This window comes from Burkholderia lata (genome assembly GCF_000012945.1).
GTDB classification, from domain to species: Bacteria; Pseudomonadota; Gammaproteobacteria; order Burkholderiales; family Burkholderiaceae; genus Burkholderia; species Burkholderia lata.
In genome coordinates this window covers 2,051,687-2,109,357 of sequence record NC_007511.1, presented here as the reverse complement: position 1 = coordinate 2,109,357, position 57,671 = coordinate 2,051,687, and the positions used below count along the sequence as shown (strand labels likewise).

The following is a 57,671-nucleotide window of genomic DNA, read 5'->3' as shown; positions in this document are numbered from 1 at the left end:
TGTTGCGGCGCGCGTCGCGGATCAGGCTCACCGACAGCTCCGCATACTGCACGCCGTTTTCTTCCTCGCCGCATTCGCCGAGCGTGCGGCCGTCGAAGCCGACGATCGCCGAGTGGCCGAAATACGAATACACGCCGTCGAACCCGGACGCATTCGCGACCGCGACGTAGCAGTTGTTCATGAACGCCATCGCTTTCGACACGAGCACCTGCTGGTCCTTCGCCGGATACATGTAGCCCTGGCAGCGCACGACGAGCTCGGCGCCGCGCATCGCGCAGTCGCGCCAGATCTCCGGGTAGTTGCCGTCGTCGCAGATGATCAGGCTGATCTTGAGCCCCTTCGGCCCTTCGGCGACGTACGTGCAGTCGCCTGGATACCAGCCCTCGACGGGCACCCACGGCATGATCTTGCGGTACTTCTGCACGATCTCGCCCTGGTTGTTGATCAGCACGAGCGTGTTGTACGGCGCCTTGTTCGGGTGCTCCTCGTGGCGCTCGCCGGTCAGCGAAAACACGCCCCACACGTTGGCCTTGCGGCACGCGGCCGCGAAGATGTCGGTTTCCTCGCCGGGGATCGTCGAGGCCGTGTCGTACATCTCCTTCGCGTCGTACATGATCCCGTGCGTCGAATACTCGGGAAACACGATGAGGTCCATGCCGGGCAGGCCGCGCTTGATGCCGACCACGCGCTCCGCGATTTCGCGGGCGTTCGCAATGACGTCGGCGCGCGTGTGCAGGCGCGGCATCTTGTACTGGACGACGGCGACGCCGACGGCGTCGTTGCTGCTGGAAATATCGCCATGACGCATGGTGTGCTCCTGGTTCGGGTGAAGACGTGCGTTTTCGAAAGGCAAAAAAAAGCCCTTGCCTCGACGAGCGAGGCAAGGGCTTCTTTGCCGGTCCGTTCATCCGACAACGCTGTCGGATAACGGGAATGCGGATGGGTGGCCCGGTGTGGGGCCGGCGCAGCGCGGGCTAGCGGGCACGTGCTGCGCACGATCGTGGGACGTCTTTGTCCGCCGGATCGATGGGATGCACTCTAGGCAAAGTTTTTTTTGGACGCAACATCGCGTATACCCCTGCACGTCGCGATCAAGCGGCGACCGGCGCGGCGTGCGTCCGGGATCGTGCATTGCGCTGGGCGATCGCGCGGGGTCGGACGCAAGATTGCATCAGCGACGGAGCGGTATCGCCCCGCGCCCGCGTCGACGTGAACGGATTGGCACGCGCATCGGCAATGCATAACAAGGTTGCGTGTACAACTTTCTTGTGCATGCCGATGCGCGTCGACCCGCGCTTAACTTCGGTCGTTCGCCGCGTTGCTTTCGAGGAAACTGTCCACCGCGATCAGCGATTGTTCGTCGAGCGTGCCCAGCACGCTTTTCAGTTTCAGCTGCAGCTTCAGCGCATCGAGATAGCTGTCGAACAGCTTCTGCCGGATGCCCGAGATGTCGCGCCGCAGGTTCAGCGTTTCGTACGTCGTGCTGTAGCCGACCTGATGCGCCTTCATCGACGAATCGTACGCAAGCCGCGCGGCCTGTAGCGACTGCTGCAGCGCGCGGATGCGCTTGCCGACCGATTCGAGCGCGGACAGCGCCTCGCGGTGATCGGTGCCCAGTTGCTCCTCGACCTCGCGCAGCCGGTTGCGGTACTGCTCGGTCACGTGCTCGGCCTCCACCTGCCGGTAGTACACGCTGCCGCCGGAGAAGATCGGGATCGTCACCTGCACGCCGACCGCGCTCTGATGAAAGTCGGAGCGATCGGTGAGCCCGCGCAGGTTCGGGTTGAGCCCGCGCGAATACGACGCGAACAGGTCGACGGTCGGCAAGTGCTCGGCGCTGACACGCTTGGCGGCGAGCCGCGCGACCTGAACGTCGCGGTATGCCTGCCGGTACGCGGGGTTGTCCTGCGGCGCGTATTCGCCCGACGGAATGCGCGGCGACGACCCGCGCATCGCGAGCCGCGGCCAGCGCGAGAAATCGATCGTCGAACCGAGCAGTGTCTCGTAGCGCGCGCGGCGCGCATCGACGTCGGTTTGCGCGAGCGCTTCGTCGGATTGCGCGAGGCTGCGGCGCGCTTCGATTTCGGCCGTATCGCCGATCGTCTTCATCCCGAGCTGTGCCATGCGTCGCGTATCGCTTTCGAGCCGGCTGAGCGCGTTCACTTCGTCGTCGGCCGACTGCAGTTTTTCGCGCGCGCTCAGCAGGTCGAAGCACGCGTTCGCGACGCGCAGGATCAGGTCCTGCCTCGCCACCTCGAACTTCTGCTTTGCCGATTCCTCGTACTCGGTCGCGCGTCGCATGTCGTACAGGTAGGGCACGTTGAACAGCGCCTGCGTGACCTGCGCGGAACCGTATGCGGCATTGCTCGATCCGCTGACGTCGATGCCGAACAAACTCGCGTGTGTACCGTAGCGTCCCCATTCGAGCTGCGCGGCGGCCTGCGGCAACATCTGTGCGCGTGCTTCGGGGAATTTCTGGCGGGCCGCGTCGTATTCGCTGCGCGCCTGCAGGTAGCGCGGATCGTGCACGACCGCGTACTGGAAGGCGGTGTCGAGGCAGAACGCACGCGCGTTCGCAGACATGCCGGCTATCGTTACAGCGAACAATGTCACGGTTGCAAGTCGGGGATTCCACCTAGTCGTAAAACTTGATAGGGAATTACCCGCATTCCGCGTTGCCGATCCGCGATTCGCGCGCCTCGTTTCAAACATGGCCGTCTCCGTCTCCTGCCCGTGCCGCAACGTATTGCGGCGGGATTTAAACGTTTTGAAATTGAAATTCAAACAGCATGAATGCCTGCCATCCGTGGCGCATCGGAAAACGCGCCTGTAAGAGTGTGTCCTCCATTGAATTCCGATGCGCTCGCATGATAGCCTGATTTCGGCTCGTAATCGCAGTGATTATTAGATTAACAAGTCGCTAGGGATTAAAAGCCGTTTGTCTTTCAATGAAGGTTCTTTGCATCATCTTTATTTTTTACGAGGAGAGAATGATGAAGGTCATGACGACGGAACAGGTCAGGAATGTGCATGGCGGCGGTGCGATCAGCTCGCTGGGTAGCCTCGCCGTTGACGCCGCTCCGGTGGTGACCGCGCTCGGCCAGTTCCTGCCGAGCCTCGGCAATTACCTGCAGAACCCGAAGACGTTCAATAACACCGGCAAGTAACCGCCGTGCGCGGGGAGGCGCCCCCCGCGCGAAATGCTGCGAAACAGAAGGAAAAGAATCGATCGCCGCAGTGGAAATAAAGCGAATCCGAAATGCATTATTTTCGGTTCGGGCGATTATCAGGAGGCAGGAGTGCCGGATTATCCCCGTAATAAAGTAAAAGGCCATTGAGATTGCAATTGGCTGACGGTGGCGGGCATTCCGACAATATAAAGGCCACAACAAATGCGAGACATCACGGAAGAACAGGCCCGCCAGATTCGCGGCGGCGCGTCGCTTTACTCCAATTCGGCCGCCTATACGGTCGATCTCGTCAACCAGTCGATCGGAACCACGCTCCAGGGCCTGATGACCCAATACCAGGCCCACGCCGTCGAGCAGTTCCGGATGTCGCTCGGCTCGTCGCGCTGAGCGGCCCGCCAAGCAGCCGGTAACACCGATCTTCCGTCGCAGCCGGCTGCGTGCCGGCTGCGCCCATGCGTATCGCGCACGACCCGCCACGGGCCCGCTAGCGGCAGGCCCGGGCGGCGCGTCGTCGCGCCCCGGGTGCCCGACCATGCTCTTCAATACGCGTAAAGTCCGTCCGGTCCTGCAGGACGAGGTGACGGAGTGCGGCCTGGCCTGCCTCGCGATGATCGCGTCGTGGCACGGGCGCGAAACGACGTTGCGCACGCTGCGCAACCGCTATCCGGTCCGGATCGATTCCGGGCTGTCGTTCTTCGACCTGATGGAGATCTCGAACGATCTCGGGCTGCGCGCACGCGGGCTGCAGTTCGACGCGGGCGAGCTCGATGCGCTCAAGACGCCATGCATCCTGCACTGGGGGATGAACCACTATGTCGTGCTGACGAAGGTCGGCTACGGCAGCGTGCACATCGTCGATCCCGCGCTAGGCGAAACGAAGCTGCCGCTCGCGCAGGCGCTCACGCACATCACCGGCTACGCGCTCGAACTGAATCCGGACATCGGCTTCACGCGGGCGGGGCAGGCCGACCGGATCCGGCTGCGCGACTACCTCGAAGGGCTGACCGGCATCCGCAAGAGCCTCGCGATCGGCATCGCGGGCGGCGTCGCCGCGCAGCTCCTGCTGCTGCTCGGCCCGTCGTACGTGCAACTGACGATCGACGAGGCGCTGAAGAAAACCGACGTCGACATCCTGTACCTGCTGACGATCCTGTTCGCGATCGTGTTCCTGTTCGACACGCTGTACGCGAACCTCGTCGGCAACATCAAGAGCTACCTGCGCAACATCGTGTCGCAGCAGTTGTCGGCGAACATGGTCGGGCATCTCGCGCGGCTGCCGATCGGCTATTTCCTGTTCCACAACACCGGCGATTCGATCTCGCGCGTGTCGTCGGTGTCGGAGGTCGGGCGCTTTCTCGTCGACGGCCTCGTCGGCGGGCTGCTCAATATCGTCACCTGCACGCTGACGCTCGTGCTGATGCTGTACTACAGCCCGGTGCTGGCCGGCATCAGCCTGGCCGGGATGGTGCTGTTCGCGCTGAGCCGGCTCGCGATCCAGCCGCAACTGCAGGACGCGATGTCGCAGATCCTCACGCGCGGCGCCGAAGCCGACGCGCTGCTGATCGAGAACATCCGCTCCGCGCATTCGATCAAGCTGCTGTCGGCCGAGACCGCGCGCAGCAGCCTGTGGGTGAACGCGTTCACGCAGAAGCTGCAGGCGATGCGCCAGCAGGAGCGGCTGCAGTTGCTGTTCGACGCGATCTCGAAGGGGATCGTGCACGTCGAGCAGCTCGTGATCGTCACGTACGGCGCGTGGCTCGTGATGCACGGCCAGAGCACGATCGGCGTGATCTACGCGTTCATCCAGTACAAGAACCTGTTCGCCGACAAGTTCATCGACTCGATCCAGCTCTATGTGCGCCGCAAGGTGCTGCAGGTGCATATGGACCGCGTCGCGGACGTGTTGCAGACCGAGACCGAGGAGCCCGCGCCGGATGCTGTCGTGCGGCCGGTCGACGGCTTCGACGGCGCACTGTCGATCCGCGCGCTGTCGTACACGCCGAAGGGCGGCAACCGCCCGATCCTGCGCGACATCGCGCTCGACGTACCGGCGGGCAGCAAGATCGCGATCGTCGGGCGCACCGGCAGCGGCAAGACGACGCTGCTGAACCTGATCTGCGGGCTCGTGCGGCCCGAGCCCGGCACGCTGTTCGTCGGTGGTGTGGATCTCGTGGAAGTGAACCTGCGGCAGTATCGCAAGCATCTCGCGGCCGTCACGCAGTCCGACCAGCTGTTTCGCGGGACGATCCGCGACAACATCACGAACTTCGCACCCGCGCCGCGGATCGGCGCGATGTTCGACGCGGCGAAGCTCGCATGCATCCACGACGAGATCGAGCGGCTCGACCATCGCTACGACACGCCGCTCGGCGATACGCAGAAATTCCTGTCGGCCGGCCAGATGCAGCGGCTGCTGATCGCGCGGGCGCTGTACTGCGAGCCGCGCCTGCTGATTCTCGACGAATTTTCGTCGAACCTCGACCAGGCGACGACGCACGAGATCTGCCGCAACGTGCTGACGCTGCCGTGCACGATCGTGCTCGTCACGCATGACGCGTCGATCCTGTCGATGGTCGACCGGATCTACGAGATGCAGGACGGCGTATTGACCGATGCGACCGGCGCATGGCGTTCGGCCGAGGAGACGCGGTGATGCTCGGACGACTCTTTCTGCTCAATCCGTTCTCGTATGCGTTCCTGGTGCGGCGCGCGGTGCGCGCCGTCGCGCTGCGCACGTCGCCGGCGCGCGGGCTGTGGCTGATGCGCTGGTGCTCGGGCGCGTGTCTGCGCTGCTTTCCGTGCATTCGCGAGTCGATCGAGCGTGCGGTTGCGTACATGCTGAGCGCGCACCTGAACGACGATCCTCGACGTGTGCGGGAAGTGTCGGCGGCGATCGTTCGCGAGCTGTTCGAGGCCGAGTTCGCGGGGCTCAAGCTGCGGTCGCACAGCCTCGAATCGATGAAGTCGATGATCGACGGGATGGCGTGCGAAGGCGACGAGCAACTGCAGGCGGCGCTCGCGCGCGGCGGCCCGCTGATGCTTGCGGGGCTGCACTTCGGCAACCTGATGCTGTTCGTCACGAAGCTGCGCTTCATGATTCCCGACGACCGCAAGCTGATGGTGATCCTGCACCGCGATGCGCCGGGCGCGTTCTTCGACGATGCGCTGCGGCTCGTTGCCGAATACGGCGCCGGCGAAGTCGAGTTCATCGACATCGAGGAGCGCGTTCACCTGCGGCGGCTGATCACGAGCCTGCGGCGCGAGGCGCCCGTGTTCCTGCTGTTCTCCGACCTGCACGGCAAGTTCGGCAAGACCAATCGCTGCCGGCTCGGCGGCCGCTGGGTGCGGATGGCCGGCGGCGGTGTGAAGCTCGCGGTCGAGCAGGGGATTCCGCTGCTCGTCGCGTATGCGACGGGCGTGCCGTTCCGCGATCGCTGCGCGGTGCATTTCACCGAGCTCGCGGCCAGCCCGCTCGCGCCGATGCTCGGTGCCGACGACGATGCGTCGCCGGTGCGCGCGACGCACCAGCGTATCGTCGACCGGCTCGAGCAGGCGCTCGTGCGCCAGCCCGAGCAGTGGCATTTCTGGGAACACTTCACGCCTTACCTGATGCCGACGCCGCTGCTCGATGCGGCCGCGCGGCGTCGCTCCTGACGAGCCCGCCCCATGCCGACCTGGAACTCCGCCCTTCGAGAACAGAAGTCGTCGCGCAAGCTCGCGCGCGGCACGACGTTCGGCACCGTGATCCACGGTGTCGTCGACGTGCCGGTGTCGATGCGGTTCTTCTGCTACCTGTCGCTCGCGATGTTCGCGATGTTCGTGACCGCGCTCGTCGAACTGAGCTACGCGAATACCGAGAGCGTGTCGGGGATGCTGACGCCGCGCTCGGGGCTGATCGGCGTCAGTGCGCCGCCGGGCTGGGCCGTGCGCGACGTCTACGTCGGCAAGGACCAGTACGTGAAGGCCGGCCAGCGGCTGCTCGCGGTGACGCGCGATACGAGCTTCGTGAGCCAGGCCAACAACGTGCAGGGGATGCGCGCGGCGCTCGACCGGCAGCGTGTCGAGGTCACGCAGCAGATCGACGCGGCGCGGCTCGAATACAAGTCGTCGGTGCAGCAGATCAACCAGCAGATCGCCGCGCAGGGCGAGAGCAGCGGGCTGATCAGCCGGCAGATCCAGGACCAGAAGCGCATCGTCGACGAGTACGGCGAACGGCGCGCACGCGTGAAGCAGCTGCTCGACGAACAGGTCGTGACGCTCGAGCAGTACAACCAGGTCAACACGCAGTACCTGCAGGCCGGGCAGGCGTACCAGGACCTGCTGCTGCGCCGCGCCGAGCTCGCGAAGAACGCGATGAAGCTGCGCGGCGACCTCGACACGATGCAGAGCAAGTACGACGGCGCGAACGCGGAACTGAAGATCAAGCAGGAGGAGCTGAACGCGAAGGAATACAACATCGACGAGAACGTGAACCAGGTGCTGTACGCGCCGGCCGACGGGCAGATCGTGCGGCTCGACGTCGTGCAGGGCGGCGTGATCGATCCGCCGGGCACGCGCGTCGTCGAGATCCTGCCCGCGAAGGCCGACGGGCTGATCGCCGAGGTCTACATACCGTCGTCGAAGGCCGGCTTCGTGAAGAAAGGGCAGGAAGTGAAGGTGGCGTACGCCAGCTATCCGGTCGAGAAGTTCGGCACGTATCGCGGCAAGGTGCTGTCGATCTCGCCCGTCGCGTTTTCCGCGAAGGAACTGAACCTGCCGGGCGACGCCGCCACGCCGCAGACCTACTTCAAGACCTGGGTCGAGCTGGCCGACCGCACGCCGGCATTCGAAGGGCGGCCGCTGTCGCTGCGCGCCGGGATGATGCTGAAGGCCGATATCGTGCTGGAGCGGCGCAGCCTGCTCGAATGGCTGTTCGAGCCGCTGTACCGCATCCGTCAACGCCTGTTCGGCGTGCCGGCCTGAGCCGATGGCGAGCCGGAACCAGGACCGCCGCCGCGCGCGGCCGGGCACCGTGCGTCCGCTGTCGCGCTGGCTCGGCGCGACGCTGTTCGCGTGCGCGGCCGCCGCGCATGGCGCGCCGCAGCCGGACGGCGACGCCGAGCCACGCTGGCAGGCCGGCGCCGACGGCATCGGCTTCTGGCCCGGCGGCGACGCGGACGGGTTCGACGCGAGCGCGTGGGCGACCGAAGCGGGGCCGGCCCGCCGCGGGCGCGACGATTCGGGCGATGGGCCGCAACCCGACGCCGTACCGTTCACGGCGCGCAAGATCACGCTCGGCCAGCGAACCGGCGGGGCGGGGCCCGCCTGTGCCGCAGCGCACGACGATGGCATGGACGGTATCGGCTTCGACGATAACGGTGCAGCCGGCGGCTGCGAGCCGGCCGCGCCACGCGATGCAAAGGCGGATGACGCACCGGCCGGCGGTGTGGTCCATGCCGACCGGATGCCGTACGAACTCCATCCGATCGATCCGTCGCGGCTGCCCGATCTGCCGGCCGCCCAGGCGCCGCCGCTGCTGACGCAGCTGATGGGCGACGACCGCAACATGGTCGGCCTCGGCTGGCACTTCGTCGGCACGACCGGACGATCGACACCCGTCACGACGCACACGGACGCCCTCGGGCTGAACAGCTTCCAGAACCAGGGTTCGAGCCTGTCGCTCAGCAACACGAACACGCTGGCCTTCACGTTCACCCACTTTTTCTCGGAGAACTGGGCGGCCGAACTCGGCGCGGGCATTCCGCCGGTACTGACGCTGCGCGGGCACGGCAGCATCGCGCTGCCGCTCGACCGGATTTTTTCCGGCGTCCAGGGGCGCTTTCCGCTGATCGATCTCGCCAACACGCAAAGCAACCCGCTCGCGACCACGCGCGCATGGCTCGGCTCCGTCGTGTTCAAGTATTACCTCGGCGAGCGCGATGATCGTTTCCGGCCGTTCGCGGGCATCGGCATCAGCTATACGCGCTTCACGAACACGAACCTGAATCCCGTGTTCCAGCGCAAGCTCGCGTCGCTCGGCGGGCTGCTCGCGGCGGGCGCGGACATCGGCAGCCTGCAGTCGCTGCTGCTCGACCCGTCGCTGTTCCAGCGCATCTGGGATGCCGGCGGTGACCTGCTGCTGTCGGGCAAGACCAACGTGTCGGCCAAGGTGAAGAGCGTGTGGGAGCCGGTGTTCACCGTCGGCGCGAGCTACCAGATCACGCGCCAGTTCTGGATCACCGGCATGGTGACCTATATCCCGTTACGTACGAAGATTACGCTGGACATCGACCAGCCGAACCGGCAGCTCGCGTCGAACACGTTCGATATTTCCGCGAACCCCGTGCTGGCGAGCGTGCTGCTCGCATTCCGCTTCTGACCGGTGCGCCGGCCCTTTTTTCATGAATTTGACGCGCGACACTGGGATAATGGCGGAGTTTGGCTGCGTCAATGATGGAAGGAGGCCCCATGGGCGACAACGATACCCGCACCGAGACCGACGATCGCACCGATATGGAATCGATGGAGGCGCGCCAGCGCCGCTTCGAGGAAGATCTGGTCGACGCCTACGACGAAGAGCTCGAGATGGAGCTCGACGATCGCCGCTTCGACGACAACGACGACCTGCTGTTTTCGCAGGAGCGTCGCGAGGCGCGCAAGGAGTATTTCCGCGAGCTGTTCCGGCTGCAGGGCGAGCTCGTGAAGCTGCAGGACTGGGTCGTGAGCACGGGGCACCGGCTCGTCGTCATTTTCGAGGGGCGCGACGCGGCCGGCAAGGGCGGTGCGATCAAGCGCATCACACAGCGGCTGAACCCGCGCGTATGCCGCGTGGCGGCGCTGCCGGCGCCGAGCAACCGCGAACGCACGCAATGGTATTTCCAGCGCTATGTCGCGCATCTGCCGGCCGGCGGCGAGATCGTGCTGTTCGACCGCAGCTGGTACAACCGCGCGGGCGTCGAGCGCGTGATGAACTTCTGTACCGACGAGGAATACGAGGAGTTTTTCCGTTCGGTGCCCGAGTTCGAGAAGATGCTGGTGCGCAGCGGGATCCAGATCGTCAAGTACTGGTTCTCGATCACCGACCACGAGCAGGAAGTGCGATTCCAGAGCCGGATCGAGGATCCGCTCAAGCAGTGGAAGCTGAGCCCGATGGATCTCGAGAGCCGCCGGCGCTGGGAAGCCTACACGGCCGCGAAGGAAGAGATGCTGCTGCGTACGCACATCGAGGAAGCGCCGTGGTGGGTCGTGCAGGCCGTCGACAAGAAGCGCGCGCGGCTGAACTGCATTCACCACCTGCTGCAGCAGGTGCCGTATCACGAGGTGCCGCACGCACCGATCGACCTGCCGCCGCGCGAGCATCACGAGGATTACATCCGCCGGCCGGTGCCGGACAACATGATCGTGCCGGACACGTACTGAGCGGCCAGCGCGGATTCGTTGCGATGAAGGGGCGCGCCGCGCAACGCGGCGCGCGTTACTCCCGGATCAGGAACGCGGTGCGGTCGCGCCCGACGATCCAGGCGGGTGCGCGGCCGCGCCCGCTCCATGTCGCACCGGTTGCCGGGTCGCGATACTTCACGCCGACGGTGAACAGCTTCGCGCGATCGCTGTAACCCTGCCCGAAGATTTCCCGCGCGGTCAGCGCGTAGCCTGTGACGAGTTCTCGTACCTGCGCCAGCACCGCATTGCGTTCGCGGCTCCGTGCCGCCTTGATGCGCCGATCGAGTTCCGCAAGCTGGGCTTGCAGTGTCTGCACTTGATGCATGCGTCCGTTATCCCGTAGCTGAATTTTGATTATTGGCGACGCGTGACGAACCGCACGTCGGCACGCCCGGCCTTGGCGTGCCGACTCGGCCGGTGGCGATTGCGTGCTGCCTGTGCCGGCCTGCGGACAAAGCGTATGCGGCGCGAGTCGCCGGGAACCCGGTGAGATTAAGTGGCGGCGTGCGGTTTTTCTATCGGACGTATCTGATTTTTCGGCGGAATTTGCAGGCAACGGGGGCGACGGGGCGGGCGGTTGCCGTTTGTCACAGATCGGGAAAGCCCGATCGTCCTTGCGTGAGGTCGAACAACTCGGTTCGCGCGTTGGCGTTGGCGGTCTCGGGCAGCTTGATCACGAGCTTGACCGTCATCCCGTAAGCGCTGTCCACCAGTTCATAACCCGCCTGTTCGATCCAGCGGCGCACGCGCGCCTCCTCGGGATAGCCGATCTCGATCGCGAGCCGCGTGTAGCGGATGCGCTCGATGCGCTCGGCATCGAGCAGCGCCGACGCGATTGCATCGGTGTACGCGCGTACCAAGCCGCCTGCGCCGAGCTTCACGCCGCCGTAGTAACGCACGACCGCGCCGAGCACGCCGTCGAGATCGTGATGGCGCAGTACTTCCAGGATCGGGCGGCCCGCCGTGCCCGACGGCTCGCCGTCGTCCGACATCCCCGATTGGCCGCCTGCCAGCAATGCCCAGCACACATGCGTGGCCGTCGGGTGTTCTTCGCGCAGGCGCTGCAGTGCCTGCATCGCGGCGTCGCGGTCGTCGACGGGAATCGCGTACGCGATGAAGCGGCTCTTGCGGATCTCGAGTTCGCGGATGTAAGTGGTGGCGAGCGAGTACATCATGCGTCGCGACGGGGAAAGTGTAAGGAAATCAAGATGATGGCGGCGGGTCGGTTCTTTTGGTGCTGGCCCGGGCAGGCATGGGGCGGCTGCATGGGCGGGATGAAGACGGAATTTTACCGTGGCGCGTGTCGAAGCCTTTCGATGCCGTCAGGGCGCGACCCGGGAGAAATGTTGCAGCCCGGTCACGACTGCCGTGACGCGGTGGATCCAGGATCGGCATGAAGGGCATAGAGCTCGGACACGCTTACCGCCTTGCGACTGCTGTGTTCAACCGATCCTTCTTTGGTCCACAGGAACGGATAAAAGCTGAAGCCTTGATCCGTCGCCAGATGCTGGACCTCAGCTTGCCAGCCCGGCCAGCGCAGGCTCGCATAGAAGTCATCCAGGTTCTCGCTGAGTGACCACTGTACGAAGTCGCTGTATCCGATCTCGAGGGGCTCCCATCCCAAGGTGTCGGGTGCAAGGTAGTACACCGAACCCGTGTCGTCGCCGAGTGCGCCGCCGTTCAATGCGAAGAATCCACCGACGGCGTCGTCCGCAATCAACAGGAAATCGGACGATCGCCCGTTATTCCAGCCGACGATGTCTCTGGGCAGCCTCGGATGGCCCGAGCCGAGCAGACGAAGGTAGCCGCCGTCCACCAAGACGCCGCCGGTCGAATAAGCGATTGTTCCCAAGGTCGATCGGGTGGATACCTGAAGTGCGGACAGAACGTCGCCACACCGATCGGATGCGGGCAGTATTTCGCAGCGGTGACCGGCTGCCGCAGCCCACTCGACTAAAGTCGGGAGCGCCGACTCGCGTTCGTTGATCAGCTCGTCCAGCGGACGCATCCTTTTCCTCCGGGTTGTTCAAGCGCGACCTCACCGCACGCCGACCGACGACCGCAGCGCGGCGCCCAGCGTGCGCAGCGCTTGCCTGGCCCGTGCATCGGTCAGGTTCGAGTAGAGCACCACGTCGCGCGTCGGCAAGGGCGGCAGCCCGTATCGCGCGCCCACGTCGATCGTCCCGACGGGTGCCACGCGATGCCCGAGCGCGGCGACGGCCAGTCCTGCGGACACCGCCGCACCGATCGTCGCCACGCCGCCGCCGACGAATACTTCCGTCCACGCGACACCGCCTTCGTCCAGCGCGCCGATCGCCATGCGGCGTACGCTGCATGGCTCGGCCTGCGTCGCGAGCCGCAGCGGTTGCGGCGGATGGTACTCGAAATCGGTCGCGGCCATCCAGCCGAACGACTCCGACAAGAGGGTTTCGCCGTCAAGCCGCCGGCTGTCGTGCTGTAGCGCGACGGCGGCGTCGAGCTGGCCGCGGTCGAACGCGTCGAGCACGTCGCGCGATGCCGCGACCCGGATCTCCAGCACGAGCCCCGGTTCCGCTTCGCTCATGCGCCGAAGCAGCATCGGCAAATCGGCGCCGACGACGTGATGGCTCACGCCGATCACCAGCCGCCGCTGGCCGGCGCCGAACGCGCCGATCGCGCCCTGGTGAGCGGCCACGAGCTCGCGCGCGGGTTCCAGGAACGCGGTGCCGTCGGCCGACAGGCGAACCTGCCGCGGCGTGCGTTCCAGCAGGCGGCGGCCGAGGCCGTCTTCAAGCCGCTTGATCTTCAGGCTCACCGCGGACTGCGTCGTGTCCATCGCCTCGGCCGCCCGCGTGAAGCTCTTGAGGTCGGCGGTCAGTACGAATGCCTGCACGGCTTCGATGTCGAGTGTTTTCATCGCGGCCTCATCCATTTCAGAAATGAATCATTGAAATATTCTGCCATCGTCTTTTCAAATGATTCAAGGTCTTCTACGCTGTTTTCAAGCCGTTCGGAATCTCCCTTTCCAATCCCAGGAGTCGATCATGCTGACCGCGTACTACGTGCACCGCCTGCCGGCGGACTACGACCTCGACATCATCCGCAATCGCGTGCGCGAGCGCGGCAGGCTCTGGGACGACACGCCGGATCTGGTGTTCAAGGGGTTCCTGCTGCGCGAGGCGGGCCGCTACGGTGCGACGGAAAACGGCTACGCATCGCTTTATCTGTGGCGCAATGAACAGGCGTTCGCCCGGTTCGTCACGGACGGCCGCTATCGGGTCGTGACGGACAGCTTCGGACGCGCGCCGATCGACGTGCAGGTCGCGCTCGACGCGCGCAAGGGCAGTGCGTCGACGGGACGCTTTGTGCGACTGGAAGCCGTCGATATTCCGGCGGATGCAGACCTCGATGCGACGCTGGCACAGGAGGTCGCACGCAATCGCGAAGTGGCGGCGCGGCAGGGTACGGTCGCGGCGGCCGTCAGCCTCGATCCGCTGCGCTGGCGGCTGACGCGAGTACTCGTCTCGGAGCACGAGCCGGACAACGGCGGCGCGGGCACGGTATACCAGGTCCTGCATCTGGCCCGGCCGTTGCTCGATACGCTTGAAGGGAGCGGGGTGTGATGGCCGGCGTCGCACCGAGCCGGCGGCACGGTCGGTCGGCGCCGCACGGCGCGCCGACGGTACGTTTGCCTGCCGGGCTTGCGCTGGCCGCGCATCTGGCTGGCGTGGCTGCAGCGATGGGCGCAATTGCAGCGTTGGCGACGTCGCTGGCTTTGCTGCTCAGGTAACGGTTGGCAACAGTAGGGCGATTCCAGGTGCGTCGTAGATGAGTCCGGCGCGTCTCCTGTCTCATGAGTTAGTGCGTACGCCCCGCACATGACCTGCTCGGCGCTCACGGACTATCAAAGGCGTTTGGTTTCGCTACAAGCTGATATCTCGCGACGATGCATCGACTATCCGGCGTTGTTTCTCAGGCAGCAGTGGCCTCTCAAATATTTTTCTGAAGTGCGGCGTCAAACCTGACCTTGCAATTCTATTAGGTGTTTTTTGAGATGATCTTTGCGGCTAGCATCCAACGCACTGCTGACAGCAATGCTGTCGAGTGCTCTGTGCGGAATCTGGATTGCGCTTGCCATGAACCCTCATCTCCTTGATGCCTACAATCGGGAATTGCTCTATTTCAACGAGCTAATGGAGGAGTTTGTCCATGCGCATCCCAAAATTGCGCGTCGTCTGGGCATGCATGCCGGTGAGATTGCCGATCCATTTGTCGAGCGTCTGGTGCAGGCAGCGAGTTTTACAACCGCTCGACTGCAATTGAAGCTGGATGCCGAATTTCCCCTGCTGACCAGCCGGCTACTCGAAACCATCTATCCGAACTACGTCGCCCCGACGCCTTCGATTGCGGTGGCGCGTCTCTATCCCAATGAGCAGGAGGGCAATTTGCTCGAGGGATTTTGCGTACCGCGTGACACGGAGTTCGCGAGCCGCGTCCCGGACGGCGAACGCACGTCCTGCACCTTCCGTAGCGGTCTGGATGTGATGTTGTATCCGTTGGAGATCGTTTCGGCGAGGTTGATAGGGGTTCCACCGGATATTCCATCGATAGAACGGTATAGCGTCGCACACAAGCCCGTTCGCGGGGCGCTGCGTCTCAGGCTCCGGACTACGGGCGAAGCGCGATTCGAAGAGTTGCGCGGCCTGGATCGATTGCCCGTCTATCTGGCAGGCGACGAAGGCGTCGCTTCACGGCTGTTCGAGTTGATCCATGCCGGCGCTGTGGCAACCGTGACCGGAGTGCCGGACCGCTTCGCTGATCCGAATCAAGCACGCGGGATTGTGTCCGCTCAGGCGGTCGAATACACCGGGCTGGCTACCGACGAGAGTCTGCTGCCGTTGGCCGGGGCGAAGTTTCACGGCCATAACCTGCTGCACGAATATGCGGCGTGCCCCGCGCGCTTCTGGTTTTTCGCGCTGGCGGGTCTGAATGCGGGATTGCGACACGTGACCGGTCGTGAAGCAGAAATCGTCATATTGCTGGATCGCTTCGACAGTGCACTGGCCGAGCACGTCGACGCATCCCGCTTTGCACTCTTCTGTACACCGGTCATCAACCTGTTTCGTCGCAAGACCGATCCTGCCGAGATTCCGTGCACGGGCGGCGAAATCCTGTTGCAACCCGACAGGCAGAACGGTTCGGACTATGAGGTGTTCGCGGTGGAAGCGCTGCACGGCTTTGTGAGCAAAGGTGCGGCATCGCTCGAGTTCCGGCCGCTGTACCGGGCGCTGACGAACGATGAAAACAATCACGGGCGCTACTTCACGACGCGCCGCGAGCACGGAAGGGCGAAGGCGTCATATCGTCGCTATGGTGCTCGTACCACGTACGTCGGGACGGATTTTTTCGTTTCGTTGGTCGATCAAAATGAGCAGTCCTATCCACAGATCATGAAATATCTGGCGGTAGATGCGTGGCTGACGAACTGCGATCTGCCGAGCCTGCTGGCGCCCAATGGCGTCACGGATCTGACTATCGGGATCAGTGCCCCGTTAAGCAGTGCGGGGCTCATTCGTGCACCAAGCCCGGCACGCGCGCCGCTTGCTCAGCGGGACATCGCATGGCGGCTGATCGGCCAGTTGAATCTCGGCTACGGCACCTTGGAGGCTGGTGACGGGAGCGGACTGCGCGACATCCTTGCTTTGTTCGCTGCTGACGACGATGTGCGCTACCGCCGCCAGATCGACAGCCTGATCCGCGTAGATGCGCATCCCGTGACGAAGAAACTACCCGGCCAGAATCAGTTGCGATTCGGTCGAGGCATCGAGTGCGTGCTGACGGTGGATGAAACCGGCTTCGATGGCATGAGCCCCTATCTCTTCGGGGTGATCCTCGAGCATTACCTGGCGCGCCACGTTTCGACACATTCTTTTACTCAATCCGTGTTGCGTTCGACGCAGCGCGGCGAGTTGATGCGCTGGCCGATTCGAACAGGGACGCGCAGCGCACTCTGACTCACGGAGGAATGCAGTTCATGCAGTCGGTAACACAGAACAACAATCAAACGCACGAGGGCCAGCGAACATGTTGAATTTCAAGACGAACCGGACGTTCTCGGTCAGCGGGCCCGCGCTGCCGGAGCTGGAAGGCATCGCGTCGGTGCTGCACCTCAGCGCGATCCAGGGTACGGAGCAACTCTCGACGCTGTACGCGTACGAGCTATGGCTGACGACGCCAGCCGATCCGTTGCTGCCGGTCGACCTGCTGACCAACCTTGATCTCAAGGCGATGCTCGGCAAGGAACTGACCGTCACGATCCAGCTCGACGGGATGGGCAGCTTTGTCGCGGGAATGGCCGGGCAAGTGGGAGCCGCCCACCTGGGTGCCGGCGCACGAGAAATCAGCGGCGTCGTGACGGCGGCAAGCTATGTGGACCAACTGAATCGACAGTCGCGTTACCGGGTCGTGCTGGAACCCTGGTTTGCACTGGCGCGGGAGCGGACCGATTACCGCATCTTCCAGCGCAAGAGCGTGCTGGACATTCTGCGCGAGGTGTTCGGTTCTTATCTTTACTCGTTCGAGATGCGCGTTGGCCGGACGTACAAACCGCTGCGCTATCAAGTCCAGTATGGCGAATCAGATTTCGCATTCGCCCAGCGATTGATGGAAGAACACGGCATCACGTGGTTCTTCGAACACTCGCAAGGCGTGCATCGACTGGTACTAGTCGATGGTCCAGGCGCCCATCGAGCCGTGGAAAGCATTGCCTATCAGACGCTCGCCTACTACCCGCCCGGCCAGAAGATCGACCGGGAGCACGTCGACCACTTCGAAGCGACGGAGCGCCTGCAGTCGGGCGTGTGGACCACCGACGATTTCGACTTCGAGAAACCGGGCGCGACCTTGACCGCGCAGAACCGCCTGCCGCGCGACACGGCGCACAATCAGTTCGAACGTTACGAATGGCCGGGCGACTATACGGAAACGGAGGATGGCCGCGCATTCGCATTGGTGCGGATGGAAGAGATTCACGCACAGGGCGAGCGCGCGAAAGGCGAGGGCAACTTGCGCAACGTGGTGTGCGGCACGACGTTTGCGTTGGCTGGCCATCCGATGGCTAGCGCCAACCGCGAGTATCTGGTGATCGCGTCGGAGCTGGATGTGACGGAGACGGGAGAAACGACCGGATTCTCGGCCTACGCGATTCGCAGCAAGTTTGTCGTCCAGCCCTCGACCACGGTATTCCGCCCCCTGCGCACGATCAGGAAGCCCCGCACGCGCGGCCCGCAAACGGCGATCGTGACCGGCCCGGCGGGCGCTGAGATCTGGACCAACAAGAACGGCGAGGTGACGCTCAAGTTCCACTGGGACCGCTCCGACGTGAAGGACCAGAACTCGTCCTGCTGGGTGCGGGTGTCGTATCCGTGGGCCGGCAGCAACTTCGGCGGCATCCATATTCCGCGGGTGGGCACCGAGGTCATCGTCGATTTCGAGAACGGTGACCCGGATCGCCCGATCGTGACGGGGCGCGTCTACAACGCGATGACGATGCCACCGTGGACGTTGCCGGCGAACGCGACGCAAAGCGGGATCCTGACGCGCTCGACCAAGGGGGGGGATACGGCCACGCCAATGCGATCCGCTTCGAAGACAAGAAAGGGGCGGAGCAGGTCTGGATCCAGGCCGAGCGTAATCTGGATGCGGTGATCGAAGCCGACGAAACCCACACGGTTGGACACGATCGCACGAAGCGGATCGGCCACGATGAAACCGACCAGATCGGACGTCACTGGACACTGTCGACCGGCGGCTACAAGTTCGAGACGGTGACGCTCGCATCGGTGAAGAGCGTGGGCATGGGGGCGATGCTCAACGTCGGGATGGCGTACAACGTCAACGTTGGCGGGCTGTACCTGCGTAACGTCGGGCTGCATATGGCCAGCACGGTCGGCCAGAGCCGGACCGACCGCGTCGTGCAGGACTGGACGGCGGATGTCGGGCACACCTACACGGTGACCGTGCGCGGCAAGGCGGTGGGCGATGCAGTGAGCGCCGATCAGGCGAATCCGATCGCGCCGTCACCCGACTTCGCGCCGCAACTGCCCGCGCCGGTGTCGAGTTCGAACGCCAATCAGTTGCGCATTGCGGATACGGGTGAAAGCAGCCTGTCGGGGGCGAAACAGGCGCAACTGACGGGCCCGGGCGGGACGGTTACGATCGACGAGTCCGGCATTCACCTAAAAGGCACGGCGATTTACTTGCAGGCGCCGACGATCAGCATGACGAATGGCGATGCCAGCGGCCTCGCACCGGTGACCGAAGCCGATTGCGCGGAATGCGCGAAGAAGACGGTCAGTGCGAACCCGGTCGATCTGGCGACGGGGCAGAAGGTGCTGTCGCACACGGACTTTACGCTGCCGGGCCGGGTATCGATTCACTGGAGCCGGAGCTACCGCAGCGCAGACCAGCGCCACGGCAGTCTGGGCGTGGCGTGGAAGCTGCCGTATGCGACGGAAGTACGCACGAGTTCGACTGGATTGATCTACTTCGATGCGGACGGGCGACAGTTGCGGTTTCCGCCGCTGAGCCCCGGTGAAGAACACTTCCATCCGATTGAGAAGCTCACGCTGGCGCGTGGTGACGACAACGCCTCGGGTGCCACTTACATGCTGCGATTCGGCAATGGTGTCGAAGAGCATTATGGTCGTCACCCGGTCGACGAGACCCGATGGCAATTGCACCGCATCGGCACACGCGACGGGCAGAGCCTGACGCTCGGCTATACGGCACAGGGCTGGTTGGAAACGGTCCGCAACAATCGCCACACCTTGCGCTGCGAACTGGACGAGGCTGGCCGGATCACGTCCGTGTTGCTCGACCAGGGCTTCGGGAATCAGCCGCTGCACCTGACGAGCTACGTCTACGACGCGCAAGGCGATCTAATCGAGGCCACCGACCGCGAAAACCTGACGTGGAGGTATGGCTATGACCACCATTTGCTGACAACGTACCGTACGCCGGCGGGCGCGACGCACGTGTCGGAATGGAGCGACGATACGCCGAACGCGTACTGCCTGCGGACCTACGCGCATACCGAAAACGCCGACGGGCAGCGCGCCATCACGCGCGAGACGCGCTTCGATTACCTGCCGTCGCTGCGCGTGACACGCGTGACGGACGGCCTGGGGCATACGACCGAGTACCACTACAACGGCTTGTGGGCGATCGAGAAGATCGTGCATCCGGACGGCAGCCTCGAGCAGACGCATTTCGACGAGACGGGGAGCGTGGCCGGCTACACGGATGCGCTGGGCCGGACGACGCGGATGGTGAACGATGCGCGGGGCAATCCGACGTCGATCATCGATCCGGCCGGACAGGTCACGCGCATCAGCTATAACGACCGGAACCTGCCTGAGCAGATCACTGACCCGGCCGGGCAGGTCTGGCAGCGCGGCTACGACGCGCAAGGTCACCTGACGAGCGAAACCGATCCGCTCGGGAATGTAACGGGTTACGCGTACGAGAACGGCTTGCCGGTTGCCCGCACCGATGCACTGGGTAACGTGACGAAAATGCAGTGGGACGAAGCGGGGCAACTCGTCGCGCGTACCGATTGCTCGGGACAGACGACTACGTACCAATATGATCAATTCGGCCAGTTGACCGAGACGATCGACGCGCTGGGTCAGGTCAGTCGCCACAGCGGCAGCTTGTCGGCTCGCATGACGGCGGTGCAGCCGTCCGGTATGGGCTGGTGGAAGGTCGAATACGATCAAGCAGGCCGGGCGATCGCGCATACGGATCCGCTCAAGCGCGTGACGCGGGTGGACTGGGATGGCTACGGGCAGCGAACCCGAATCGTCGATCCTGCGGAGGGGGCGCAGCAGTTCCTGTATGACGTGATCGGCCGTCTGACGACGCTGACCAATGCGAATCAGGAAGCGACGACGTTCCGCTACGACAGCCGGAACCGGTTGATCGAACAGACAGGCTTCGACGGCCGCCGGCAAAGCTACCGGTACAACGCGGCAGGGGAACTGGTCGAACGCATCGATCATGGCCAGGATGGGCAGATCACCACGCATGTGACGTATGACGTGCTTGGCCGGCCGGTGGAGCGGCGGTCAAGTGACGGGAGTCAGGCCAGTTATCGGTACGACGCGCGGGGGTTGCTTACGCAGGCTCAGGCGGTCTCGCCAGGCCGGGCCCCGGTGCAAGTGACTTATGAATACGACCCAGCCGGGCGCCGCACGGCAGAGGTGCAGGCGCATCACGGACGCGTCTGGCGACTGACGCACGGGGTGGATGCGATCGGGAATCGCGACTGGACGAACGTACCGGACGTCGGTTCGCTGGTGTGGCAGCGCTATGGCTCGGGGCATGTGCATGGTGTTCTGCTGGACGAGCATCCGCTGGCGAGTTTCGAGCGGGATGGACTGCATCGCGAGATCAAGCGTACGCAAGGCCCTGCGTCACACCACTTCGGGTATGGCGCGAATGGTCTGTTGGCCACGCATCGGTGGCAGAACCTCGACGAGCGGGGGCGGTCGCTGGAGAGGCCGCGGCCGTGGCGCGCGTGGGAGTACGACGCGGCGGGCCAACTGACGACATTGGACGATGCGTGGCGGGACAAGAAGACCTATCGGCACGACGCGCTGTCGCGGCTGACACACGTGACGGCAGCAAGTGGGGCAGAAGCGTTTCATTACGATCCGGCGGGGAACCTGCTGGGCGCTGCGCCGAGCTTGAACGACGTGCAGGCATGGAAGGCGAGCGGAGACCGCTTGCTACGGTTTGCACCGCAGACGCGCCCGGACCGTCCGGTGGATTTTACGTATGACGGGCACGGCAACCGCGTCGCGCGGACGGTACCGTTGCCGCCGAAGCCGGAATTGACGGCGGCGGAACAGCGTAGCCAGCGTGGGACGGACAATCTGCTGCGCGTGATGGAAGTGCTGACGGCGACGCCGAAGTATGAGGAGCCGGAAGCGCATCCGGAGGTGACGCGATATCGGTACGACGGCAGCCATCAGTTGATCGCGATTGAGCATGCAGATGGCGCGAGAAGCGAGTACGAATATGACGCACTCGGACGGCGGGTGGCAAAGCATCATACGCAGGCGGGCGGCGCACGGCAGACGACGCTGTTCATGTGGAACGGCGATTGGATGATGCAGGAGGTCCGGACGGGGCGCACGTCGCATGAGGACATCGCCGTGACATACGTACCGCATCCGGATCATGAGGGGCCATTGACGCGGCTGGCGGATGGGCAGGCGTGGCACTACGTGACGGATCACCTGGGAACGCCACAGGAGTTGTACGACGAACAGCGCGAGGTGGTGTGGGCGGCGGATTTGAGTGCGTATGGATGGTCAGCCCGGACGCTGGCGGATGACGTTGACAATCCGATACGGTTTCCGGGGCAGTACTACGACCGGGAATCGGGGCTGCACTACAACCGGTTCCGGTACTACGATCCTCAGGCGGGGCGGTACATTAATCAGGATCCGATTGGGTTAAGGGGCGGGACAAATCGCTATTCATATGTTGATGGTGACCCCGTCGCGTACACTGACTTTGCCGGTCTGCAAAAATTCCCTGCAGATAGTGCGCACTGTGTTGCGCTCCGCAAAAAAATGCAGAACTTTCGAAATGATCTCGACGACAGATGGGCAGATTTCGCTGCAGATCACCAAAACCTTCCTCAGCGAATCGGGCCAGGCGAACTCCCAAGCATGACCCGGCGCGGGCACATGAAGCTGATTAACGATCGAGATAGTCGGCTCAGACAATTAGAGCGACGCTATATGAGCGAATGTGAGGATGAGCCGCCGGCTCCCTCGGCTCCTGTCGTGGAGGCAGAGAATGCATGCAAAGTCGCAGCAGGTGCTGGGGCGGCCTATGCAGCGTATCGGGTAATTCGCTTGCTGCCTTCGCTGCTACCAGCAGCGTGGTGGACAATTCCTGCTAACCTTGCTGCCCCTTAAATTGAGAGGTATTGGCGTCGGGTGCTACATATTGGCAATCAACGATATATCGAGGTTATCCATGAAGGTGGGAAAGATAATTGATGAAATAAAGCGGTCGGTGCAGTCTAGAAACAGAAAGGCTTTGCAAATAGCCTTGGCTGATTTAGACGATTGCCAGTTGCTTGAGAGTACTATAGAGCCGAAAATTTTTGACGTGTACGTGTGGTTGCTATCGGATGAAAGTGCAATTTCCGCGCCCGGTGTTGATAAGATTTTCGTGAATTTTACTGGGGATATTCAAAAATATTCCCGCGAGCAGATTTATAAGATAATTTTGGCCATTGATGCGAGTAGGATTTCCTATAAGTCACAGGCTTTAAGAATGGCTGCGGCTGACTTTGTGGCACGAAATGGTGAGGTGGGAGAGGCGTTTGGCGTTCTTGAAAAGTGGGCTGGCGCAAGTGATGATATATCGCGCCAAATGGCGCGGGCAGGGTTCGATATATTGCTGGCTGGCTCTCGTATTTGTGACATTGAGACGAGAAAAAAGGCAGAAATGTTGAGAGATAATCTCATGCGCGGGTAGTTATTATTGCGGGCGAGATAAGACTGAGTGATGCAGGAGGCGTGGATAGGACGCACGTTACATGAGAACAAAGCGCTGATGTATGTGCTGCCCTCGGATCATGAAGGGCCACTGACGCGACTGGCGGAGGACAGGCGTGGCACGACGTGACGGATCACCTGGGCACGCCGCAGAAACTGTACGACGAACAGCGCGAGGTGGTGTGAGCGGCGGATTTAAGCGCGTATGGACGTGTGACCCGGAGACTGGCGCATGCCGTTGACAATCCGATACGGTTTCCGGGGCAATACTACGATCGGGAGTCGGGGCTGCACTACAACCGATTCCGGTACTGCGATCCTCAAGTGGGGCGGTATATCAATCAGGATCCGATTGGGTTAAAGGGTGGGGCAAATAGCTATGTATATGCTCACAATCCAGTTACTTTAAGTGATCCATTAGGATTGCAGTCAACCGGGCCTGTGCTGTTGGGAATGGGAAATCTATATCGATCAGAGGTGACTCTTCCGTCTGTGTTGCTAGTGCAAAATTCTGACCTGGCGGGTACGCTTAACAATATAACAAATCTTCCTTTTCCATCTGATGTGCTTCCGCCGGGGCAATCGGTGGGAGTGAATTTTCCTTGGCAGGAGCCGGAGATGTACTGTGCTTCTGGGTATTACGAGGATGAAGTATTTCCGAATAACAAGGCAACCGACGATTCAAAGTTGACTTGCAAAGCGAGGGCGCAAAGCTTGACGCAGCGGTTTTCGGTAAGAGGGGCTGATAGAGGAAATTTTGTTTGTACGAGAAAGGCTTTGAGATGAAAAAAATAATGAAGGCGATTATTTATATTTTTTTTGTTGCTTTAGTTGTGTTGTTCGTTTTGGCGAAATGTAGTGAGCCAAGTATAAATGAGCGACAGAATCAATGCCTCAAGGCTTGTGGCGATCGCGGTATGTTTGGAGTTTTGGAGGCACCTTTCCCAAATTCGACTAGAAACACCGCGGCAAATTACACGTGCAAGTGTTATTGAGTGTGGTCGTGAGGGTCCGTGATACGACTGTTAGACGGGACGCTTGCTACGTAGCAGATAAACTGGAGATGCCGGAGGGGCTGTACGACGAACAGCGAGATCTGACGAGCAAACCGTGATGGTGAAAGAGAAGATAATTTCTCTAAGATTGATTGGGAGTTCTCGATGGCGTATTGGATCTGGATTGCGTTAATCGAGGCGAAGTGAATGGCGGAGAAGGGCACAAAAGAAAAAAGCTTTGTGCGAAATCAACCCATCACGTTCAGTGTCGGTGTCGGGCACCCAACGGGGATCAAATCATTCCTACGAGATGATATATGAATACTTCAAATTCTGAGATACTTCTTAGGGCTGAGGATGCATTAAATTATGGCAACACCCGAAAGGCTATGAAGCTGCTGAGGCCGCTGATTGAGAAAGATGATCCGGCGGCATTATTTCTGTATTCGCATTTCTGTATTTCTGCTTCAGAGACCGAGGTGGAGTTTGATGAGCGTCGTATGGGGATACTGCATTTATTGAATGATCTTGAGTACGCGCCGGCGGTCTATGAATTGGGGGCTTGCTATGAAATAGGGGATTTGGTTGAGCAAGATCGAATTATTTCATCTGCTTTATATAAAAAGGCGGCAGAGCTTGGGTACTCAAAAGCGAAATTGAGTTATGGATTGGATTTGTACCACGGATCAAATGGTATAGAAAAAAACAGGGTGCTCGGCCTGACATTCATAAGGCAGGCTATGGATGAGAATGTTGACGGTGCAGAAGCAGAATGGAGTGAGTTAAAAGGGACGTAGCCGCGTTGGAACCCTGGTGGTATCCAAGGCAGTACTGCGATCAGGAATCGGGGCTGCATTACAACCGATTCCGGTAATACGATCCTCCGGTGGGCAGGTACATAAATCAGGATCTGATTGGGTTTGATGGTGGAATCAATTTTTACAGTTATGAATGCAACGCACCTAATATTGCTTACGACCGGAAAGACCTATTTGTTCCCTTGATTGCTGCTGCGGCATTTTTGGGAAGAGGCGTGCTGGGTGGGGTCGTAGAAATTGGCATGCAGGGGGTGAGGTAAATATTTTGGCAAATGAAAGATAATTGGGTTGATGGGCGTCAGTTGACCGATATTGACTGGGATTGCGTAAAGATTGATTGGTCTGATGTAGTTGTTTTGGCTGCGGTCGGGACAGTGGCTCCTGGTTTAGGCGCAACCAGAAAGAGTGTGACTAGATCCATAAAGGCTATCAAAAATCTATCAGGCCAGGCGGCTAATGCAGCAAATCGTGCTGCAAAATTGAAGTCGCGAATAGATATTAAAAAGACGTCGATCAAGCGAGATTTGATTGTGCAGGGGGCGTGGCAGGGAGTGAAGCAAGGTGCAAAGTGTGTTTTTGGTGAGAGGAAAAAATGCGAAGAATAGATAGAGCTTGGCTTTACATTTTATTCTTTATTCCGTTCGCGTTTTTTTATGAGCCAGTGAAGAAATGTCTGGGCGGAGGCGTGTTATTTATTATGTGCTCCGTAATTTATCTGTGTGTCTGTTCTGCTTTGGCTGTTTTTTTTTTGGAAAACCCCGAGGGCGCAAATAGCGTCATGCTTTTCAAGGTGTGAAATTGGACAACTATTTTTGAGGTGTATCTGAATGCCAGCTTCCGTCGCAACTCTCGGCACATTGACCACTCATGGCGGCGTCGTCACATCAGCCAGCGCGGGCGTCGCAATCAACGGACGTCCCGCAGCATGCGTAGGCGATTCCGTGTCGTGCCCATTGCATGGTCCGGGTGTCATTACCAAAGGTGGTTCCGGCACAATCAACGGCCGTCAAATTGCTCATCATGGCAGTGACACGAGTTGCGGTGGAACGCTGATCGTGTCCGATGCTGGTCCTACGGTTTGACAGTTTCTACATTGAGCGCAATGAGTCGAATTTTGAATTCACCCGAGCATGACCCGACCCAGTAGCCCACCCAAGATCGTGTCGGCTCGAAGCGCGCTGGCACCACCGCGACAACCGAACGGTATCTTTCTCTCTGGCAAGAGTACAAGGCAGCGTCCCAACACACGCCGTAGTCGTCCGTTGGGACCGATTTCGCCGCCCGAGGACGAGCAAACCAGGCTGGCTGCGGTACTGGGGCACCGCAATGCTCTGCTGGAGGCAAGCAGGGTGCTGCTTCGAGCGCTGGTGGATATGCCGGAGCTAATCGGCATCGGCCATGACGAACGCTTGCGCGACCTGCTGATGGACGAAGTTCGCGTGTACGAGCGCCTTTGTGTGCGGGCCAACGTCTGCAGCGAACACATGATCGGCGCACGATATTGCCTGTGTACGGCGCTGGACGAGGCCGCAATGCGCGTACTTGCATCGCGAGGCGATACGTCGGGGAGTGTCGCATGGGCTGCCGGAGCGCTGACTCAGCGTATTGGAGAAGACAACCAGGGCGGCTCGAAGATCTATGCACTGTCGCTGCGGCTGTTGAAAGACGACGCCGATCACTGGCCATTGCTCGAGGTGATCTACCGGATTTTCAGCCTGGGATTTGAAGGTCGGTATCCACATGGCAGGAAGTTTGGCGTGCACGACCGCATTCAAGAGCGAATCTACAACGCGATTGCCGTGAATCTTCCACCTGTTCCACACGCGCTCTCACCTCAAGCGCAATCTACCGTATCGATTCGACAAACATTCCATTTCGAAATCCCGGTGTGGATGTCTGTGACCTTGCTGTCGGTGACGTTCTGCGCGCTGTATGCCTTCTGCCGTATTGAGTTGGACGTGCAAGCGGACGACGTGCAGCGACAACTCTCCAGCATTGCGCGTTCAGCGACGACGGGCAGTGCGATCGAGCCACCGAGGGCCAGTCCGGCACGGTAGTGCAAGTTGGACGCCATTTACCGTACACATGAAGAAGATTCTCTCGTTTCTACGCTCGCGTCATCTATGGGCAGTCGTGACGGTGATCGTTGCTGCTGCCGCGATCTGGTTTGCGGGGCCAATGGTGAGTTTCGGTGGGCTGAATCCACTCGCGTCGGTCGGCATTCGACTGACTTTGATCGCCTTGGTGCTCGCCGTATGGATCCTGTGGCTGATCGACTGGTCGACGAGCATTGTTTTCGTCGCGCTGCTCTGTCTCGCGATCTGGTATGCCTTTCCACTTGTGACGTTGGCCGGCAAACCGCTATTTGCATCCGTGATGGCCCGCATGCTGTCAATGGCCGGTGTTGTGTTCGTGTATGCCGTGGCTATGTCGATCCGATGGTGGAAGCGCATACGCCGGCATCCGGGCCAGCTCAGGCGTTTGCTTCGACTCGGTAAGCGTGGCGTCCGGCCGCTGGCCGCATCGCGCCTGGTGGAGATCGAAGACATGGCCAGGACAGCGATCAAGCAGTTGAAAGCCCGGCGCGGGGGGGCCTGCAGATTGGCGCGACTGTTTCGAGGGCCAGCGTATCTCTACGATGTGCCGTGGTATGCCGTGCTGGGCTCGAAGGGTTCGGGCAAGACCACGGCGCTGTCAAACGCGGGCCTGGCATTCCCGCTTGATGGACAACTTCAGCATTCGCTCGCGCCCGATGACGCCCGGGCTTTGCCGGGTTGGCGGATAACCAACGAGGCCGTGCTGATTGATACGGCTGGCCACTACGTCCGGCACGGCACGTCGCGCTACCGTCTGACAGCGGAACTGTCGGATACCCGGAATGAGGGGACACGCAACAAGCGGCCGACCGACACAAGCACTGCCCGCGAGCAGACCGATGCGGCGGAATGGAAAGGATTTCTTCGACTGCTTCGCCGTATCCGGCCCCGACTGCCGCTGAATGGCGTGCTGTTGACAATCAATGTCGCTGCCTTGACGCACGCGGATCTCAACGTACGCGCGGCCGAGAGCCGCGCATTGCGGGCGCGGCTCGATGAGATGCAAGCCGAGTTCGGGACTGAATTTCCCGTCTGGCTGATTGTCACGAAGTTAGACCGGTTGCCGGGCTTCACTGACTATTTCGCGTCACTCGAGGAACTGGAGCGTGCGCAGATATGGGGCGTGACGTTGCGGTCCGACCCGGAGGGGCGGACGGCCAATACGGTCAAGACGGAACTGAACCTGCTCGCGTCGCGTCTCGCAGATGGCGTGAGTGGTCTGCTTCGCAATGAAGCCGATGTGGCACGTCGTCGCCGTCTGGCGATGCTGCCAGAGGCATTTTCGGCACTCGTGAACCCGTTGGCAGACCTGATCGGGCAAGTGTCCGTCGAGGGCGACAAGAGTGCGCCAGCGGTACCGAATTCAATGCTCCGAGGTGTTTACCTGACGAGCGCAAGTCAGACCGGCCAGCACGTCGTCGCGGATCGGAAAACGCTGTTGCAACGCATGATCGGCGCATCCGGTGCGCAGTCGAATGACAGGCGAGGAGAGCGTGGCGAAACCAGCTACTTCCTGCGCGACCTGTTTGTCGGGATCGTATTTCGCGAGGGGCATCTCGCATGTCCGAACCGGAATCGGGAGCATCGTGCGCGACTGCAGCGGTGGCTGGGACACTCGCTTGTGTGGCTGATCGCCGTGGGGTTAGGTGCAAATCTCTGGAGCACCTTCACCGTGGAACGGACGGCCCTTGCTACGCTAGGACAAAAGGCACGCTCACTGGCCGCGCTGCTTGCACGAAGCGACCTTTCTACTGGTCCTGAGCGTGTTCCGATGGTGTTGGACAGTGCAAACGAATTGTTGCGTGACACAACGCGCCTCGTCGCCAATCCCGACGTCGCATTTCGATTCGACGCGGACCGGTTCGACATGATCGAGTCTGGAAGTCGTCACGTATACGAGGCTCTGTCGGAGCAGGTTGTATTGCCGAACATAGTCCGCAGGATGGAGGCCGTGATTAACGACGCCGCGGCGAGCGGTGATGCCGCGGCTGCGTACGATACGTTGCGCGTGTACCTGATGCTCTACGACAGGGCACGGTTCAACGCGAACGACGTCAGGATGTGGGTGCTGGAGGATTGGGCACGTTACGACAGTGCGGCAATGTTCGGTGGGCGCGCCGCAATGATCGATCACGTGCAGCGACTGTTCTCCGAGGGACACGTGGTGCAGTCGCCACTGTCCCGTAACGAACGGCTTATCCGGCAGGCGCGTACATTTCTCGATGGCAGCAATCCAGTCGATCGTCTGTATCAGCGCGCGAAAGCGGCGATGTTGAAACACGCGCCCGACGAGTTTTCACTGCTGCGCGTGGTTGGACCACAAGCAGGTGTCGTGTTTACGCGGGCCAGCGGAGCATCGTTGTCCGGCGGCGTACCAGGACTCTTTACGCTGGACGGATATCGGGCGATGTTCGACAAACGCCTGCCGGAGTTTCTTCAGAAGGCAAGCGACGACGATGCCTGGGTTATGGGGCGTCGGACGCTGGGTGATTCCCCGGGAAATTCGGCTGGGGTGCTGAACGCGTCGAGTCGAGATGGGGGCGCGCTGTCGATGGCGATCAGGCGCCTGTACCTGGCGGAGTACGCTCAACAATGGGATGCGTTTCTTGACGACATTCGTGTCGTCAGCGGAACGAGCCTTGCCTTCAGCTTGAAGGTGCTGCGGACTTTCGCTGCACCAGATTCACCGCTGACGCGTCTCGCACGCGCGGCGGCACGCGAAACGACGCTGACACAGCCATTGGCGAGAGCAGACGGCTCCTTCCTTGAAAGAGCGACCGACGCCGTCAACCAGCAGGCCGAAAAGATACTGGGACCTCGCGCGTCGGAACAGGTTGAGCGCGAGTTGGTCGATAGCCATTTCGCGGCATTGCGTGAGGTCGTGACTGGCCATGCCGATGTGTTGTCGGATACGCAGTTGTCCAGCTCCCCTGCGGAGAAAACGGGCCTGGATGGCGTCACCGATCTGTTGAACGATTACTACACGACACTCACGATTTCCGACAATGCGCTGTTGAACAACAGCATGCCGCCGAAAAGCGAGAGTGCTGCAAAGCTCAAGATGACGGCTGACACGATGCCGGCGCCGTTCCGGGCAGTCTTGCGTCAACTCGCTGTCGATGGCTCACGTGGCGTGAATCAGGGTATCGGCCAGTTACTGTCGCGCCAGATGCAGGCGGTAGTTGCAGACACCTGTCGAATGACGATCGAAGGCAACTATCCGTTCTCGCCTGATAGCAAGCGTGACGTCAGCATTGACGATTTCACTCGGGTGTTTGCACAAGGCGGCGTGATCGACGATTTCTTCACGAAAACGCTTGCACCGTTCGTCGACACGGCCGCGAAGCCGTGGCGCTACCGGACGCTGCCGGGCGCGACTGAACCCGTGCAGGGGCCGGACCTGGAACCGTTCGAGCATGCGAAGGCGATCCGCGACATTTTCTTCAACGATTCTGATCGGAAGAAACCGGGCTGGAAGGCTGACATCCGAATTCCTGAACTCGACCCGACGATCATGAGCCTGTCGCTCGACCTCGACGGACACACGATACTCTACCGACATGGTCCAGTCGCGCCTTTCACGGTGACATGGCCGGGACCGCGTGGCGGTGTCCACGCTCAGATCATGGCGAGCCCGCCCATCCGGCCAGACACGTCGACGATCGCCGCAGACGGGCCGTGGGCGCTGATGCGGGTGCTCCGGAAAGGTCGTGTGGTCGAGGCAGCTGCACCTGGCCGCACGCGAATCACGTTCAGTTTTGACGGTCGGGAAGCGGCACTCGACATCGCGAGCGCGGGAAGTGTCGCGAACCCGCTGACAAGCGATGTGCTGACGACGTTCCGGTGTCCGAGCACGATGCCTATGTTCAATCTGCCGGACAGTGGCCCTCCGGTGGGGCTGTCGCGCGGATCGATTCCGGTGGTCCAGAAAGGGGAGCGTGCCGCGATGTCTTTAACAACCGTGTTGCAAGCCAAGGGTAATCGATGAGCCGGGGAAAAATCACTCATATCAAAACGATTGTTGCCATTGTCGCCGTTTCCTCCGTTCTATTCGTTGTATTTGGAGGTATATCAGCGGGGTATTCGATCGACGCCGTCATCGTTCTAGGCGTAATGGGTGCCTTGTTCGGTGCCATAGCCGTTCCGGAGCTGGAACCGATAGCTTTTCGGTATCCGACTATCTGGCAGATTTCCTTTTCAGTCGCTGGAAGTCTACTTGTAGCTTGGATGCTGGCGTCTGGGGCAGAAGGCTACGTACGCGCAATACTCATCGGGACATGCATCGGTTATTTCGCGCCGTTCTGGATAAAGCACATCGTCTTGCCATGACGCTTCGGAAGCGCCGCGCACGACGCACGCTGCGCTTCCGTTCTTCCTCTACCGCTCAGTGCCCCTGCAACCGGATATCCCGAGACGACGCACCGACATACACCGTCCCGCCCGGCACCACGCGCCAGCCGTTACGCGACGTATCCCATACGCTCTGCATGCGCGGCGATACGGTCACGCGCACACGCCGCGTCTCGCCCGGATTCAGCCGGATCTTCTCCCAGCCGACCAGCCGCTTCGGCGGTTCGTCCTTGTACGGCACGCCGAGATAGACCTGCGGCGTTTCCGCGCCGGCCACGCGCCCGTCATTGCGCACCGTGAACGTGACGTTCAGCGACCCGTCCCATTGCTTCGCCACCGACAGCCCCGAATACGCGAAGTGCGTGTACGACAGCCCGTAGCCGAACTCGAACATCGGCTTGATGTTGTGCGCGTCATACCAGCGATAGCCCATGTTCAGCTTTTCCGCATAGACGGGGTCGTTGTCGAACGCGCCGTTTTGCCCCCAGGTCGGCGAATCCTGATCGCGCGCGGGGAATGTGACAGGCAGCTTGCCGGACGGATTGACCGCGCCGAACAGCACGTTCGCGATTGCCTTGCCGCCGGCTTCGCCCGGATACCACGCCTCGACGATCGCGGATACCTGGTCCTTCCACGGCATCAGCACCGGGTTGCCGCTCTGGACGACGACGATCGTGTGCGGATTCGCGTGCGCGACGGCTTCGACGAGCGCATCCTGGTTCGACGGGTTCGCGAGGCTCAGGCTCTGGAGATCACCGAAATCCTCGCCGGCCGGCTGCGCGACCACGACGATCGCGACGTCCGAACGGCCCGCGAGTGCCGCGGCCTGGTCGATCTCCTGCTGCGTGTACGCGCGGAACGGCGACTGCTGGTCGGTGTTGCCCGCGAACGTGACCTGGGCGGCCGGCGCGAGCGCGCGGATCGCCGCGACGATCGGCACGTCCACCTTCAGCCACGGATTGCGCCACCAGCTGCATCCCGTCGATGACCCGAACGTCAGGCCGCCGCAGCCCGCGAACGAACCCGAGACGGGGTCGCGCGTGTTGCCCGAACCGCCGCCGGACAGCACGGCCGTATCGGCATGGCCGCCGATCACCGCGATGCGCGACAGCGCCGACGCGGCGAGCGGCAACTGGTTGCCGTCGTTCTTCAGCAGCACGATCGACTGCTCGGAAGCGGCCTGCGAGAACCGGTTCGCGGCCGCGAAATCGATCGTGCCGCCGCCCTTGGCCGGATCGTCCATCACGCCGACACGGATCATCACCGCGAGCTTGCGCCGCACCATGTCGTCGAGTCGTGTCGTCGACACCGAGCCGTTCGCGATGGCCTGCTTGACGGCCGCCGGCGTCAGGTACACGGTCGATCCGACGTCTTCTTCCTCGTCGAGCCCGGCGTTGATCGCGGCGGCGGTGCTGTGCGTGGCGCCCCAGTCGGACTGCACCTGGCCCTGGAAGCCCCATTCGTTCTTCAGCACGTCGTTCAGCAGGTGAGGGTTCTCGCATGCATACGCGCCGTTCAGGCGGTTGTAGCTGCACATCACGCTGCCGGGCCGACCGCGCTTCGCGGCGATCTCGAACGGCAGCAGGTAGAGCTCGCGCAGCGTGCGCTCGTCGATCTGCGTGTTGCCGCCCATCCGGCCGTGCTCCTGTTCGTTGCCGGCGTAGTGCTTGATGGTCGCGATGACTTTCTGCCGTTGCGTGGCGAGCGTGCGTTCGGCGAGCAGGTCGCCGGCCAGCAGCGGATCCTCGCCGAGATACTCGAACAGGCGGCCGCCGCGCGGCTCGCGCGCGAGGTTGGTGCCGCCGCCGAGGCCCATGCCGAATCCTTGCGCGCGCAACTGGATCGCGACCTGCTTGCCGTAGTCGTACGACAGGCGCCGATCCCAGCTCGCGGCGACGGCAATCGTCGCGGGGAACGTCGTGCTGGCCTGCGACGTGCTGCCGGAGCCTGTCGCCGAATCGACCATGTTCAGGTCGGGAATGCCGAGCCGCGGCACGCCCTGGATGTAGCCGGCGCCACCGCCCGGCACTTTCGACATTTCGTATTGCGAATGAATGAATTGAAGTTTTTCGTCGAGCGTCATCTTGCGCACGAGCAGGTCTGCGCGCCTGACCGCCGCGGCAGACGTGAACGCATCGGTCGCGTCGCCCTGCGCGTTGAAATCGGCGTCGCCCGCGTAGGCGGTGGTGCAGAGGGTCGCTGCCAGCACGACGGCCGGCCAGAGTGTGTCCCGCATGTTGCTCTCCATGATCGTATTGCCGGTTGTTCGGATGATGTCTGGAGCTGCGCACGTCCGGTGGATTTGCACCGGACGCAATTGGCTGGCAATGCTGGGTGGTTGCGCGTCGGCATGCCAGGCCAGGCGGGGAATCGTTACGGCCGGTTAGGCTCGACCGGCGCACGCGGGCGGCGACGCACGGGCCGCCCGACGCTGCCGAATCGGATGTAGCGATTCTCTGCAGCGACTAATGGTATGAATGTAGTTTGACTACAGCATCGGTGTTTCTACCGATATGTCCGATCTTTCTTCGGCAAGGGCGCGCTGCGGGGTGGAAAGGCGGTCATCGTTCCCGATGGCGATCGTGCGGCAGCGTAAGAAGTACCTGAATACAGGCGTTTCGCGAGAAGTTGCGGTGACGCGGGCAGCCCGGCTCGTTGCGAACGCATCAAATGGATCGCACACGCCCGTCGTTATCGGGCGGCGCGGGCCGCAGTTCGCGGATCGGTCGACGGGCGGACGCGCGCGAGCGGATTGGCGATGTAGCGAATCGCGCGATCGCTGAGCGTCGATGACGGCAGCAGGCACGCGAGCGACAGTCCGGTGACGGCCAGCTTTTTGAACGGTCGCCAGAACGGATTGCGCAGCACGGTATGCCAGTAGCGGCCCGAATCGGACAGGAACCAGCGCCAGCGGCGCGCGAGCGGCGCGCGGTACAGCGTGCTCGCGAAGCGCGCCTTTTCGATCGAGAAGTCGAACGGTTCGGCCGGCAGCGCCTCGTGTAGCCGCGTGCCGGCAATCATGCACAACGTCGACCATCGGCGCGCGGACTTCAACGCACCGGTGGCTGCATCCTCCGCATTGGCGAACGCAAGATCGGCCGTGTCGCGGTCGGCGTTGCCGGCGGCAGGGGCGGCCGGCAGATGAACGCGATAGCCGCCGAGCGTCGCATCGATCATGTGGACCGCGCCGAGCAGCGCGATCCCGTAGATCGCATAGAAATCGGCGCCGTGCAGGTTGTCGGGTGTGACGGGCACCGGGAAGATGCGCCGGAGCGCGTCGCTCCGGTATGCGTTGCCCGACGCGGGCGGCGACGGATACAGCCAGCCCGCGCGCAGCAGGCGGCCGCAATCGGTGGCCACGCCCGACTGCGGGACCGTGACGCCCGTGGCGGCACCTTCCCGCGTGATCACGTCGAGCCGGAAATGTACCTTCACGAAGTCGCCGGAGGCGAACGCGGTCAGCACGCGGGCGGCCGCGTCGGGGTAAAGCCGGTCGTCCGCGTCGAGCAGCATCACGTAGCGGGTCGCGACGTGCTCCAGCGCGCGGTTGTATGCGGCGACCTGGCCGCGGTTCTCCTGGAAGACCGCCGCGATACGCTCCCCGTACGAGCGGATGATGTCGCGGGAGTCGTCGGTCGAGCCGTCGTCGACCACCAGGACGCGGATATCGTCGGCGGTCTGGGCGAGCGCGGAGTCGATCGCGGCACGCAGATAGGCGCCGTGGTTGTAGTTGCAGATTGCGATGGTCAGGTCTGCCATGAGCGGCTCCCGCATGAACTGGGTTCGGGCTTCTCGGCGCGGGTAACCGGCAGCGCGCCGTCGTGCGGCCGGATGCTAGCGGCGCGCAATGGAACTGCCGGGCAGCGGAATGCCGGCGCGATAGACGACTGCCGCGAGCGCGGCGGCGACCGCGGCCTCCGCGAGCAGCACGGCGGCCGCGGCACCCAGCTCCGCGAAGTACTTCGCGAGCACGGGAAGCAGCACGATGTTCAGGATGCCGGATGACATGAGGATGCGCGTGAAAGCCGTCTTCATGCCGAGCGGCAGCATGGTCTGCACGCCGAACAGGTCGGTCATGCCGGCCATGAACGGGATGAACGCCATCCAGCGCAGCACGTGAACCGTCGGTTCGTACGACGGGCCATACAGCACGCGCACGGCCAGCGGCGCGCCGAAGAAAATCACGAGCGAGATGCCGAGCACCATCACGACCTGCACGACGAACAGCTTGCGCAGGAACGAGAATGCGTCGTTGCGCGCGTGCCGCATCAGGTAGCTGATACGCGGATAAGTGGCGGCCTTCAGCGGCTGGAGCAGGCTGAGCGCCGCGCGGATCAGCTTGTCGCCGGCGGCGAAGTAGCCGGCCGCGACGTTGCCCGACACGAAGCCGAGCAGCACCGTGTTGGTCGATGCATAGAACGCGATCGACGTCGACGCGAGAAACACCTGCCAGCCGCCTTTCAGCGATTCGGCGATGTCGGCCTTGCCGACGCGGACGAAGTCGATTTCGCGATGCAAGTACAGGTAGACGGCCAGCGCGATCGCCGACAGCACGGGCACCGCGGCGTTGACGATCATCGCGCGATCGATGTCCTCCGGGCTGTGCACGAGCGCGAACATCGCGGGCAGGCTCAGTACGCGGCCGACGAACAGGATCACGCTGAGTGCGCGCAGCTTCTCCATCCCCTGGAAATACCAGCCGGGCGTGAGAGCGACGCCGGCCACCATGCCGAAGCCGATCAGCAGCAGGTCGCGGTCCTCGCCGAAACGCCCGATCAGCAGGGTCAGCAGCACCAGCACGACGAAACAGACAAGCGCGATCCCGATCTGCGCACACAGCGTCGCCCAGAAGATGCGCGAGCGTTCGGCGCGGTCGTCGCGTGCAAGCGCGATGCGCGGCGTGGCGGTCAGGTCGAAGCTGTAGCTCGTGCAGTTGGTGAGATACGCGATTACCGCAAGCGAGAACGCGAGCTGGCCGTAGCCTTCCGGGCCCAGCGCGTGTGTCAGCAGCGGCGCGATCAGCAGCGGCACCGCATACATCGAAATCTGCAACGTCAGCAGCAGCAGGAAGTTTTTCTTGAGGTTTGACATTCGCTCGGTCGGCGCCGTTGGGTATCGCAGGGCGGCGGGTAACGTGTTGCCGTACGGATGCGCGGCCGGTCGGCGCTGACCCGGCTGCGGGGATTCGCGACCCGTTCCGGCATTGCCGGTATCGGCCGGCGATGCCGGCACGGCCACATCGTATGGCGGCCATGATACGGGCCGGGCACCGGGGCATTGTTCGCGAGCCTACCGTTCGCGGATTCGGTTCGCATGACGGAATGAATCGCGACGGGGTGCACGGTGTTGCGTCGTGTCGGTGATGAATGCATTTGTAAGCTGGCGCACCGAAGGCCGGTCGGGCCCGATGATTTAATTGAACACACGGAATACGGCGAGCGGGCCGCGCAGGGGCGCGGCGGATGGCTGCAGCCGTTTCCTGCCAGCACCGGCCTGCGGCTGGAAGTGCGCCATCGCACATTCCGGCGGAGCCGCCGGCGCGGTTGTGCACGGAAAAACAAATACCGATCCGAGGAGTACCGAGTGAAGCCGATAACGTTCGGCAGCTGCGTCGGGTGGCTGCACGAAGGACAGACGGAACAGGGCGTGATCCTGTGCGAATCGCTTGGCCATGAGGCTGCATGGACGCACAAGCTCTTGCGGGCCGTCGCGGAGCGTCTCGCCCACGCGGGCATCACGGTGTTGCGGTTCAACTACCCGTGCGCCGGCGATTCGGCGGGCGACGATCTCGACGCCGGACGGCATGCCGCCTGCGTCGACAGCATTCATCGTGCGATCGACCTGTTGCGCGATGCCGCCGGCGTGACTGCGCTGACGCTCGTCGGCATTCGTGCGGGCGCGTTGTTCGCGATGCTGGCAGCGGCAGGCCGGCGCACGTCGCCGCGTGTCGATGCGATGGTGGCGCTGGCGCCGGTCGTGCGCGGCCGTGCGTACCTGCGCGAGCTGTCGTTCGTGCATCGTCAGTGGCTCGACACGATGCCGCCCGCGACCCGCGCCGCGCACCGCGACGAACCGTGCAAGAACGTGCTCGGGCATCGCTTTCCGGCCGAATTCGTCGATGAGTTGAAGGCTGTCGATCTGTGCGACGTCGTGTGCGATGCGCCGGCGCTGCCCGGCGCGATGCTGCTGATCCAGCCGGAGCAGGGCGACGGGCAGGCGTTGCGCGACGCACTCGTGGCGCGCGGCGTGGACGTGACGTGCGATTCCTTCCGCGAATGGCCGACGACGATGCTCGACGGCACGCGTTCGCACCTGCCGCATGCGGCGATCGACACGCTGGTGGACTGGATCGTCGCGCGCGCACCGAGTCGTGACGCCGTCGCAGCAGCAGGCGTTTCGCCGCACGCCGTCCATGCATGGAGCGGCGAGTCGGCCGCAGCGCTCGACATGGGTGACATGACGGAGCAGATCGTCGCGGTCGGCCCGAGCCGGCTGGTCGGCGTGCTATGCCGCCCGGCCGACACACGGCCGCCGACGCCGGCCGGTCCGGCGCTCGTGATCGCGAATACGTCGACGAATCCGCGCAGCGGCGAAGGGCGCTTCGGCGTGCGTCTGGCCCGCACGCTGGCCCGGGCCGGCGTGACGACGTTGCGGATCGACGTGCACGGCGTGGGCGACAGCGGGCCCGATGCACCGGACGACCAGTCGGGCGTCGTGTATTCGCCGCAGGCAATCGACGACGTCGCGGCGGCCGCCGACTGGTTGCGCGCGCTGGGTCATCCGGACGTTGTCGCGGCCGGCATCTGTTCGGGTGCCTACGCGGCGTTGCATGCAGCTGTGAAAACGACGTCGCTCGGCGGCGTGATCGCGATCAACCTGGCGCGCTTCGTGTGGCCGGCCGGGCTCACGCTCGAAGCGGCGCAGAAGCGGCGGATCAACTCGGTGCGCGGTTACTGGCTGTCGGTGCGCGACTGGCGGCGCTGGAAGCGGCTCGTCCTCGAACGGCGCGACGTGCGCCCGATCCTGCGTGCGGTGGCCGCGAACGGGATCGCACGTATCAGCGTGCCCGTGAAGCGGGTGGCCGCGTGTATCGGCTGGAAGCCGCGCGCCGATACGCCGCGCGGCGTGATGCGCGAACTCGCGCAGCGCAACGTCCGGACGATGCTCGTCTACGGTTCGCTTGATCCCGGTATCGACGACGTCCGGCGTCACTTCGGTGCGGTCGAACACGCGTTCCGGCGCTCGCGCCATGTGCGTCTGTACCTGATGCCGCAGGTCGACCACGCGCTGTACGGCATCGCGGGAACCGCGGCCGTGATCGATCTCTGCACGCAGGTGTTGAGCGGTGACTCGGGGTGGACGGTCGTGCGTGTTTCCGATCCGTCGGCACCGGACGCGGCCGGTCGGCCTTACGCGAACGTGTCGGTCGGAAGTTCCTGATGCGCGTCGCGCGAGGGTCGGCGGCTGGCTGGGCCGGGTGCAATCCCCGTTCAAATGAAGATCGGCGTTCGGTGGGCTTGCTCACAGACGCGCCCGTCGCTCCGGTGTCCAATCCCGTATCGGCGCATGCGCCGTTGCACCGGCGCAGGACCGGGCGGCGGCGTCAGTCCGTGTCACCCGGCTGTGCATAGGGCGACGTGGTGTACGGCGATGCGTACAGCGTGCCGGTATCCCACGCACCGTCGCCGGATGCGCTGGCTGCTTTCGGGCGGCCCGGCCGGCTCGGCGCGAGTGGCCGGCGCAGTACGCCGCGGGCCCGCGCTTCCGGTTCCGCGTCGGCGCGGGTGCCGGGAAGCGCAAGGCCCGGCGAGGCTGACTCGGAAGCAGGCGTCGCGGCGCTCGCCGTCGCGGTCTGGGCCGAACGCTGCCGCGGGACCGGCAGGGTCGGCAGGGCCGGCACGATCGCCGCCGGCGAGGTGAAAGCCGGCGTATCAGCCGGGTCGGGGCGCAGCGATTGCGCATCGGCGGCGCAGGCGAAGCCGGCCGACAGGATGCAGACGAGCGATGAAAGCGAGACAGAGCAGTTCATGACGAATCGTACGGAGTGACGTGCGGTGACGAGGGAAGCGCGGCGCCGCAATGCGAGCCGCGCAGGCAAGCGTAATGCCGGAGCCCGCCGCGTTCGGCGGGTTACCGCACAGTTTCGGAAGGACATCATGTCAACGACGACGCAAAAGGAATCGACACGCGCGATGCGGCAGCCATGCACGCGCTGGCTGTCGCGCGTGGCGCTGGCGGCGGCCGTGTGCACGCTGAGCGCGTGTGCGTTCTCACCGGGCATGACGTATCACCCGCCGGCCGAGCGCGACGCGAATGCGCGCGTGAGCGCCGACGCATCGGGCGCGGGCGGCCTCGACGGTGTGCAGAACGTGTCGAGCGAAGACCTGATCGAGATCACGCCGGCATTCGTCGAGCAGCATGATGCGGCACGGCATGCGAACGTCGACGCCGAGATCCGCCAGTTGTTCGGCACGCCGAAGCCCTATGTGATCGGGCCCGGCGACGTGCTGAACATCGTCGTGTGGGATCACCCCGAGCTGAACCTGCCGACGACCCAGACGACGGGCGGCGGCGATGGTGTGGGTGCCAGTTCGGTCGCGACCGGCTACACGGTGGACGCGAGCGGCAGCGTGCAGTTCGCGTATGCGGGCCTCGTGCACGTGGAGGGGCTGACTGAGGCACAGGCGCGCGCGGTGCTGACGAAGCGGCTCGGCGAATACGTGCGCAAGCCGCAGATCGCGGTGCGCGTCCAGGCATACCGCAGCAAGCGTGTCTATCTCGACGGCGAAGTGCGCACCCCGGGGCTGCAGATCGTCAACGACATGCCGATGACGCTGCCCGAGGCGATCGACCGCGCAGGTGGCTTCACCGCGACGGCCGACCGCTCGCAGGTGTCGGTGACGCGCGGCAACAAGACCGTGATGGTAAGCCTGCCGGCCATGCTGCAGGCGGGCATCAACCCGACGAGCATCCTGTTGCGCGACGGCGATCTGGTGCGTGTGCGCGCGGCGAGCGACAGCAAGGTGTTCGTGCTCGGCGAGGTGTCGCGTCCGGCGACGCTGACGCTGACCGATGGCCGCATGAGCCTCGGCGAAGCGCTCGGCGATACGGGCGGCGTCAGCCAGTACACGGCCGATGCGCGTCAGGTGTTCGTGGTGCGGCGCGGGCCCGGCAACCGGCCGCAGGTCTATCACCTGGACGGGCGTTCGCCGGCCTCGTTCGCGCTCGCCGACCGGTTTCCGCTCGAGCGTCGCGACGTGGTGTTCGTCGATGCGTCGTCGCTGGTGCGCTGGAGCCGCGTCGTCAACCTGCTGATTCCGTCGTCCGCGCAGGGTGCGCTGACGGCCAAGGCCATTTCGCCGTGAACCTCGTGACGGATCGCGCAATCGCGATACGTCGCGTCTACGGGACCGATCCTGTATGAACGCCCAGACTCTCCCTGACCCGCACGACGGGCCCGCGCTGCGGCCGTCCTATCCGTACCGCCGCTACTGGACCATGCTCCACGGCGGCCGGCGGCTGATCCTGTGCACGGCGCTCGCCGGCGCGCTGGCGGGGGCCCTCTACGCGCTCTGCGCGCGCCCGGTCTACCGGACCGACATCCTGTTCCAGGTCGAGCAGAGCCCGACCGAGTCGAAAACGAACTCGCCGCCTGGCGATCCGTCGTCGGTGTTCGACCTGAAGACGGATGCGTCGACCGAGATCGAGGTGCTGAAATCGCGCGCGGTGATGGCGCGTGCGGTCGACGATACCAACCTGGCCATCGATGCGCGGCCGCATTACCTGCCGGTCATCGGCTGGCGGTTCGTGAACGCGGCCGACGGATTGTCGTCGCCGCTGCCGGGCGGTTACGTGTACGGCACGGAGCGCATCGACGTCCCGACCTTCGACGTGCCGAAGCGTTTCGTCGGCAAGCATTTCGCGCTCGTCGTGGGCAATGGCGGCACCTATACGCTGCAGCGCACGGGGTTGCTTGGCAGGACCGGGCCCGTCTGGCAAGGCAGGGTCGGCCAGCCGCTGCATGTCGAGACGCCGCAGGGGCCGCTCGACGTATTCGTGCGCGACGTGGCTGGCGAGCCCGGCGCGCGCTTCGACCTGACGCGCTACGGCGAGGAAGAGGCGACCGCGTGGCTGCAGAAGAACGCGCTGATCTCGGAACGCGGCAAGCAGTCGAACATGATCGGCGTGACGCTCGACGGCCCCGATCCCGTGCACGACAGCCGCGTGCTGAACGCGGTTGGCGACGCGTATCTGGCGCAGAACACGCAGCGCAAGTCTGAAGCGGCCGACAAGCTGATCCGCTTCATGGATGCGCAGCTGCCGCAACTGAAGGCGCAGCTCGAAAAGGCCGAGAGCCGCTTCAATGCGTTCCGCGCATCGCACGGCACGGTTAATACGAGCGACGAAGGGCTCGCGCTGCGTCAGCAGTCGGTCGACATCGAGACGCGCGTGCAGACGCTGCAGCAGCGCCGCGAGGAACTGCTGACGCGGTTCATGCCCAAGCATCCGGCCGTCGTGGCGGTCGACGCGCAGCTCGCCGATGCGCAGCATTCGCTCGACACCGTGCGCAAGCAGATCCAGCAGCTGCCGACCGTCGAGCAGGGCGTGCTGCAACTGCAGCGCGACGTGGCCGTCGATACCGCGCTCTACACGAACCTGCTCAACACGCGTCAACAGATGATCCTCGCGCGGGCCAGCAAGACCGGTACCGTGCGGATCGTCGACGCGGCGAAGATCGCGGAGACGCCCACCGGGCCGCATCGCGGGATGGCCGTGATCGCGTCGCTGCTCCTTGGCCTGCTGGCGGGCGCCGCGGTCGTGATCGTGCGGCAGCGGCTTGCCGGCACGGTCGGTGACGCCGAGGAAATCGAATGGTCGACGGGATTGCCGGTGTTCGCGGCGGTGCCGCACAGCCCGCCGTCTGAACAGGGCGTGTTGCCGTCGGAGGCCGCGCGGCGCCGCGCCGGACGCAAGCCGGCGCTGCCGGTGGCACCGGAGGGCGCGGCGCTCGAAAGCCTGCGCAATTTCCGCACGGCGCTGCAACTGGCGATGCCCGACGCGCCGAATCGTGTCGTGCTGATCTCGGGGCCGACGACGGGCGTCGGCAAGTCGTTCGTCGCGGCGAATCTCGCGTCGCTGGTGGGCGCCGCGAAACGGCGCGTGCTGCTGATCGACGCGGACCTGCGCAAGGGCGCGCTGCACGAGCGGTTTCGCTTCACCCGCGCGCCGGGCCTGTCGGACGTCGTGGGCGGCTCGCACGGGTTCGACCAGGCGATCAAGCGCGATGTGATGCCCGGCCTCGATTTCATGCCGATGGGCAACGTCGTGCCCGATCCGGGCGAATTGCTGCTGCAGCCTGCGTTCGCCGAACTGATCGAGCGCGTCGCGGCGCGCTACGACATGGTCGTGATCGACAGTCCGCCGTTGCTGCCGGTGGCCGACGCGCTGGTGCTCGGGCGCCTGGCCGGAACCGTGTTCCTCGTCGCGCGCAGCGGTGTGACGACGCTGACGGAACTCGACGAAAGCGCGCGCCGGCTCGAGCACGCGCACATCGACGTACGCGGCGTGATCCTGAACGACTTCAAGGGCCCGCTGGGACGCTACGACTACGGTTACACGGAGGCGAACACCCATCAGGCGGCATCCGGCTACGCAGGCGTGATGGGTGCGCGCGGCCCGGCCGGCTGAGCGGTGAGCGCGTGGTGCCGCACGACAAGGTGCGCACCGGCGAAGCAATGGAACGGACATCATGAACAATCGAGTGGCGGCCCGCTCGCGCAAGCGGCCGCGGCAGCCGGCGATGCGTCGCCGGACGGTTCGCGCGGGCCGCGTCGACGGTTACGCGGGTTACTGGTGGGAAGATCCGGCACGGCTCGTGTTGCTCTTCATCCTGCCGTTGTACGGGCTGCTGTCCATGAGCCTGCTCGGCGACCAGAAGTCGATTGCGCGCATCTATTTCGACGGATATTCGGCGTTCGCGGGGGGCCTGTTCCTGCTGGTGTTGACGGCCGCCGCGTGGTTTGCGACCACCGATGCGCAGGGTCGGCGGGTGCCGGACGACGGGCCGGCCGAACTGTCGCCGCGCGTGCTCGATTTCGTGTTCGCACTCGCGCTGTTCGGCTATCTCGTGATGATGAGCGGCGTGCTCGCGCATCCGGCCGTCCTGCTGCAGTTCCTGACCGGCACGGCGAACACGTTCGAGCTGATCGAACTGAAAGGGCGCGTCACGGGCCTGAGTACGTTCACGCAGGCGACGGCGCCGTTCGTCGCGCTGTATTTCTACGTGTTCAGGACGCCGGTCAAGGGTTTCAATCGCTACAAGGCATACCTGGTCGTACTGGCCGTGCTGACGTTGTTGCGCAGCTTCATCTTCGCGGAGCGGCTTGCGGTCATCGAGATCGCATTGCCGTTCGCCTTGATGGTGGTGCGGTTCCGGCTCGGCCGCAAGCGGCTGCGGTTGCTGGCGCTCGGGCCGTACGCGGCGATCCCGCTGCTGCTCGGCCTGTTCATCGTGAACGAATACAGCCGGTCGTGGGAAACCTACTACATCAACATCTACGACAACATCTTCGATTTCGCGCTCGAACGCCTGGGCCTGTATTACTCGACGTCGCTGAACAATGGCGCCGGGATCCTCAACGTGCTCGGCTGGGGCAACGGGCATCCGATGTTCACGTTCGACTGGCTGCTGCATTTCCCGGTGATCGGCGCGACGCTCCAGCCGTGGCTCGACTCGGGCGACAGTGTCGACCTGTTCCTGAAAAGCTATGCCGATCCCGAGTTCAACAACCCGTCGGGCATCTTCGTCCACTTCTACGAATGGGGCTGGTTCGGTTTGCTGAACGCGGCGTTTGCCGGCTGGGTGTTCGGGCGTGGCTATGCAGGGTGGCGAAGAGGAAGCGGCTTCTGGTGCTGTGCGCACGCGGTGCTCTATGTGTCGTTGATGGAAATCCTGCGAATTCCGAACCTGTTCAGCGGGCGGGACTTCGTGCCGGTCGTGCTGCTGATCGTCGTGTTCAGATGGTTCGTGAAACGACCGGGACGGGTGTCGACCGCCGCCGCGCGCGGTGTCGCGATCCGGCGTGCGCCCGACATCGGCTAACTGTCGTCCAGCCCACAGTCGTCCGGGGCCGGCATGCATAAAGTGGAGCTTCTCACGACCACTCGCCATGCACGCGGACCCTGACGGGGAAGCCGCATCGACCTCCACATGACTACGACTGCACGCGAAACCAGTCTCGACGTCGCCCGCGGCGCGGGGATCATTCTTGTCGTCTACGGGCACGTATTGCGCGGCGCCGTCTCGTCGGGCCTCGTGCCGGCCGGCGTGCCCGAGACCGTGTTGGCCTGGGTCGACTACGTGATCTACACGTTTCACATGCCGCTGTTCTTCTTCCTGTCCGGGCTGCACGTGTGCAGCTCGTTGCGTGGCGCACCGCAGCGGTTCATGGGGGCGAAAGTACGCACGATCGTCTATCCGTACCTGCTGTGGTCGATCCTGCAAGGCGGCGCGCAGATTGCGATGGCATCGCACGGTACCAATCATCCCTTCACGGTTGGCGACCTGCTGGCGATCGGCTGGCGGCCGTTCGCGCAGTTCTGGTTCCTGTACGCGCTGATGCTTTGCATGATCGGTGCATGGCTGCTTGCCCGATGGGTGCCTGCATTCCCGCAGACGCCGATGCCGCCGCGCGTCCGCGACGCGCTCGTGGCAAGCGCGATGCTCGGACTCGCGATCGGTGCGGCGACGCAGTGGGGCATCGTGTCGACCACGCTGATGAACTGGCCGTTCTTCGTGGCGGGCGTCGTTGCATCGCGTGCGTTGCCGGGCTGGCTCGAACGCAACAGTCATCTTGCGGCGTGCGCGCTGACGGCGACAGGCTTCATCGTGGCGGTCGCATTCGCGCACGGCTTCGGGAGCGCAACGAGCGCCTGGGCCGTTCCCGCCGCGTTCGCCGGCATCGCGCTGATGCTGCAGTTGGCATATCGCCATGCATCGTCGCCCGCGCGTGCCGGCTGGCTCGCGGCGATCGGATATGCGTCGATGCCGATCTACCTGATGCACATCCTGGTGATGGCCGGCGTGCGCATCGTGTTGATGCGCGCCGGCGTCGGCAGTCTCGCGACACACCTCGTGATCGGCACGCTTGCCGGCGTGGTGGTGCCGATGGCGGCGTACCTGATTGCGCTGCGCACCGGCACTGCGCGCGTCGCCGGATTCCCGGCATGGCCGGGGCGCCGAGCGGTCGTGCGGCCGCAACCGGCATGACACGCGTGGACGTAGCCCGCATGACTGGACGCCGACGCCTTTCCCGTCTTTGCTGCGCGATGCTCGGCGTGTGGATCAGCGCCGGTCCCGCCGTCGCGGCACCCGCCGAGAAGGTGGCCCACGCGTCTCAGGCGGCGCAGGCGACGATTCGTGCGACAGCGCCGGATGCCCATGTCACCCCGGCGTCCGACGGCGCCGATCAGGCCGATGCACTGCAACGCGCGCTGGATGCGCTGCAGCCGGGCCAGCGACTCGTGTTCGCGCCGGGGCGCTACATCGTCGGCCGTTCGCTCGTCGTTCGGCAAGCGCAGGTCGTGCTGTCGGGCTACGGCGCGACGCTGAGTGCGACCGTGCCGGACGACCAGACCATCGAAATGCGCGGCACGGGCACGACGATCGCCGGATTCAGGCTGGCGGGAACGGGCTCGACGCGGATGGGCACGCCCATGTCGACCAAGATCGAAGTGACGGGGCACGACGTGCAGGTGCTCGACAATGTGATCGACGGCGGTGGCGGCGGCATTTTCGTGTTTGGCGGAACGGATGTCGCGATCGTCGGCAACGAGGTGCTGGCGACGCTGGCGGACGGCATCCACATCACGCACGGGGCGCGCAACGTGCTCGTGCGGGGCAACGTCGTGCGCGGCACCGGCGACGACATGATTGCCGTGGTGAGCTATCAGGGCGACGGCGTGCTCAGCCGCAACGTGCTGATCGCCGACAACTCGCTCGAAGGCAACGCGTGGGGGCGTGGCATCACGGTGGTCGGCGGTGCAGACGTGACGATCGCGAACAATGTCGTGCGCAACGTGCAGGTGAGTGCGGGCATTCTCGTCGCGCAGGAGGACAGTTCACGGACCTACGGCGCGTCCGGCGTGCTGGTCGAGAACAACGAGATTTCCGATATCCAGACCGCGGCCGGCCGGACCGATCCGCGCCCGCTGACCCAGCAGGCCGCGATCGACGTCAGTACGTGGTCGGGTTCGGTGACGCGCGTGGTCGTGATCGGCAACCGCGTGTCGCGCGCGCGGTTCGCCGGCATTCGCGTGTGGGGAAACGTGTCGCAGTACCGGATCGCGGATAACCGCTTGTCCGCGATCGGCGGGATGCCGGTGCAGGTGGGTGGGGGCGAAGGCTGTACCCCGGGTGGCGCGAAGGCCGCGCAGTGTGGGGCGATGGTCATGCAGCCGATGTCGATCGACGCGGTCGGCGCCGACACGTCGGCGTTGCCGCATGTGCGCGAAGCGCTCAGGCAGGCGCGCCCGCCGCAGCGCGGCATCGATTGACGAATCGATGCACGCGCCGGCGTGCGCAGCACGCGATTACCGTACGACGTCTCCCTCTACCACTTGCACGTGGGGTTCCGGTGCCGCGAGCGGCACCGCGTGCTGTTCCGGCAGCGGGTCGACGACCGGGCGCCCGTACTGGTCGTCGAAGCGCACGATATCGTCTTCGCCGAGATAGTTGCCCGATTGCACTTCGATGATTTCGAGCGGAATGCGGCCCGGATTCTCGAGGCGATGGACTTCGCCGACGGCGATATACGTCGACTCGTTCTCGCTGAGCAGAAAGGTCTCGTTGCCGCGCGTCACCTTCGCGGTGCCGCGCACGACGATCCAGTGCTCGGCGCGGTGATAGTGCATCTGCAGCGACAGCCGCTTGCCTGGCTCGACGACGATCCGCTTCACCTGAAATCGCTCACCGAGATCGATCGAATCGTAATGCCCCCACGGACGCTGCACCTTGCGGTGTTCGCTCGCCTGCGGGCGCCGGTCGCTCTTCAGGCGCTCGACGATGTTCTTCACGCGCTGCACGTCATGCTTGTTCGCGACGAGCACCGCGTCGGGCGTTTCGATCACGACGACATCCTTCATGCCGACGCACGCGATGAGACGGCCTTCCGAACGCACGAGGCTGTCCTGCGTGTCCTCGAACACGATCGGGCCGCGGGCGACGTTGCCGTGATCGTCCTTCGGCATGATTTCCCAGATCGCATCCCACGTGCCGACGTCCGACCAGCCGGCCGAGAGCGGCACCACGATGCCTTCGATGCCGAGTTCGCTGCTGTCGGCCAGGCGCTCCATCACGGCATAGTCGATCGAGTCGGACGGGCAGGCGTCGAACGCCGCGGCGTCGATCCGGAAGAACGGATCGTCGGCGACGCCCGCGCGCCACGCCGACTCGCAGGCCGCATGGATCTCGGGCGCCAGTGCGCGAATCGCCTTGAGCCAGACCGATGCGCGCGTGACGAAAATGCCGCTGTTCCACCAGTAGTCGCCCGACTGCAGGTAGCGCTCGGCGAGCGCCGCGTCGGGTTTCTCGACGAAGCGTCCGATCGAATACCCGCCTTGTCCGCCGTGGCGGCTCGTCCGCGGCTCGCCGACCCGGATATAGCCGTAGCCCGTTTCCGCGCGGCGCGGCAGCACACCGAGCGTAACGATCGCGCCTTCCTGCGCATAACGCGCCGCGCGTGCAATCGTGTCCTGGAACGCGCCGACGTCGGCGATCACGTGATCGGCCGGCATGACCGCGAGCACCGGGTCGTCCTCGAGCTCGCTGGCGTCGAGCGCGGCAAGCGTGAGTGCCGGTGCCGTGTTGCGCGCCGCGGGTTCGAGCAGGATGCGGGCGGGTGCCGCACGGTCGACCACTTGCGCGGCGCTCATGATGCGATGCTGTTCGCCGCACACCAGCAGCAGCTTGTCGCCCAGCACCGCGTTCGCGATGCCGTTCAGGCGACGCGCCGTCGCGGACAACGGCGATTCGTTCGAGGTCAGCTCGATCAGCTGCTTCGGATACTGTTCGCGCGACAGCGGCCAGAGGCGCGTGCCGGACCCGCCGGCGAGGATGACCGGCAGGATGCGTGGAAGGTCGGGGGCGGGAACCGGGTGCAGGGTGCGGGTCATCGGTTGGCTCCGGTATCGGCGGGCAGCCGGTTGTGTACGCGTGCGTCGGCACGCGCATCTTCATTTCTGGGCAGGGTCGCCGAAACGGTCCGGGACAGCAGTTGGCGCAGCGCGCCGGCGGCGCGGTCGGCAGGCCGGATCATGCCGACGAACGGCGCGCCCTGTTCGAGATACGGTCCGTATGCCTTGCGGAATCCGAAACGTTTGTAGAACGCCTGGCGCGGGGCGGGAACGTGCATGCGCAGCGCGGCGTCCGGCCATGCGGCCAGCGCGGCGGTCAGTGCACGTTCGAGCAGGTGTTCGAGCGTATCGCCGTCGCGGCATGCTTCGCTCGTCAGTACCTTGTCGATCACGACGTCCGGATCGATGTCGTCGCCGGGCAGGAGCCGTGCGTAAGCCGCGACTTCCGCCGCGTCGCCGTTGCGCACGGTTGCGTAGACGTGCAATGCGCCCGCGTCCTTGCCGTCGATGTCGAGATGGGTATGCGCATCCTCGACGACCAGCACGGCGTTGCGTGCGCGCAGGATTGCGTAGAGATCGACGGCGCTCAGATGTTCGAATTCACAACAATGCCATTCCATGATGCGGTCCTCGCGTGAAACCTTCAGCACGCCGTGCCGCACGAATACGTTCGTCCAGTGCGAAGCGGCCATGATCATGATGCGGATGCTGAGCGCGCCGGTCTGTTCGAAAGCTTACCCACGCTCGGGGTTCGCGCGAGCGTGGCGTTGTCCGCCAACAGCGTCGTAGTGTCCGCTAGCACACATCGGCGGTGCCGGTGCTTTCCGATAATTGCCACGGCATGGCGGCCGCATTGCGTGGCGCGCCGTTATCGAATGTCAATGGAGAATCGGGAGCGGTACTTGAAGATTGCGATCGTTCACGACTGGCTGGTCGTGCCTGGCGGCGCCGAACGCGTGCTGGCGCACATGATCGACTGCTTTCCGCAGGCCGATGTCTACAGCCTCGTCGATTTCCTCGAGGAACGGGACTGCCTGCGCGGCCGCGCGGTGCACACGTCCTTCATCCAGAAGCTGCCGTTCGCGCGCACGCGCTACCGCAGCTACCTGCCGTTGTTTCCGCTGGCCATCGAACAGTTCGACCTGTCGGCGTACGATGTCGTGCTGTCGAGCTCGTATGCGGTTGCGAAGGGCGTGCTCAGCGGCCCGGACCAGTTCCACGCCAGCTACGTGCATTCACCAGTGCGCTATGCGTGGGACCTGCAACACCAGTACCTGAACGAGGCCGGGCTCGCACGCGGGCTGAAATCGGCAATCGCGCGCGCGCTGCTGCACTACATCCGCAACTGGGATGCGCGTTCGGCGAACGGCGTCGATCGCGTGGCCGCCAATTCGAACTTCATCGCCCGCCGCATCCGCAAGACTTACCGGCGCGATGCGACGGTGATCTATCCGCCGGTCGACGTCGACCACCTGTCGCTACGTGCGGACAAGGAGGCGTTCTACCTCACCGCGTCGCGGCTCGTGCCGTACAAGCGGATCGACCTGATCGTCGACGCGTTCTCGCGTACGCCGGAGCGCCGCCTCGTCGTGATCGGCGACGGGCCGGAGATGGCGAAGATCCGCGCGCTGGCCGGGCCGAACGTCACGCTGCTCGGGTACCAGCCGTTCGACGTGCTGCACGACCACTTGCAGCGTGCGCGCGCATTCGTGTTCGCTGCGGAAGAGGACTTCGGCATTTCGCCAGTCGAGGCGCAGGCATGCGGCACGCCCGTGATCGCGTACGGGAAGGGCGGCGTGCGCGAGTCGGTGCGCCCGTGGCCGGTCGCCGGCGCAACGGGCCTGTTCTACCGCGCGCAGACGGTCGACGCACTGGTCGATGCGCTTGCCAGATTCGAAGCGCTGCCGCGCGGGGCGATCGATCCGCATGCGTGCCGCGCGAATGCCGAGTACTTCAGCTCGGCGCGCTTTCGGGACGAGTTCACGCGCTTCGTGATGAGTGGCTATGCTGCGTTGCAGGAGGAGATGGCCGGTTCCGCCGGTTTCACGCCGCACGACGAGGCTTCGACCGAGGCCGGCATGCGCGATCGGCCGGTCCGGGATGGCGAGACGGCGCTGCGAACCTGAGCGGCGATCGTGCGGGTTGATTACGGAGTGTAACGGCGGCGCGGCCCGTGCGCCGTGGCGGGACGGCTCTGCCGGCCGGCGGCGCGCGCGATTATGTGGCGTGTGGCGTGCGGTGCCGGTCTTTTTAAAGGATTTCGGTGAAAATCACGCGCAATCGAGGTTACCTATCTGGCGGAAATGTAGTATTTGCCACTGATTGACGTGAATGCTGAGAGAGAATCAAATCTCAGTAGCCAAAGGTATGTCGCGCGGGGCGACCGGCTGCGTAACCGGATGATTCAGGATTATCTTTTGGTAACAAGACCATCTCGAAACGGGGTGTAAATTCACGAACGGATGAAGTGCGACGGTCATTCAGCTTGGAGGGTGGCCGCCATTCGGTTCTGCATCGGGCGCGACTGTCGTGTACGACGCGGCGCACATGCGGACGGATGCTCCGTTTGCCGACGCGCTCCGCCTGGGCGGCTGGATCGCGTCAAAGCGGGAATGTCGTGGCTCCCGCAGCCGCGCGTTCCCTTCGAGTTCGATGACAACGAGGCCGGATGACATCCGGCTCGACCTCCGGGGGCTCTCGCCGTGTGCAGTTTCGATCTTCGCCAAAGCTGCGGAAACGCAGCGCGGAAAGGTGGCCACGCGCCGCCGACCGCAGCGCACGCGAACGGTTCGCGGAGTGGAGAAAGTGATGGTTCGTTATGAATATGCCAATAACGCGCGATAAGATCGCCGACGCGGGGAGTGGTAACGGGCAGCGTCCGTTGATTTACTGGACGCAGTCTCCGTCCGTCATGCTCCGAAAGGAACTGGCGCGACGCGACTGGAAAGTGTCGATCGTCGCGCAGGCCAGCGAGCTGCGCGAAACGTCCGGCGAAATCACCTGCGGCATCCTTGACCTGAGTGGCGGCCATGCCGACGCGATCGGCAGCATCGCGTCGACCTGCGCGTCGATGCGCGATGTCGTCTGGGTCGCGCTCATCGACGTCGGCCAGACCGCTTCGCCGAACGTGCGCGCGCTATTGCGCGATTATTGCTTCGATTACGTCACGTTGCCCGCGTCACATCAGCGGATCGCCGATACGGTCGGCCACGCGTACGGCATGGAATGCCTGTTCGCGCGCGACCGCGAACGGCTCGAGTCGGAGGAGAAAGGCATCGTCGGCACCTGCAGTGCGATGCTGCGGCTGTTCGATACGGTGCGGCGCTTCGCGCGCACCGACGCGCCGGTGTTCGTGTTCGGCGAAACGGGCACCGGCAAGGAGTTGACGGCGGTCGCGATCCATCGCCATTCAGAACGCCGCAACGGCCCGTTCGTCGCGGTCAACTGCGGTGCCATTCCGCCCCATCTGCTGCAATCCGAACTGTTCGGCTATGAGCGCGGCGCGTTTACCGGCGCGAACGCACGCAAGATCGGCTATGTCGAAGCGGCGAGCGGCGGCACGCTGCTGCTCGACGAGATCGGCGACCTGCCGCACGAGAGCCAGGCGAGCCTGCTGCGTTTTCTGCAAGAGCGGGCAATTCATCGCCTGGGCGGCAGCGATCCGGTGCCGGTCGATGTCCGGATCGTGTCGGCGACGCACGTCGACCTGCGCGAAGCGATGGAGGAAGGGCGCTTTCGGCCGGACCTGTTCCATCGCCTGTGCGTGATGCGCATCGACCAGCCGGCGCTGCGCGCGCGCGGCAAGGACATCGAGCTGCTGGCGCATCACATGCTCGAACGCTTCCGCGGCGACGCGCGCCATCGCGTGCGCGGGTTCTCGACGGATGCGATCACCGCACTCTACAAGCACGACTGGCCGGGCAATGTTCGCGAGCTGATCAACCGCGTGCGCCGCGCGGTCGTGATGACGGAAGGGCGCCTGATTACCGCGCAGGATCTCGAGCTCGAATACTGTCTCGATGCCGCGTCACCGTCGGTGGCCGACATCCGCAAGTCGATCGAGCGCGAGGCAATCGAAACCGCACTGTTGCGCACGCGCGGGCGCGTCGCGGCATCGGCGCGCGAGCTCGGCGTGTCGCGCGCGACGCTGTATCGCTGGATGGAGGCATACGGGATCGAGCGGCCGCGCGGCACCGGCTCGTCCGACTGAGATTCGACAGCGGCGCTCGCGGCTGTCGGCCGCCGCGAGCGTTGCGTCAACCGGCCTGCGTGGCGCGCACCGTGCGCGCGGCGTTCACGGCCCGGATTTCCACGGCCGGCGGCCCATCGGTCGCGGCCGCATGCTTCCCGATCATTTCAAGCGGAACGAGCGCGACGCGCGCCGGCGTGCCGGGCGCGAGATGGAACCAGTCGTCCCGCGGCATGAAGCCCGGTGCATCGATCTGCACATGGCGTGCGACGTGCCGTGTATCGATGTCGACATGCCACGTGTCACCGGTGCGCGTCACGCACGCTTCCAGCCCGAGTTCACGACGTGCCAGCACGGCCGGATGCGTGCGGGACGGGAAATGGAATGCCTGCGACAGCAGCGTGCCATCGTCGGCGCGCAGGGTCGCGACGACGGTGTCGTGTTCGCAGGGCCCGAAGCGGTATGCATAGGTCCAGTCGAAGAACCGGCCGAGCAGCTCGGCCGAGCCGATTCGCACCGTGTCGTGCGCCGCGATCCGCACCGGGCAGCCGGCCCGCGCGACCGGCGTGCGGCCGTCGCGCAGCGCGACCAGCTCGAGCGCGGCCGATAGCGGCGCCGGGCGCTCGTTGACGACATGCACGTCGAGCCCGTTCAAGCCTTCGTCCACCAGCAGCACCTGCACGGGCTGCAGGACCTGGCGCAGCGCATGCCACGCCGATTTCGGCCGATGCGCGGCGTCGATCATCCCCCAGCCGGCGCCCGGCATCACATCCTGGAACTGCCAGACGAGCGCGCCGGCGCAGCGCGAGCCGGTGCGCCGCCATTCGGAAAACGTTTCGCGCATCAGGTCCGCGATCACCGAGCGCGACAACTCGAAGTAGCGCGACGGATCCTCGCGCCGCAACCGGTCGGGCACGACGTCGTAGAGCGTCTGCAGGTAGTGGTCGCGAATGTCCTCGAAATCCCACGACGTGCCGGGGTCGCGCGGCACGGCTGCCTTCCAGCGCGGCTCGTGTACGCCCGGCCAGCCGAGCTCGGCAAGCGTCGCATCGCACGGCACGTTCGAGAAAGCGAGGCATTCGCTCGCGAAGCGCACGTCCGCGCGGCGGGCGTCGTCGAGCGGGCGCAGGTATGCACCGACGCCGTAGTAGTGCGACACGCGTTCGCGCGGGGCGAACGGCAGCACGCCGCCGTCGGGCGAATCGGGCACGTACGGGACGTCGGGCCGGCATGCGGCTGCATGGCCGGCCAGCCGGTCCGCGGTCAGCTCGAGGAAGCGCTGCTTCGGCCCGAGCCCGGACATCGCGGCCTGTTGCGCGATCTCGCTGCCGCCGCACAGTACGGCGAGCGACGGCGACGCGCTGTGACGTGAGAGAAACTGCCGGGCTTCGCGGTCGACGTTGTCCGCGAATGCGGGATCGTCGAGCGCATAGTCGAAGTTCGCGAACATGAAATCCTGCCAGACCAGCAGCCCGAGCCGGTCGCACCAGGCGTGAAAGGCATCGGCCTCGTAGGTCATCGTGCCGCCGACGCGGATCATGTTGAAGCCGGCGTCACGCGCGAGCCCGAGCAGGCGGGCGTAGGTGGCGTCGTCCGCGTGCAGCGCGAGCGGCGCGGCGCTGCTCCAGCATGCACCGCGCGCGAACACGGGCACGCCGTTGATGCGCAGCCCGAAGCCCTTGCCGTCGGCGCCGGCGTCGACTTCGATCGTGCGGAAACCCGTTGCGCCGAGCGGTCGCAACGCGTCGCCGAGATGCAGTGCAACGTCATACAGCACGGGCTCGCCGTGCGTATGCGGCCACCAGCGGCACACATTGGGCACCGCGACGCTGGCGCGCAGGCGGTCGGCGCCGGCCCGTTCGAGCGTCGCGTGGTGCTTGCCGCACGACAGCCGCGCCGCGAGCGCGTCGGGCAGCGGCGCGGCGAACGTCAGTTCCGCGTCGAGCCAGCCCGTGTCGCCTTCGATGCGTGCGTGCAGGTCGCAATCGACGAGAACGGGCCCGTCGGCCGGATCGAGCACGTCCACGGGCCGCCACGGGCCGGTCGGCACATGCGGCGGAAACCAGCCCGGCATGTGTCCGAACAGCGACGTTCGGATCGTGCGCAGTGCCGCCGGCTCCGCGAGCCGCGTGCGCCAGCGTGCCCGGCGCGGCGCGCGCGTGTCGCGCAGGTGCGGGGCGAGCGCCCGGAAACAGAGGGTCAGCCGGTGCGTACCGTCGAGCGACACGGATACGTCGTGTGCGACGAACATGCTGTCCGAGTGGAGGATCGGCGTGTCGTCGAGCCACGCTTGCGCGAGCGTCGCGAGGCCGTGAAAGCGCAGCACGCGCGGCCCGTGTCCGCGCAGTTCGATCCGGTACCAGTGGTCGCGCTCGTCGAGCGACGGGGCTTCGTCGAGCCGCCCCGCAAGCGCGAGCGCCTGTGCGACCGTGCCGGGCACGGTCGCCGGGATCCAGCCGCCGCCGGCCACCGGGAGGTCGCGCGGTTCCCGTGCGGCCCCCGCGGCCGTCGCCAGCATCGACCACGCGGGCAGGGCACGCTTGCGCGTCACCGCATGGCCGGCACGGGTGCCGCAGTGTCGCTGCGCACGGGCGTCATGTGCCGCAGCGGCAACGCGATCTGGCGCGCGCAGGCAACCACATCCGAGTAGGCGGCTTCGATCGCTTCGAGCGTCGAGTCGCCGCGCTCCTCCTTGCCGCGCGCGCAGGCGCGCGCGAGCCGGAATTCCAGCACCATCGCTTCGGACGCGATGCGGTCGCACGCGGCGCGGATCTCGGCGAACGGCCCGACGCAGCCGCTGGCCTGCAGCCAGCGCGCGTAATGACCGAACAGCTCGAAGTTCGCGCCGAGCTGCCGCACCGAGTTGAACGAGTACGCATGGAAATGCTCGAGCGGCGAATCGGCGAGCGTGCGCGCGTCGGTCTGCAACTGCCGCCGGAACGCGGCGATCGGGTTGACGACCGGCAGGCGCCGCAGGTGACGCTGCAGCGCGGTGAGCGACGTTTCGCACAGTTCGCGCTCGTCGAGCGGCGCAAACCGACGCTTCGCGCATTCGACGTACGGCGGCAGCGTCATCGGCGAACTGCCGCCGACGAGCCCGGTGTAGTCGAAATCCTCGGCCACGTAATAGCCGCTGTTGTGGAAGTAGCCGATCTGGCGTTTCGCGCGGTCGATCGCATCGATGCCGATCGTCGTCTTCGTGTGCTGCGTGCGGTAGCTGCTGCCGCGGGTATCGGGCAGGAACCACGCGTCGACCTCGACGATCATCAGGTGGCCGCGCGCAACCTGCGTCTCGACGTGCTGGTCGAGCGGTTCGTAGATCGAGTGCTCCTGCACGACGATCCCGTACAGGCGCTCCAGTTCGTCGTGCGGAAACTTGAAGAACGTGAACTGGTCGCCCTCGAAATCGAGCGCGATCGTAAACGGCAGCGCCGCGTACGGATTGAAGCCCCACCACCGGAGCACCTCGAGCCACATGTCGACGTAGCAGTTGGTCTGTTTCCAGACCATCTCCTGGCTATGCAGCGGATGCGGCCGGTAGTGGCGCGCGCGGTGGCGCACATCCTCGAACGACGCGTCTTCGCCGTCGCGGGACACGAATCTCATCGCGTGCCCCACAGCACGTCGCGGACTTCCTGCGGCCATGCGTCGATGTCGAAGCCGTGATGGCGGAACAGTGCGAGCGTGAGCCGCTCGAGGCCGAAGCCGACGCAACCCGTGTGTGCGACGTCGCCCGTCGCGGTGCGGATGTCCCACAGCAGCCCGAAATGGTCCATGTGGTAGTTGAAGCTCAGGCACGCGGTCTGGCGACCGTCATGCTCGATCGGGATCAGCAACTCGAACTTGAGGTTCTGCTCGCGCTGGCTGTTCGCGACGATCTTGCCGCCGCGACCGAAGAACGGATCGTTCGCGAGGTCGATCGCGTTGGGCAGGCGCAGCGCCTCGATCATCCGCGTGCCGCGTTCGATCCAGGTCTCGCGGAACGACACGATCTGCTCGGGCGTACCGATCCGCACGTACTCGCGCATCCGGAACAGCTGCATGCGGGTCGGGTCGAGCGACGGTTCGTGGCGGAAGCAGTACGAGAAGACGTCGACGATCCGGCCGTCGGCCGGCAGCGCGCCTGCGCGTGCGACGACAGGGTAGACCGGGTAGCACGCGGCCGGCGTCATCACGACATAGGTCGGCTTCTGGCTTTCCGTCCAGTCGTCGCCGCGATCGAGGCACTGCAATACGCGCTGGTGCTGGTGTTCGTCGCCGCAGAACGCATGCACGCTGCCCGCGAGTTGCGGAAAGCTTTTCATGTATTCGCTGCGCTCGAATTCGGTGCGGCTCATCGCCGGCGGGAAGCGCAGCACTTCGGCCTGCTGGTCGGCGCCGATGCGCGTGACGAACGCGTCGAGCGCTTCCACGACGCGCTCGAACCGTTCGCTGCGGCCGAACAGGCCCTGGATGCCGGTGGAGACCAGCAGGCCCGCGTCGATCAGTTCGTCGCGCAGCGGGTTGACGCCCGCGCGGTCGATCGGTGCATCGGCGGGAGTGGAGGCGGCGGAGGGCACGGCAAGGCGATCGTTCACGTATGTTTCTCCAGCGTCGCAGGACGCAGCGCGAGCAGCAGGTTCGAGGTGTTGATGGCAATGCGGTCGTTGCTGATCATCAGCGGCGCCGCATGCAGGTCGCGAATGTGGCGGCCGATGCTGAACGGCGTGCCCTGCTTGTAGCCGGCCATCCCGCAGATCATCATGGCCTGGTGCGCGACTTCCAGCGCGGTCGTCGACACGTAGGTCTTCAGCGTGTTGATCTCGGCGGCCCGGGCCATGCCGGCCGACCACGAGCGGGACGCCGGATTCGCATGAAGGCGCAGCACGTTGTCGACGCGGGCCTGCATCGCCTGCATCAGCGCGAGCGATTCGGCGATGC

At 64.3% G+C, this 57,671-nt stretch carries 44 protein-coding genes and 1 pseudogene (2 of these 45 running past the window's edge); 28 read left to right on the top strand and 17 right to left on the bottom strand.

The window, feature by feature from the left end; all coding sequences use genetic code 11:
- Window positions 1-808, bottom strand: the 5' portion of a protein-coding gene (locus tag BCEP18194_RS31960) for an aliphatic amidase (protein WP_011355442.1). 230 nt of this gene lie to the left of the window's left edge; the window shows 808 of its 1,038 coding nt (coding positions 1-808); its start codon is at window positions 806-808; the stop codon falls past the left edge of the window.
- Window positions 809-1,296: 488 nt separating this feature from the next.
- A complete protein-coding gene (locus BCEP18194_RS31955) occupies window positions 1,297-2,712 on the bottom strand; it encodes a TolC family protein (protein ID WP_011355441.1) in 1,416 nt (471 codons plus the stop codon).
- Window positions 2,713-2,993: 281 nt separating this feature from the next.
- Here BCEP18194_RS31955 and BCEP18194_RS41770 point away from each other — a divergent pair, with 281 nt between their 5' ends.
- From BCEP18194_RS41770 to ppk2, 7 genes are all read left to right on the top strand, one after another.
- A complete protein-coding gene (locus BCEP18194_RS41770; protein WP_006495012.1) occupies window positions 2,994-3,167 on the top strand; it encodes a hypothetical protein in 174 nt (57 codons plus the stop codon).
- Window positions 3,168-3,392: 225 nt separating this feature from the next.
- On the top strand, window positions 3,393-3,578 hold the full coding sequence (locus tag BCEP18194_RS31950; protein ID WP_006479215.1) for a hypothetical protein: 186 nt from the start codon (window positions 3,393-3,395) through the stop codon (window positions 3,576-3,578).
- 145 nt (window positions 3,579-3,723) lie between these two features.
- A complete protein-coding gene (locus BCEP18194_RS31945) occupies window positions 3,724-5,844 on the top strand; it encodes a peptidase domain-containing ABC transporter (RefSeq protein WP_011355440.1) in 2,121 nt (706 codons plus the stop codon).
- Window positions 5,841-6,845 carry a hypothetical protein gene (locus BCEP18194_RS31940; protein WP_041493599.1) on the top strand — a complete coding sequence of 335 codons (1,005 nt, stop codon included), beginning with the start codon at window positions 5,841-5,843 and terminating at the stop codon, window positions 6,843-6,845. Before BCEP18194_RS31945 ends, BCEP18194_RS31940 begins: the two co-directional genes overlap by 4 nt.
- Window positions 6,846-6,857: 12 nt before the next feature.
- Window positions 6,858-8,153, top strand: coding sequence for an HlyD family secretion protein (locus BCEP18194_RS31935; protein ID WP_011355438.1), 1,296 nt, complete (start codon window positions 6,858-6,860; stop codon window positions 8,151-8,153).
- Window positions 8,154-8,157: 4 nt separating this feature from the next.
- On the top strand, window positions 8,158-9,549 hold the full coding sequence (locus BCEP18194_RS31930; protein WP_011355437.1) for an OmpW/AlkL family protein: 1,392 nt from the start codon (window positions 8,158-8,160) through the stop codon (window positions 9,547-9,549).
- A gap of 89 nt (window positions 9,550-9,638) precedes the next feature.
- A complete protein-coding gene (gene ppk2, locus BCEP18194_RS31925; protein WP_011355436.1) occupies window positions 9,639-10,589 on the top strand; it encodes a polyphosphate kinase 2 in 951 nt (316 codons plus the stop codon).
- Window positions 10,590-10,644: 55 nt separating this feature from the next.
- Here the strand turns inward: ppk2 and BCEP18194_RS31920 are convergent, their stop codons facing one another.
- The 4 genes from BCEP18194_RS31920 to BCEP18194_RS31905 all read right to left on the bottom strand — a co-directional run bounded on the left by BCEP18194_RS31920 (window position 10,645) and on the right by BCEP18194_RS31905 (window position 13,506).
- Window positions 10,645-10,935 carry an H-NS family nucleoid-associated regulatory protein gene (locus BCEP18194_RS31920; protein WP_011355435.1) on the bottom strand — a complete coding sequence of 97 codons (291 nt, stop codon included), beginning with the start codon at window positions 10,933-10,935 and terminating at the stop codon, window positions 10,645-10,647.
- A 262-nt stretch (window positions 10,936-11,197) separates the two neighbouring features.
- Window positions 11,198-11,785 (bottom strand): IMPACT family protein, encoded by a 588-nt coding sequence (locus BCEP18194_RS31915; RefSeq protein ID WP_011355434.1) that lies wholly within the window; start codon window positions 11,783-11,785, stop codon window positions 11,198-11,200.
- Between the two features lie 182 nt (window positions 11,786-11,967).
- Window positions 11,968-12,618, bottom strand: a complete 651-nt coding sequence (locus tag BCEP18194_RS31910; RefSeq protein ID WP_011355433.1) for a DUF2625 domain-containing protein — start codon at window positions 12,616-12,618, stop codon at window positions 11,968-11,970.
- 30 nt (window positions 12,619-12,648) lie between these two features.
- Window positions 12,649-13,506, bottom strand: a complete 858-nt coding sequence (locus BCEP18194_RS31905; protein WP_011355432.1) for a LysR family transcriptional regulator — start codon at window positions 13,504-13,506, stop codon at window positions 12,649-12,651.
- 127 nt (window positions 13,507-13,633) lie between these two features.
- Between BCEP18194_RS31905 and BCEP18194_RS31900 the strand changes: the two genes are divergently transcribed.
- Window positions 13,634-14,212, top strand: coding sequence for a DUF4865 family protein (locus tag BCEP18194_RS31900; RefSeq protein WP_011355431.1), 579 nt, complete (start codon window positions 13,634-13,636; stop codon window positions 14,210-14,212).
- Window positions 14,213-14,604: 392 nt separating this feature from the next.
- On the opposite strand, the gene BCEP18194_RS42330 is transcribed toward BCEP18194_RS31900, so the two are convergent.
- Entirely contained in the window at window positions 14,605-14,727 is a 123-nt protein-coding gene (locus BCEP18194_RS42330; protein WP_279626939.1) for a hypothetical protein, read from the bottom strand.
- On the opposite strand from BCEP18194_RS42330, the gene tssF reads away from it, so the two are divergent.
- The 12 genes and pseudogenes from tssF to BCEP18194_RS31870 all read left to right on the top strand — a co-directional run bounded on the left by tssF (window position 14,726) and on the right by BCEP18194_RS31870 (window position 31,408).
- A complete protein-coding gene (gene tssF / locus BCEP18194_RS31895) occupies window positions 14,726-16,603 on the top strand; it encodes a type VI secretion system baseplate subunit TssF (RefSeq protein WP_041493598.1) in 1,878 nt (625 codons plus the stop codon). The two genes, BCEP18194_RS42330 and tssF, sit on opposite strands and share 2 nt — an antisense overlap.
- A 70-nt stretch (window positions 16,604-16,673) precedes the next feature.
- Window positions 16,674-22,183, top strand: a pseudogene (gene tssI, locus BCEP18194_RS42325) (type VI secretion system tip protein TssI/VgrG); the annotation flags it as partial.
- A 48-nt stretch (window positions 22,184-22,231) separates the two neighbouring features.
- Window positions 22,232-22,582: a hypothetical protein gene (locus BCEP18194_RS42400; protein WP_157687495.1), complete on the top strand. Its 351-nt coding sequence runs from the start codon at window positions 22,232-22,234 to the stop codon at window positions 22,580-22,582.
- A gap of 61 nt (window positions 22,583-22,643) precedes the next feature.
- Window positions 22,644-23,150 (top strand): hypothetical protein, encoded by a 507-nt coding sequence (locus BCEP18194_RS31885; RefSeq protein ID WP_157687337.1) that lies wholly within the window; start codon window positions 22,644-22,646, stop codon window positions 23,148-23,150.
- A 146-nt stretch (window positions 23,151-23,296) separates the two neighbouring features.
- Window positions 23,297-23,356 carry an RHS domain-containing protein gene (locus tag BCEP18194_RS42490; protein WP_425266341.1) on the top strand — a complete coding sequence of 20 codons (60 nt, stop codon included), beginning with the start codon at window positions 23,297-23,299 and terminating at the stop codon, window positions 23,354-23,356.
- 27 nt (window positions 23,357-23,383) lie between these two features.
- Complete coding sequence (locus tag BCEP18194_RS42315; RefSeq protein WP_011355427.1) at window positions 23,384-23,956, top strand: RHS repeat-associated core domain-containing protein; 573 nt, start codon at window positions 23,384-23,386, stop codon at window positions 23,954-23,956.
- Window positions 23,957-24,482: 526 nt separating this feature from the next.
- Window positions 24,483-24,962: a hypothetical protein gene (locus BCEP18194_RS41455; protein WP_157687334.1), complete on the top strand. Its 480-nt coding sequence runs from the start codon at window positions 24,483-24,485 to the stop codon at window positions 24,960-24,962.
- A gap of 293 nt (window positions 24,963-25,255) precedes the next feature.
- The gene (locus BCEP18194_RS41450) at window positions 25,256-25,588 is read left to right on the top strand and encodes a hypothetical protein (RefSeq protein WP_157687331.1); all 333 of its coding nucleotides are present in this window, start codon (window positions 25,256-25,258) and stop codon (window positions 25,586-25,588) included.
- Between the two features lie 222 nt (window positions 25,589-25,810).
- Window positions 25,811-26,065, top strand: a complete 255-nt coding sequence (locus BCEP18194_RS40440; RefSeq protein ID WP_081436682.1) for a PAAR domain-containing protein — start codon at window positions 25,811-25,813, stop codon at window positions 26,063-26,065.
- Window positions 26,066-26,245: 180 nt separating this feature from the next.
- On the top strand, window positions 26,246-27,040 hold the full coding sequence (gene icmH, locus BCEP18194_RS31880; protein ID WP_244272995.1) for a type IVB secretion system protein IcmH/DotU: 795 nt from the start codon (window positions 26,246-26,248) through the stop codon (window positions 27,038-27,040).
- A 28-nt stretch (window positions 27,041-27,068) separates the two neighbouring features.
- The gene (gene tssM, locus BCEP18194_RS31875; RefSeq protein WP_011355425.1) at window positions 27,069-31,067 is read left to right on the top strand and encodes a type VI secretion system membrane subunit TssM; all 3,999 of its coding nucleotides are present in this window, start codon (window positions 27,069-27,071) and stop codon (window positions 31,065-31,067) included.
- A complete protein-coding gene (locus BCEP18194_RS31870; protein ID WP_041493324.1) occupies window positions 31,064-31,408 on the top strand; it encodes a hypothetical protein in 345 nt (114 codons plus the stop codon). Before tssM ends, BCEP18194_RS31870 begins: the two co-directional genes overlap by 4 nt.
- A 55-nt stretch (window positions 31,409-31,463) precedes the next feature.
- Here the strand turns inward: BCEP18194_RS31870 and BCEP18194_RS31865 are convergent, their stop codons facing one another.
- From BCEP18194_RS31865 to BCEP18194_RS31855, 3 genes are all read right to left on the bottom strand, one after another.
- Window positions 31,464-33,665 carry a glycoside hydrolase family 3 C-terminal domain-containing protein gene (locus tag BCEP18194_RS31865; protein WP_011355424.1) on the bottom strand — a complete coding sequence of 734 codons (2,202 nt, stop codon included), beginning with the start codon at window positions 33,663-33,665 and terminating at the stop codon, window positions 31,464-31,466.
- Window positions 33,666-34,120: 455 nt separating this feature from the next.
- Window positions 34,121-35,188, bottom strand: a complete 1,068-nt coding sequence (locus tag BCEP18194_RS31860) for a glycosyltransferase family 2 protein (RefSeq protein ID WP_011355423.1) — start codon at window positions 35,186-35,188, stop codon at window positions 34,121-34,123.
- Between the two features lie 75 nt (window positions 35,189-35,263).
- The gene (locus BCEP18194_RS31855; RefSeq protein WP_011355422.1) at window positions 35,264-36,520 is read right to left on the bottom strand and encodes an oligosaccharide flippase family protein; all 1,257 of its coding nucleotides are present in this window, start codon (window positions 36,518-36,520) and stop codon (window positions 35,264-35,266) included.
- 492 nt (window positions 36,521-37,012) lie between these two features.
- Between BCEP18194_RS31855 and BCEP18194_RS31850 the strand changes: the two genes are divergently transcribed.
- Window positions 37,013-38,869 carry a serine aminopeptidase domain-containing protein gene (locus BCEP18194_RS31850; protein ID WP_011355421.1) on the top strand — a complete coding sequence of 619 codons (1,857 nt, stop codon included), beginning with the start codon at window positions 37,013-37,015 and terminating at the stop codon, window positions 38,867-38,869.
- A 163-nt stretch (window positions 38,870-39,032) separates the two neighbouring features.
- On the opposite strand, the gene BCEP18194_RS31845 is transcribed toward BCEP18194_RS31850, so the two are convergent.
- Entirely contained in the window at window positions 39,033-39,458 is a 426-nt protein-coding gene (locus BCEP18194_RS31845) for a hypothetical protein (RefSeq protein ID WP_011355420.1), read from the bottom strand.
- A gap of 127 nt (window positions 39,459-39,585) precedes the next feature.
- Between BCEP18194_RS31845 and BCEP18194_RS31840 the strand changes: the two genes are divergently transcribed.
- The 5 genes from BCEP18194_RS31840 (at window position 39,586) to BCEP18194_RS31820 (ending at window position 46,984) form a co-directional block, all read left to right on the top strand.
- The gene (locus BCEP18194_RS31840) at window positions 39,586-40,794 is read left to right on the top strand and encodes a polysaccharide biosynthesis/export family protein (RefSeq protein ID WP_041493323.1); all 1,209 of its coding nucleotides are present in this window, start codon (window positions 39,586-39,588) and stop codon (window positions 40,792-40,794) included.
- A 55-nt stretch (window positions 40,795-40,849) separates the two neighbouring features.
- Window positions 40,850-43,117 carry a polysaccharide biosynthesis tyrosine autokinase gene (locus BCEP18194_RS31835; protein ID WP_011355418.1) on the top strand — a complete coding sequence of 756 codons (2,268 nt, stop codon included), beginning with the start codon at window positions 40,850-40,852 and terminating at the stop codon, window positions 43,115-43,117.
- Between the two features lie 61 nt (window positions 43,118-43,178).
- Window positions 43,179-44,531 (top strand): hypothetical protein, encoded by a 1,353-nt coding sequence (locus tag BCEP18194_RS31830; RefSeq protein ID WP_011355417.1) that lies wholly within the window; start codon window positions 43,179-43,181, stop codon window positions 44,529-44,531.
- A gap of 108 nt (window positions 44,532-44,639) precedes the next feature.
- The gene (locus tag BCEP18194_RS31825) at window positions 44,640-45,698 is read left to right on the top strand and encodes an acyltransferase family protein (protein ID WP_011355416.1); all 1,059 of its coding nucleotides are present in this window, start codon (window positions 44,640-44,642) and stop codon (window positions 45,696-45,698) included.
- A 20-nt stretch (window positions 45,699-45,718) separates the two neighbouring features.
- Entirely contained in the window at window positions 45,719-46,984 is a 1,266-nt protein-coding gene (locus BCEP18194_RS31820) for a right-handed parallel beta-helix repeat-containing protein (protein ID WP_041493596.1), read from the top strand.
- Between the two features lie 36 nt (window positions 46,985-47,020).
- Here BCEP18194_RS31820 and BCEP18194_RS31815 read toward each other — a convergent pair whose 3' ends face one another.
- Entirely contained in the window at window positions 47,021-48,601 is a 1,581-nt protein-coding gene (locus BCEP18194_RS31815; protein ID WP_011355414.1) for a mannose-1-phosphate guanylyltransferase/mannose-6-phosphate isomerase, read from the bottom strand.
- Entirely contained in the window at window positions 48,598-49,260 is a 663-nt protein-coding gene (locus tag BCEP18194_RS31810) for a GNAT family N-acetyltransferase (RefSeq protein ID WP_011355413.1), read from the bottom strand. Before BCEP18194_RS31810 ends, BCEP18194_RS31815 begins: the two co-directional genes overlap by 4 nt.
- A 204-nt stretch (window positions 49,261-49,464) precedes the next feature.
- Here BCEP18194_RS31810 and BCEP18194_RS31805 point away from each other — a divergent pair, with 204 nt between their 5' ends.
- Window positions 49,465-50,688, top strand: coding sequence for a glycosyltransferase (locus BCEP18194_RS31805; protein WP_050781671.1), 1,224 nt, complete (start codon window positions 49,465-49,467; stop codon window positions 50,686-50,688).
- A gap of 692 nt (window positions 50,689-51,380) precedes the next feature.
- Window positions 51,381-52,772 (top strand): sigma-54 dependent transcriptional regulator, encoded by a 1,392-nt coding sequence (locus BCEP18194_RS31800; protein WP_011355411.1) that lies wholly within the window; start codon window positions 51,381-51,383, stop codon window positions 52,770-52,772.
- A 46-nt stretch (window positions 52,773-52,818) separates the two neighbouring features.
- Here the strand turns inward: BCEP18194_RS31800 and BCEP18194_RS31795 are convergent, their stop codons facing one another.
- The 4 genes in view from BCEP18194_RS31795 to BCEP18194_RS31780 are tightly spaced (each overlapping or abutting the next) and all read right to left on the bottom strand, a layout consistent with a single transcriptional unit that may run on beyond the window.
- Window positions 52,819-55,302 carry a glycoside hydrolase family 2 protein gene (locus tag BCEP18194_RS31795; protein ID WP_041493322.1) on the bottom strand — a complete coding sequence of 828 codons (2,484 nt, stop codon included), beginning with the start codon at window positions 55,300-55,302 and terminating at the stop codon, window positions 52,819-52,821.
- Window positions 55,299-56,357, bottom strand: a complete 1,059-nt coding sequence (locus BCEP18194_RS31790) for a DUF1839 family protein (protein WP_011355409.1) — start codon at window positions 56,355-56,357, stop codon at window positions 55,299-55,301. Before BCEP18194_RS31790 ends, BCEP18194_RS31795 begins: the two co-directional genes overlap by 4 nt.
- The gene (locus BCEP18194_RS31785) at window positions 56,354-57,328 is read right to left on the bottom strand and encodes an amino acid--[acyl-carrier-protein] ligase (protein ID WP_011355408.1); all 975 of its coding nucleotides are present in this window, start codon (window positions 57,326-57,328) and stop codon (window positions 56,354-56,356) included. The genes BCEP18194_RS31790 and BCEP18194_RS31785 overlap by 4 nt, the downstream gene beginning before the upstream one ends.
- Window positions 57,325-57,671 carry the 3' portion of an acyl-CoA dehydrogenase family protein gene (locus BCEP18194_RS31780; RefSeq protein ID WP_011355407.1) on the bottom strand. It continues 850 nt past the right edge of the window, so only the last 347 of its 1,197 coding nucleotides appear in the window; its start codon lies off the right edge, out of view; it ends in the stop codon at window positions 57,325-57,327. Before BCEP18194_RS31780 ends, BCEP18194_RS31785 begins: the two co-directional genes overlap by 4 nt.

Bases quoted from the DNA above. Each gene is read 5' to 3' on its own strand.
- BCEP18194_RS31955 (WP_011355441.1), bottom strand. From the start codon at position 2,712: ATGTTTGAAACGAGGCGCGCGAATCGCGGATCGGCAACGCGGAATGCG.
- BCEP18194_RS41770 (WP_006495012.1), top strand. From the start codon at position 2,994: ATGAAGGTCATGACGACGGAACAGGTCAGGAATGTGCATGGCGGCGGT.
- BCEP18194_RS31950 (WP_006479215.1), top strand. From the start codon at position 3,393: ATGCGAGACATCACGGAAGAACAGGCCCGCCAGATTCGCGGCGGCGCG.
- BCEP18194_RS31945 (WP_011355440.1), top strand. From the start codon at position 3,724: ATGCTCTTCAATACGCGTAAAGTCCGTCCGGTCCTGCAGGACGAGGTG.
- BCEP18194_RS31935 (WP_011355438.1), top strand. From the start codon at position 6,858: ATGCCGACCTGGAACTCCGCCCTTCGAGAACAGAAGTCGTCGCGCAAG.
- BCEP18194_RS31930 (WP_011355437.1), top strand. From the start codon at position 8,158: ATGGCGAGCCGGAACCAGGACCGCCGCCGCGCGCGGCCGGGCACCGTG.
- ppk2 (WP_011355436.1), top strand. From the start codon at position 9,639: ATGGGCGACAACGATACCCGCACCGAGACCGACGATCGCACCGATATG.
- BCEP18194_RS31920 (WP_011355435.1), bottom strand. From the start codon at position 10,935: ATGCATCAAGTGCAGACACTGCAAGCCCAGCTTGCGGAACTCGATCGG.
- BCEP18194_RS31915 (WP_011355434.1), bottom strand. From the start codon at position 11,785: ATGATGTACTCGCTCGCCACCACTTACATCCGCGAACTCGAGATCCGC.
- BCEP18194_RS31910 (WP_011355433.1), bottom strand. From the start codon at position 12,618: ATGCGTCCGCTGGACGAGCTGATCAACGAACGCGAGTCGGCGCTCCCG.
- BCEP18194_RS31905 (WP_011355432.1), bottom strand. From the start codon at position 13,506: ATGAAAACACTCGACATCGAAGCCGTGCAGGCATTCGTACTGACCGCC.
- BCEP18194_RS31900 (WP_011355431.1), top strand. From the start codon at position 13,634: ATGCTGACCGCGTACTACGTGCACCGCCTGCCGGCGGACTACGACCTC.
- tssF (WP_041493598.1), top strand. From the start codon at position 14,726: ATGAACCCTCATCTCCTTGATGCCTACAATCGGGAATTGCTCTATTTC.
- BCEP18194_RS42330 (WP_279626939.1), bottom strand. From the start codon at position 14,727: ATGGCAAGCGCAATCCAGATTCCGCACAGAGCACTCGACAGCATTGCT.
- BCEP18194_RS42400 (WP_157687495.1), top strand. From the start codon at position 22,232: ATGCAGAACTTTCGAAATGATCTCGACGACAGATGGGCAGATTTCGCT.
- BCEP18194_RS31885 (WP_157687337.1), top strand. From the start codon at position 22,644: ATGAAGGTGGGAAAGATAATTGATGAAATAAAGCGGTCGGTGCAGTCT.
- BCEP18194_RS41455 (WP_157687334.1), top strand. From the start codon at position 24,483: ATGAATACTTCAAATTCTGAGATACTTCTTAGGGCTGAGGATGCATTA.
- BCEP18194_RS41450 (WP_157687331.1), top strand. From the start codon at position 25,256: ATGAAAGATAATTGGGTTGATGGGCGTCAGTTGACCGATATTGACTGG.
- BCEP18194_RS40440 (WP_081436682.1), top strand. From the start codon at position 25,811: ATGCCAGCTTCCGTCGCAACTCTCGGCACATTGACCACTCATGGCGGC.
- tssM (WP_011355425.1), top strand. From the start codon at position 27,069: ATGAAGAAGATTCTCTCGTTTCTACGCTCGCGTCATCTATGGGCAGTC.
- BCEP18194_RS31870 (WP_041493324.1), top strand. From the start codon at position 31,064: ATGAGCCGGGGAAAAATCACTCATATCAAAACGATTGTTGCCATTGTC.
- BCEP18194_RS31865 (WP_011355424.1), bottom strand. From the start codon at position 33,665: ATGCGGGACACACTCTGGCCGGCCGTCGTGCTGGCAGCGACCCTCTGC.
- BCEP18194_RS31860 (WP_011355423.1), bottom strand. From the start codon at position 35,188: ATGGCAGACCTGACCATCGCAATCTGCAACTACAACCACGGCGCCTAT.
- BCEP18194_RS31855 (WP_011355422.1), bottom strand. From the start codon at position 36,520: ATGTCAAACCTCAAGAAAAACTTCCTGCTGCTGCTGACGTTGCAGATT.
- BCEP18194_RS31845 (WP_011355420.1), bottom strand. From the start codon at position 39,458: ATGAACTGCTCTGTCTCGCTTTCATCGCTCGTCTGCATCCTGTCGGCC.
- BCEP18194_RS31840 (WP_041493323.1), top strand. From the start codon at position 39,586: ATGTCAACGACGACGCAAAAGGAATCGACACGCGCGATGCGGCAGCCA.
- BCEP18194_RS31835 (WP_011355418.1), top strand. From the start codon at position 40,850: ATGAACGCCCAGACTCTCCCTGACCCGCACGACGGGCCCGCGCTGCGG.
- BCEP18194_RS31830 (WP_011355417.1), top strand. From the start codon at position 43,179: ATGAACAATCGAGTGGCGGCCCGCTCGCGCAAGCGGCCGCGGCAGCCG.
- BCEP18194_RS31825 (WP_011355416.1), top strand. From the start codon at position 44,640: ATGACTACGACTGCACGCGAAACCAGTCTCGACGTCGCCCGCGGCGCG.
- BCEP18194_RS31820 (WP_041493596.1), top strand. From the start codon at position 45,719: ATGACTGGACGCCGACGCCTTTCCCGTCTTTGCTGCGCGATGCTCGGC.
- BCEP18194_RS31815 (WP_011355414.1), bottom strand. From the start codon at position 48,601: ATGACCCGCACCCTGCACCCGGTTCCCGCCCCCGACCTTCCACGCATC.
- BCEP18194_RS31810 (WP_011355413.1), bottom strand. From the start codon at position 49,260: ATGATCATGGCCGCTTCGCACTGGACGAACGTATTCGTGCGGCACGGC.
- BCEP18194_RS31800 (WP_011355411.1), top strand. From the start codon at position 51,381: ATGAATATGCCAATAACGCGCGATAAGATCGCCGACGCGGGGAGTGGT.
- BCEP18194_RS31790 (WP_011355409.1), bottom strand. From the start codon at position 56,357: ATGAGATTCGTGTCCCGCGACGGCGAAGACGCGTCGTTCGAGGATGTG.